This window comes from Fictibacillus sp. Mic-4, assembly GCF_049843615.1.
Lineage (GTDB): Bacteria > Bacillota > Bacilli > Bacillales > Fictibacillaceae > Fictibacillus_A > Fictibacillus_A gelatini.
The window spans coordinates 1-57,671 of record NZ_JBBHZM010000012.1; the positions used below are offsets into that span (position 1 = coordinate 1).

General features: G+C 41.5%; 57 protein-coding genes (1 of these 57 running past the window's edge). 39 read left to right on the forward strand and 18 right to left on the reverse strand.

The features are described from left to right. The first annotated feature begins 395 nt into the window (after positions 1-395). The 7 genes from WD019_RS09775 to WD019_RS09805 all read left to right on the forward strand — a co-directional run bounded on the left by WD019_RS09775 (position 396) and on the right by WD019_RS09805 (position 8,469). Positions 396-1,661 carry an MDR family MFS transporter gene (locus tag WD019_RS09775; protein WP_425711367.1) on the forward strand — a complete coding sequence of 422 codons (1,266 nt, stop codon included), beginning with the start codon at positions 396-398 and terminating at the stop codon, positions 1,659-1,661. A 139-nt stretch (positions 1,662-1,800) separates the two neighbouring features. Next, a complete protein-coding gene (locus tag WD019_RS09780) occupies positions 1,801-3,591 on the forward strand; it encodes an ABC transporter ATP-binding protein (RefSeq protein ID WP_425711368.1) in 1,791 nt (596 codons plus the stop codon). A 17-nt stretch (positions 3,592-3,608) separates the two neighbouring features. After that, positions 3,609-4,286 carry a response regulator transcription factor gene (locus WD019_RS09785; protein ID WP_026678881.1) on the forward strand — a complete coding sequence of 226 codons (678 nt, stop codon included), beginning with the start codon at positions 3,609-3,611 and terminating at the stop codon, positions 4,284-4,286. Then, the gene (locus WD019_RS09790) at positions 4,283-5,344 is read left to right on the forward strand and encodes a sensor histidine kinase (protein WP_026678880.1); all 1,062 of its coding nucleotides are present in this window, start codon (positions 4,283-4,285) and stop codon (positions 5,342-5,344) included. The genes WD019_RS09785 and WD019_RS09790 overlap by 4 nt, the downstream gene beginning before the upstream one ends. A gap of 82 nt (positions 5,345-5,426) precedes the next feature. Continuing rightward, positions 5,427-6,557 carry a DEAD/DEAH box helicase gene (locus WD019_RS09795; protein ID WP_425711369.1) on the forward strand — a complete coding sequence of 377 codons (1,131 nt, stop codon included), beginning with the start codon at positions 5,427-5,429 and terminating at the stop codon, positions 6,555-6,557. Between the two features lie 294 nt (positions 6,558-6,851). Continuing rightward, a complete protein-coding gene (locus WD019_RS09800; protein WP_026678879.1) occupies positions 6,852-8,048 on the forward strand; it encodes a ParM/StbA family protein in 1,197 nt (398 codons plus the stop codon). A 58-nt stretch (positions 8,049-8,106) separates the two neighbouring features. Continuing rightward, positions 8,107-8,469 (forward strand): hypothetical protein, encoded by a 363-nt coding sequence (locus WD019_RS09805; RefSeq protein WP_425711370.1) that lies wholly within the window; start codon positions 8,107-8,109, stop codon positions 8,467-8,469. Positions 8,470-8,525: 56 nt separating this feature from the next. On the opposite strand, the gene WD019_RS09810 is transcribed toward WD019_RS09805, so the two are convergent. Beyond that, the gene (locus WD019_RS09810; RefSeq protein WP_425711371.1) at positions 8,526-8,978 is read right to left on the reverse strand and encodes a DUF523 domain-containing protein; all 453 of its coding nucleotides are present in this window, start codon (positions 8,976-8,978) and stop codon (positions 8,526-8,528) included. 240 nt (positions 8,979-9,218) lie between these two features. Here WD019_RS09810 and WD019_RS09815 point away from each other — a divergent pair, with 240 nt between their 5' ends. Continuing rightward, positions 9,219-10,421, forward strand: coding sequence for an MFS transporter (locus WD019_RS09815; RefSeq protein WP_026678876.1), 1,203 nt, complete (start codon positions 9,219-9,221; stop codon positions 10,419-10,421). A gap of 281 nt (positions 10,422-10,702) precedes the next feature. On the opposite strand, the gene WD019_RS09820 is transcribed toward WD019_RS09815, so the two are convergent. Further along, positions 10,703-11,749: a YeiH family protein gene (locus WD019_RS09820; RefSeq protein ID WP_425711414.1), complete on the reverse strand. Its 1,047-nt coding sequence runs from the start codon at positions 11,747-11,749 to the stop codon at positions 10,703-10,705. A 126-nt stretch (positions 11,750-11,875) separates the two neighbouring features. Between WD019_RS09820 and WD019_RS09825 the strand changes: the two genes are divergently transcribed. From WD019_RS09825 to WD019_RS09845, 5 genes are all read left to right on the forward strand, one after another. Next, on the forward strand, positions 11,876-12,778 hold the full coding sequence (locus tag WD019_RS09825) for a LysR family transcriptional regulator (protein WP_425711372.1): 903 nt from the start codon (positions 11,876-11,878) through the stop codon (positions 12,776-12,778). Between the two features lie 112 nt (positions 12,779-12,890). Further along, a complete protein-coding gene (locus WD019_RS09830; RefSeq protein WP_051291567.1) occupies positions 12,891-13,196 on the forward strand; it encodes a nucleotidyltransferase family protein in 306 nt (101 codons plus the stop codon). A 74-nt stretch (positions 13,197-13,270) separates the two neighbouring features. Further along, a complete protein-coding gene (locus WD019_RS09835; protein WP_211235579.1) occupies positions 13,271-13,585 on the forward strand; it encodes an HI0074 family nucleotidyltransferase substrate-binding subunit in 315 nt (104 codons plus the stop codon). A 298-nt stretch (positions 13,586-13,883) separates the two neighbouring features. Continuing rightward, a complete protein-coding gene (locus tag WD019_RS09840; RefSeq protein WP_425711373.1) occupies positions 13,884-15,074 on the forward strand; it encodes a glycine C-acetyltransferase in 1,191 nt (396 codons plus the stop codon). 20 nt (positions 15,075-15,094) lie between these two features. Then, a complete protein-coding gene (locus WD019_RS09845) occupies positions 15,095-16,057 on the forward strand; it encodes an L-threonine 3-dehydrogenase (protein WP_425711374.1) in 963 nt (320 codons plus the stop codon). Positions 16,058-16,073: 16 nt separating this feature from the next. On the opposite strand, the gene WD019_RS09850 is transcribed toward WD019_RS09845, so the two are convergent. After that, entirely contained in the window at positions 16,074-16,880 is an 807-nt protein-coding gene (locus WD019_RS09850; protein ID WP_425711375.1) for an alpha/beta hydrolase family protein, read from the reverse strand. Between the two features lie 22 nt (positions 16,881-16,902). Further along, complete coding sequence (locus WD019_RS09855; RefSeq protein ID WP_425711376.1) at positions 16,903-17,190, reverse strand: hypothetical protein; 288 nt, start codon at positions 17,188-17,190, stop codon at positions 16,903-16,905. Positions 17,191-17,338: 148 nt separating this feature from the next. Here WD019_RS09855 and WD019_RS09860 point away from each other — a divergent pair, with 148 nt between their 5' ends. Next, on the forward strand, positions 17,339-18,442 hold the full coding sequence (locus WD019_RS09860; RefSeq protein WP_425711377.1) for a PRK06851 family protein: 1,104 nt from the start codon (positions 17,339-17,341) through the stop codon (positions 18,440-18,442). Between the two features lie 67 nt (positions 18,443-18,509). On the opposite strand, the gene pdxK is transcribed toward WD019_RS09860, so the two are convergent. The 3 genes from pdxK to WD019_RS09875 form a co-directional block, all read right to left on the reverse strand. After that, positions 18,510-19,334 carry a pyridoxine/pyridoxal/pyridoxamine kinase gene (gene pdxK, locus WD019_RS09865; RefSeq protein WP_425711378.1) on the reverse strand — a complete coding sequence of 275 codons (825 nt, stop codon included), beginning with the start codon at positions 19,332-19,334 and terminating at the stop codon, positions 18,510-18,512. Between the two features lie 107 nt (positions 19,335-19,441). Further along, positions 19,442-21,088: a M20/M25/M40 family metallo-hydrolase gene (locus WD019_RS09870; protein WP_425711379.1), complete on the reverse strand. Its 1,647-nt coding sequence runs from the start codon at positions 21,086-21,088 to the stop codon at positions 19,442-19,444. Between the two features lie 62 nt (positions 21,089-21,150). Beyond that, positions 21,151-21,891, reverse strand: a complete 741-nt coding sequence (locus tag WD019_RS09875) for an IclR family transcriptional regulator (RefSeq protein WP_425711380.1) — start codon at positions 21,889-21,891, stop codon at positions 21,151-21,153. A 221-nt stretch (positions 21,892-22,112) separates the two neighbouring features. Between WD019_RS09875 and WD019_RS09880 the strand changes: the two genes are divergently transcribed. The 12 genes from WD019_RS09880 to WD019_RS09935 all read left to right on the forward strand — a co-directional run bounded on the left by WD019_RS09880 (position 22,113) and on the right by WD019_RS09935 (position 33,861). Beyond that, positions 22,113-22,874 (forward strand): dimethylarginine dimethylaminohydrolase family protein, encoded by a 762-nt coding sequence (locus WD019_RS09880; protein WP_425711381.1) that lies wholly within the window; start codon positions 22,113-22,115, stop codon positions 22,872-22,874. A gap of 23 nt (positions 22,875-22,897) precedes the next feature. Further along, positions 22,898-23,773, forward strand: a complete 876-nt coding sequence (locus WD019_RS09885) for a dimethylarginine dimethylaminohydrolase family protein (protein WP_425711415.1) — start codon at positions 22,898-22,900, stop codon at positions 23,771-23,773. Between the two features lie 111 nt (positions 23,774-23,884). Then, positions 23,885-25,318, forward strand: a complete 1,434-nt coding sequence (locus tag WD019_RS09890; RefSeq protein ID WP_425711382.1) for an amino acid permease — start codon at positions 23,885-23,887, stop codon at positions 25,316-25,318. 185 nt (positions 25,319-25,503) lie between these two features. Beyond that, on the forward strand, positions 25,504-27,543 hold the full coding sequence (locus WD019_RS09895; protein ID WP_425711383.1) for a hypothetical protein: 2,040 nt from the start codon (positions 25,504-25,506) through the stop codon (positions 27,541-27,543). Beyond that, complete coding sequence (locus tag WD019_RS09900) at positions 27,540-28,409, forward strand: ATP-binding cassette domain-containing protein (RefSeq protein WP_026678861.1); 870 nt, start codon at positions 27,540-27,542, stop codon at positions 28,407-28,409. Before WD019_RS09895 ends, WD019_RS09900 begins: the two co-directional genes overlap by 4 nt. After that, positions 28,402-29,052, forward strand: a complete 651-nt coding sequence (locus tag WD019_RS09905; RefSeq protein WP_425711384.1) for a hypothetical protein — start codon at positions 28,402-28,404, stop codon at positions 29,050-29,052. Before WD019_RS09900 ends, WD019_RS09905 begins: the two co-directional genes overlap by 8 nt. Before the next feature lie 141 nt (positions 29,053-29,193). Further along, positions 29,194-29,763, forward strand: a complete 570-nt coding sequence (locus tag WD019_RS09910; RefSeq protein WP_425711385.1) for a metalloregulator ArsR/SmtB family transcription factor — start codon at positions 29,194-29,196, stop codon at positions 29,761-29,763. Between the two features lie 267 nt (positions 29,764-30,030). Beyond that, a complete protein-coding gene (locus WD019_RS09915) occupies positions 30,031-30,525 on the forward strand; it encodes a Crp/Fnr family transcriptional regulator (RefSeq protein ID WP_026678858.1) in 495 nt (164 codons plus the stop codon). Positions 30,526-30,737: 212 nt separating this feature from the next. Beyond that, positions 30,738-31,466 carry an amino acid ABC transporter ATP-binding protein gene (locus WD019_RS09920; RefSeq protein WP_425711386.1) on the forward strand — a complete coding sequence of 243 codons (729 nt, stop codon included), beginning with the start codon at positions 30,738-30,740 and terminating at the stop codon, positions 31,464-31,466. Between the two features lie 22 nt (positions 31,467-31,488). Beyond that, positions 31,489-32,289 carry an ABC transporter substrate-binding protein gene (locus WD019_RS09925; protein ID WP_026678856.1) on the forward strand — a complete coding sequence of 267 codons (801 nt, stop codon included), beginning with the start codon at positions 31,489-31,491 and terminating at the stop codon, positions 32,287-32,289. Between the two features lie 64 nt (positions 32,290-32,353). After that, positions 32,354-33,004 carry an amino acid ABC transporter permease gene (locus tag WD019_RS09930; protein ID WP_035351561.1) on the forward strand — a complete coding sequence of 217 codons (651 nt, stop codon included), beginning with the start codon at positions 32,354-32,356 and terminating at the stop codon, positions 33,002-33,004. A 125-nt stretch (positions 33,005-33,129) separates the two neighbouring features. Further along, positions 33,130-33,861 (forward strand): amino acid ABC transporter permease, encoded by a 732-nt coding sequence (locus tag WD019_RS09935; protein ID WP_425711387.1) that lies wholly within the window; start codon positions 33,130-33,132, stop codon positions 33,859-33,861. Between the two features lie 30 nt (positions 33,862-33,891). On the opposite strand, the gene WD019_RS09940 is transcribed toward WD019_RS09935, so the two are convergent. After that, positions 33,892-34,584, reverse strand: a complete 693-nt coding sequence (locus WD019_RS09940) for a queuosine precursor transporter (RefSeq protein WP_026678854.1) — start codon at positions 34,582-34,584, stop codon at positions 33,892-33,894. 507 nt (positions 34,585-35,091) lie between these two features. Here WD019_RS09940 and WD019_RS09945 point away from each other — a divergent pair. Continuing rightward, complete coding sequence (locus WD019_RS09945) at positions 35,092-35,502, forward strand: hypothetical protein (RefSeq protein ID WP_425711388.1); 411 nt, start codon at positions 35,092-35,094, stop codon at positions 35,500-35,502. A gap of 665 nt (positions 35,503-36,167) precedes the next feature. Here WD019_RS09945 and ald read toward each other — a convergent pair. Both ald and WD019_RS09955 read right to left on the reverse strand, forming a co-directional pair. Next, positions 36,168-37,292, reverse strand: a complete 1,125-nt coding sequence (gene ald, locus WD019_RS09950) for an alanine dehydrogenase (RefSeq protein WP_026678851.1) — start codon at positions 37,290-37,292, stop codon at positions 36,168-36,170. A gap of 136 nt (positions 37,293-37,428) precedes the next feature. Next, positions 37,429-38,682 carry a PucR family transcriptional regulator gene (locus WD019_RS09955; protein WP_425711389.1) on the reverse strand — a complete coding sequence of 418 codons (1,254 nt, stop codon included), beginning with the start codon at positions 38,680-38,682 and terminating at the stop codon, positions 37,429-37,431. Between the two features lie 237 nt (positions 38,683-38,919). Between WD019_RS09955 and brnQ the strand changes: the two genes are divergently transcribed. Continuing rightward, complete coding sequence (gene brnQ, locus WD019_RS09960; RefSeq protein ID WP_026678849.1) at positions 38,920-40,254, forward strand: branched-chain amino acid transport system II carrier protein; 1,335 nt, start codon at positions 38,920-38,922, stop codon at positions 40,252-40,254. Between the two features lie 66 nt (positions 40,255-40,320). Here brnQ and WD019_RS09965 read toward each other — a convergent pair whose 3' ends face one another. Beyond that, positions 40,321-40,989: an MgtC/SapB family protein gene (locus tag WD019_RS09965; RefSeq protein WP_026678848.1), complete on the reverse strand. Its 669-nt coding sequence runs from the start codon at positions 40,987-40,989 to the stop codon at positions 40,321-40,323. Positions 40,990-41,210: 221 nt separating this feature from the next. On the opposite strand from WD019_RS09965, the gene WD019_RS09970 reads away from it, so the two are divergent. Continuing rightward, positions 41,211-41,759 (forward strand): DUF420 domain-containing protein, encoded by a 549-nt coding sequence (locus WD019_RS09970; RefSeq protein WP_026678847.1) that lies wholly within the window; start codon positions 41,211-41,213, stop codon positions 41,757-41,759. A 107-nt stretch (positions 41,760-41,866) separates the two neighbouring features. Further along, complete coding sequence (locus WD019_RS09975; protein WP_026678846.1) at positions 41,867-42,106, forward strand: hypothetical protein; 240 nt, start codon at positions 41,867-41,869, stop codon at positions 42,104-42,106. A gap of 16 nt (positions 42,107-42,122) precedes the next feature. On the opposite strand, the gene WD019_RS09980 is transcribed toward WD019_RS09975, so the two are convergent. Beyond that, entirely contained in the window at positions 42,123-42,584 is a 462-nt protein-coding gene (locus WD019_RS09980; RefSeq protein WP_425711390.1) for an Lrp/AsnC family transcriptional regulator, read from the reverse strand. 138 nt (positions 42,585-42,722) lie between these two features. Here WD019_RS09980 and WD019_RS09985 point away from each other — a divergent pair, with 138 nt between their 5' ends. Continuing rightward, complete coding sequence (locus WD019_RS09985; protein WP_026678844.1) at positions 42,723-43,130, forward strand: carboxymuconolactone decarboxylase family protein; 408 nt, start codon at positions 42,723-42,725, stop codon at positions 43,128-43,130. Positions 43,131-43,373: 243 nt separating this feature from the next. Here WD019_RS09985 and WD019_RS09990 read toward each other — a convergent pair whose 3' ends face one another. Beyond that, complete coding sequence (locus tag WD019_RS09990; protein WP_425711391.1) at positions 43,374-43,994, reverse strand: NAD(P)-dependent oxidoreductase; 621 nt, start codon at positions 43,992-43,994, stop codon at positions 43,374-43,376. A 168-nt stretch (positions 43,995-44,162) separates the two neighbouring features. Between WD019_RS09990 and WD019_RS09995 the strand changes: the two genes are divergently transcribed. Then, a complete protein-coding gene (locus tag WD019_RS09995) occupies positions 44,163-44,618 on the forward strand; it encodes a GNAT family N-acetyltransferase (protein ID WP_425711392.1) in 456 nt (151 codons plus the stop codon). Positions 44,619-44,692: 74 nt separating this feature from the next. Here the strand turns inward: WD019_RS09995 and WD019_RS10000 are convergent, their stop codons facing one another. Together WD019_RS10000 and WD019_RS10005 are read right to left on the reverse strand one after the other, a co-directional pair. Beyond that, on the reverse strand, positions 44,693-45,361 hold the full coding sequence (locus WD019_RS10000) for a response regulator transcription factor (protein WP_026678842.1): 669 nt from the start codon (positions 45,359-45,361) through the stop codon (positions 44,693-44,695). An 18-nt stretch (positions 45,362-45,379) separates the two neighbouring features. Continuing rightward, complete coding sequence (locus tag WD019_RS10005) at positions 45,380-46,714, reverse strand: sensor histidine kinase (RefSeq protein WP_026678841.1); 1,335 nt, start codon at positions 46,712-46,714, stop codon at positions 45,380-45,382. 303 nt (positions 46,715-47,017) lie between these two features. On the opposite strand from WD019_RS10005, the gene WD019_RS10010 reads away from it, so the two are divergent. From WD019_RS10010 to WD019_RS10030, 5 genes are all read left to right on the forward strand, one after another. Then, a complete protein-coding gene (locus tag WD019_RS10010) occupies positions 47,018-47,248 on the forward strand; it encodes a DUF4306 domain-containing protein (protein ID WP_425711416.1) in 231 nt (76 codons plus the stop codon). A gap of 99 nt (positions 47,249-47,347) precedes the next feature. Continuing rightward, complete coding sequence (locus tag WD019_RS10015; protein ID WP_026678840.1) at positions 47,348-47,782, forward strand: hypothetical protein; 435 nt, start codon at positions 47,348-47,350, stop codon at positions 47,780-47,782. Positions 47,783-47,864: 82 nt separating this feature from the next. Continuing rightward, entirely contained in the window at positions 47,865-48,068 is a 204-nt protein-coding gene (locus WD019_RS10020; protein ID WP_051291572.1) for a YiaA/YiaB family inner membrane protein, read from the forward strand. A 260-nt stretch (positions 48,069-48,328) separates the two neighbouring features. After that, complete coding sequence (locus tag WD019_RS10025) at positions 48,329-48,601, forward strand: hypothetical protein (protein ID WP_026678838.1); 273 nt, start codon at positions 48,329-48,331, stop codon at positions 48,599-48,601. A gap of 193 nt (positions 48,602-48,794) precedes the next feature. Then, positions 48,795-53,132 (forward strand): alpha-amylase family glycosyl hydrolase, encoded by a 4,338-nt coding sequence (locus WD019_RS10030; protein WP_428845943.1) that lies wholly within the window; start codon positions 48,795-48,797, stop codon positions 53,130-53,132. 128 nt (positions 53,133-53,260) lie between these two features. On the opposite strand, the gene WD019_RS10035 is transcribed toward WD019_RS10030, so the two are convergent. Genes WD019_RS10035 through WD019_RS10045 form a run of 3 tightly spaced genes read right to left on the reverse strand, consistent with a single transcriptional unit; the run spans position 53,261 to position 55,712 of the window. Then, positions 53,261-54,649 (reverse strand): hypothetical protein, encoded by a 1,389-nt coding sequence (locus WD019_RS10035; protein ID WP_425711393.1) that lies wholly within the window; start codon positions 54,647-54,649, stop codon positions 53,261-53,263. Positions 54,650-54,668: 19 nt separating this feature from the next. Next, positions 54,669-55,082: a DUF6114 domain-containing protein gene (locus WD019_RS10040; RefSeq protein ID WP_051291563.1), complete on the reverse strand. Its 414-nt coding sequence runs from the start codon at positions 55,080-55,082 to the stop codon at positions 54,669-54,671. A gap of 27 nt (positions 55,083-55,109) precedes the next feature. After that, positions 55,110-55,712, reverse strand: coding sequence for a DUF6230 family protein (locus tag WD019_RS10045; protein WP_425711394.1), 603 nt, complete (start codon positions 55,710-55,712; stop codon positions 55,110-55,112). Between the two features lie 428 nt (positions 55,713-56,140). Between WD019_RS10045 and WD019_RS10050 the strand changes: the two genes are divergently transcribed. Both WD019_RS10050 and WD019_RS10055 read left to right on the forward strand, forming a co-directional pair. Next, positions 56,141-57,013 carry an NAD(P)-dependent oxidoreductase gene (locus WD019_RS10050; RefSeq protein WP_425711395.1) on the forward strand — a complete coding sequence of 291 codons (873 nt, stop codon included), beginning with the start codon at positions 56,141-56,143 and terminating at the stop codon, positions 57,011-57,013. A 127-nt stretch (positions 57,014-57,140) separates the two neighbouring features. After that, on the forward strand, positions 57,141-57,671 hold the 5' portion of the coding sequence (locus WD019_RS10055; RefSeq protein ID WP_425711396.1) for a glycosyltransferase. Its footprint extends 810 nt past the window's final position; 531 of the gene's 1,341 nt are visible here — the first part of the coding sequence; the start codon lies at positions 57,141-57,143; its stop codon lies beyond the right edge, outside the window.

The following is a 57,671-nucleotide window of genomic DNA, read 5'->3' on the forward strand; positions in this document are numbered from 1 at the left end:
GATGGAATTTATTTATTGTCGGAAATCAACTGTTTATTGTCCAAATGCCATGAAAATAGCACTAAACTAGAGAGTTTGATCTTGTTTTTTGCTTCCATCTTCTTATCTTTTTTACAAGTGAAAATTTATACTTGAAAATAAGAACTTTCTTAGCTGAAGGGGCACTAGTAACGTTGATTTCGCTTTATATGTATGCGTGTTCCCTCTTGAATCTTTAAAAAAACGCCATCCATGTTTGTATCCCTTCATAGAGGGTCATAAAATAAGCTAATATTTACAATTTTGGAAAGGAAGGCGATGATAAGAAGAGGGAAAATTCCCTCTCTATTTAATGTTTTGAAAGGTGATGGAAATACGAAAACGGAAGGGCTTTTATAAGAAAAGAGGGTGTACATATGAACATAATGTCTTTTCACCGCACGATTAAGATCCGATTGTTTGAATCGTTTTTAGGTTCTATGATCGGCAGCATGATTTTTCCCTTTATGGCGATCTATTTATCTCATTATTTCGGGGCAAAAAATGCGGGGTTATTACTATTAATTAATGTTGGAGTTGGGATTGCAATCAACTTTTTCGGAGGCTATTTTTCCGACCAGTTTGGAAGAAAAAGAATCATTGTTTTTGCAGAATCTCTTCGATTTCTCGCTTTTTTTACAATGATGATATCCAATTCCCCGTGGTTTCACTCGCCACTTTTGACGTTTTTTATGATGACGGCCAACAGTGTATGTTGGGGACTTTCCGGACCTGCGAGCCAGGCGATGTTAATGGATGTGAGCAAACCAGAAGAAAGGAAAACGATGTACTCCATTATGTATTGGGCGAACAATCTATCTATCGCACTTGGAGGTGTGGCTGGAGGTTTGTTATTTAAACATTATCTGTTTGAGCTTCTTGTCGCCCTGACGTGTGCTTCACTGTTAACGTGGGTGCTTATCACTTTTTTTATAGATGAAAGCTATAAGCCGGCGCCGGCAAGTCGCGTGACACTTGGAGGACAGGCGAAAAAAATGGCTTCCATGTACACTAGCGTTTTTCGCGATCGGGTGTTCATTTTGTTCGTTCTTGCAGGTCTTCTCGTTCTTTCAATGGAGTTCCAGCTTTCGAACTACATCAGCATTCGCCTGGCAAAGGAAATGAATGTGCAGCATGTGTTTGGCTTAAGTTTCGGGGGAGTTGAGATGACGGGATTTCTTCGCACCGAAAACACGGTGCTTGTCGTTACGCTTGCTCTTTTTGCGGCGAAAATGGCTGGCAAGTGGAGGGATCGGACCGTATTGCTTTCCAGCTGTATCGTCTTTGTCGCAGGTTATGCCGTCATTTCATATTCAAACAATATCTTGCTACTCGTTTTGGCGATGTTATTTGCGACAGTTGCTGAAGTGCTCAGGGTTCCCGTTCAGCAAAATTATATGGCGAGCTTGCCTCCGGACCATGCGCGAAGTTCTTATATGGCCATACAAGGGCTGAATTTTAACCTGGCAATGTTGATCTGCTCGATTACGGTTACGATAAGCGCATTTTTCCCGGGTTTTCTCGTCACGTGCATCATCACAGGAATCGGCCTCATCGGCATACTCATTTTCTTTGCCATTGCTCCGGAACTCGATAGCCGGACGAAGAAAGTTTCCCTCGAAATAGTGAAAGAAGCGAAATAAAATAGCACAACTTATGCACCCCTGTTCAAAAAATAGGGGTGTTTTTGTGCAAGTGATTTTCCGTTCATATTCAGTTCATAAAAACATGGTAAAATCACGATATGAAAAAAACACCATTAAAAATTTCGGGAGGACTCCGATGAAGGATGTAATTGATGATAAGAAAGTCAGAAACTGGCGAATGTTCTATCGGCTTATTAACGAAACGAACCCTTCGAAGCTTCTGTTAATCATTGCTCTTAGTATGAGTGTTCTAACGACGGGCGTTGGATTCGTCGTCCCGTTGTTCACAAAAAAATTAGTCGATGGCTTTTCGATGGCATCGCTAGATTATTGGCAAATCGGCATGCTCGTTATTGCGTTTGTTGCCCAGGCCATCGCCGCCGGTCTATCGATCTATTTATTAAACCGTGTCGGGCACCATGTTGTAGCCAAACTTCGTGACCGTCTATGGTGTAAATTGCTTCATCTCCCCATTTCTTATTATGACAATCATGAAACGGGAGAAACATTGAGCCGTGTAACGAATGATACGGCAGTTGTAAAGGAATTAATTACCGAACACCTTGCCAACTGTTTAACAGGCATCATTTCCATTATCGGCTCTATTACGATTCTTCTCCTTCTTGATTGGAAAATGACAGCAGTGATGCTCCTTGCCGTACCCGTGGCAATGGTGATCTTGATGTTGCTAGGAAGACGGATGTTTATCATTTCAAAAGGAATGCAAGATGAAACAGCCCGGTTTACTGCTGTGCTAAATCAAGTTTTGCCGGAAAACCGGTTAGTAAAGGCTTCAAATGCCGAGGATGTTGAATATAGAAGAGGAAAAAAGGGAATTACAACCTTATTCCAATTTGGCCTTAAGGAAGCGAAAATCCATGCGCTCATTACACCGCTCATTTCGCTTGTTTTAATGGCTGTCATCGTCACGGTTATCGGATATGGCGGGGTGCGTGTCTCTTCCGGGGCACTGACAGCCGGAGACATGGTGGCCTTCATTTTATACCTCATTCAGATCATTATGCCAATGACTCAATTGACCATGTTTTTTACGCAGTTGCAAAAAGCAATGGGAGCGACCGAGAGAATCCATTCCATTCTTGTTGAAAAAGAAGAACATTTATACGAAGGGAAGTCGCTCGATACAATCAATGAGCCGATTCATGTAAAGCATGTTGATTTTTCATATGGCGATGAAATTATTTTAAACGATTTGAATTTTACAATTGAGCCCGGGAAAGTGACGGCGATTGTCGGTCCAAGCGGAGGCGGGAAAACGACAACATTTTCGCTTTTAGAACGATACTACAAGCCAACAAAAGGCAGCATTACACTAGGGAGTACGCCAATTGATGAGTTTTCTCTTCATTCCTGGAGAAGCTACATCGGTTATGTTGCCCAGGAAAGTGCGCTGCTATCGGGAACCATTCGTGAAAATATTTGTTATGGAATTGAAAGGGAAGTTTCTGACGAAGAGCTTCATAAAGTGGCAAAAATGGCATACGCTGATCAATTTATTGAGGAATTGCCGGAGAAATTTGATACTGAAGTAGGCGAGCGGGGAATCAAGCTTTCCGGAGGGCAACGACAACGAATCGCCATCGCACGGGCATTGTTGCGCAATCCGCAAATATTAATGCTCGATGAAGCGACGTCAAGTCTCGACAGCAAATCGGAAATCTATGTCCAAAAGGCACTCGACAATTTAATGAAAGGGCGAACGACGCTCGTCATTGCCCATCGCCTTTCAACGGTCGTTGATGCAGACCAGATTTTATTCATGGAGAAAGGCCATATAACAGGAAGCGGAACGCATGAACAATTGTTCCAGACCCACGAAATGTACAGGGAGTTTGCCACCCGGCAATTGCACGTTCAAGAGGAAGCGAATGAAAGTAAAGGGAAGGAAGCTTTTGAATACCATTGAAATGGAGGCTAGTCATCATGGCAAAACTATTAGTGGTCGACGATGATGATCATATACGCGAGCTGGTCAACGTCTTTTTGCGGAATGAAGGCTTTGAAGTCATTGAAGCGGCAGACGGGGCCGAAGCGCTTCTTAAACTCGAGGCACAAAAAATCGATATGGTCATTATGGATATTATGATGCCGAATATGGACGGCTGGCAGTTATGCAAGGAAATCCGGACATATTATGGTGAATTGCCTATCCTCATGTTGACGGCAAAAGGGGAAACAACGCAAAAGGTGAAAGGGTTTCGGCTTGGAACCGATGATTATCTTGTTAAGCCCTTTGAGCCGGAAGAGTTAGTCATGAGGGTAAAATCCATCTTAAAACGTTATCGTATCTCATTGTCGCAAACCGTTCAAGTCGGCCGGGTCTATATGGATCGAAGCGATTATGAACTATCATGCGAAGGAGAGCCGATGACGTTGCCGCTGAAGGAATTTGAATTGCTGTTTAAGCTTGCGAGTTCTCCTGGTAAAACATTTTCACGCGAACAATTAATTGAAGAAATATGGGGGTATGATTATGAAGGGGATGAGCGTACTGTCGATGTCCATATTAAGCGTTTGCGGGAGAGGTTCCACGAAGAAAAATGCGGGTTTAAAATCCGGACAATCCGCGGTCTTGGCTATCGATTGGAGATAAGCCCGTGAAAAAACGGCAAGTGATGAAAAGATTTTTACTTGGCATATTGATCTTTATGTCCGCCAATGCGATCCTTACTTTTATCGCTTATTATGTAACCTCGAAATTTTACGGCCTGATCGGAAAACATCCGCACGGGGTTTGGGAGCAATTAATTACGGTGCTCGTTGTATTTTTGCTTTTTTCATGCGGGCTATTCTTTTTTTCTTTTATTGGAAGAAGAAGACAGTGGGGGGTATGGGACACAATCGTAGATGCTTTGCGGCGGATGGCAAAGGGAGATTTTAGCGTCAAACTGGACATTCAATCAAATGAGCAAGATCCGCTAGGGAAACTTGTTAAAGGAATTAACGAAATGGCAGAAGAGTTAGGAGAAATGGAGAAAATGCGCCAGGAATTTATCTCGAATGTTTCTCATGAAATACAATCGCCATTAACGTCCATTAACGGATTTGCCAGGGCATTAAAAAATGTTAACTTGACGGATGAAGAGCGCCTTCGTTATTTAACGATCATTGAAATGGAAAGCGGCCGATTATCGAAAATTAGCGACAATTTATTGAAGTTGACTTCGCTGGAATCAAACCACCATCCTTTTGAACCAGTCGAGTACCGGCTCGATAAACAGTTAAGGAGTGTTGTTTTGGCAAGTGAACCAGCGTGGCTTGAAAAAGAAATTGAAATGAATGTTGAGTTGGATAAGCTAACCGTTATTGCTGATCAAGACTTAATGAATCAAGTGTGGACGAATGTATTGCACAACAGCATCAAGTTTACACCGGCGGGCGGGGCAATAGGTGTCAAAGCGAAGATTCAAGGAGACCAGGCGGTTATTTCAATTACAGATACAGGAATAGGAATGACCGAAGAAGACCAAAAACATATTTTCGAGCGCTTTTATAAAGCGGATCCATCAAGGACATCTTCTAAAGGGGGAAGCGGGCTCGGGCTTTCCATCGTCAAAAAAATCGTGGAAATGCATCATGGGACCATTTCGGTTCAAAGTTCACCCGGCAAAGGGACTGTGTTTAGCATTACAATTCCGGCAGGCGTTAAAAAGGTTTAGTTTTCCAGATGCTGCTCATGCCCCCTTTTTTAAAATTTTTGCAGTAAGTCTGCATGAGATCCATCCGTAACGAGGTGATGAAATGTCCGGTTTTTTAAAATTAGGGATTCGTCCTGCATTTATCGACGCCCTTAAGGAAAATGGAATCATAGAACCTACACCCATTCAACAACGCGCGATCCCCGTTTTGTTAAACGGCAAAGATGCGATTGCGAAAGCGCAAACCGGAACGGGGAAAACGATTGCCTTTGTATTGCCATTATTAGAGACGATCCATCCAGAAAAAAACGAAATTCAGGCATTGATCATCACGCCTACAAGGGAACTGGCAATTCAACTTACAAGTGAAGTGAAAAAGATGATTGTGCATGCCGCGGACATTAAAGTACTCGCGGTCTATGGCGGGCAGGATGTAATCGCACAAATGAAAAAACTCGAAGGTACGGTACATATTGTTATAGGGACGCCGGGACGGCTGCTGGATCATGTTCGCCGCGGAACGATCCAACTTTCATCCGTCTCAAAGCTCGTTCTCGATGAAGCAGATCAGATGATGATGGCCGGCTTTTTAGGAGAAGTGGAAGAAATCATCAATTGTACTTCCCCTTCAAGACAGATGATGTTATTTTCGGCAACGATGCCTGAACCCATTCAATCGTTGGCGGCCCGGTTCATGCATGAGCCTGAGATGATTGAAGTTCGAAGCCCGCAATTAACTGTTGAAGACATTGAACAAATGTTGATAGAGACGACCGACCGCAAAAAACAAGCAACGCTTTGCAAACTTATTAATAATAGTCATCCTTCTATGGCGATCGTCTTTTGCCGGACGAAGCGAAGAGCCAGCAAGCTAAATGAATCATTGAAAGCGCAGGGGTATATAACGGAAGCGCTGCACGGCGATTTATCGCAGGCAAAACGGGAAGAGGTAATGGAGAATTTCCGAAAGGGCAAGATTCATTTATTGATTGCCACAGATGTAGCGGCAAGAGGATTAGATGTTGAAGGGGTCAGCCATGTGTTCAATTACGATATTCCACATGATGTGGAAAGCTATATTCATCGCATCGGCCGAACAGGCCGGGCCGGTCAAAAAGGGATTGCGGTCACACTTGTCACTCCGAAGGACGATATGTATTTGAAAAAGATCGAAAAGAGCGGTATTTCCATGGAAAAGATACGTTCAGCCAGTTCAAAACACAACAAAAAATAAGTTTATGAGAAAAACAGTCGGTCCCTCCCGACTGTTTTTTAGGAGTTGAGACGAAAAATATAGGTAGATGTTGTCCGGTAATACTATCAAACGTATAGTTTAAAATGTAATGAACACCGATCTTATAGACGGTTATATCCTGAATCAGGCAGGAATTAGCAGCCGTTTCTCGAATAGATAACATAGCACCCTTTCATTTCACATGGACGGGCATTACTAGATAATACTTGGTATTGCTGGGCGATAGTAATTTCGAACAGATCTAATATTAATCATTTCAAGGAGGAATTTCCTATGGCATTACAGTTTTTTGTAGGCAACGATAATGGTAACAGTGAACATGATATTTTTATTGATGGAAAACTCATTCAACAACCAAATGTGAATTGTTTAGTAGATCAACTTCCATGGAGCGAAGAGGTCACACCTGAAAGCATTGTGAAAAATCTTCAAGATAACCTCATTGTCACAATCGATTCTCCTTCCGCGCGTCCAGGTATGTACTATATTGGAAAGTTCGCGCTTGAAAGCGGGGAATTGCTTGAAAATATTCAAGTAGGCGTTGATTTCAAATACGATGTTGATTTGCCAGTCGTTAATACGCTTGGGCAAATTTCAGCCGTCGCTGTTCAAAAAGTTTTTGAGGAAGAAAAATCGATACCACAGAGCATTGAAGTAATGGTCGATATGGCGACAGCGCTGCCGATTACCCAGCATACAGATGAAACAGCGGCAAAGTTTGAAAGACGGTTTATGGCAGGACCGCACAATGTGACGGTGCACTTAGGAAAATTGCGAGTTGCGGTGAAGGTCATCTTCGATTTTGTCAAGGTTGTTCCAGAAGCGACCCCGGTGACGTTTTCGTTGCAAAAAGATGAAGAAGGCAACTGGAGAAAAGGGGACATCTTTGATGAGTTTGTAGAAAATTACAATATGCCAAAGCATTTCAGCGGTAATTATTTCAGAGATAAACGGATTTTACATACAGATATCGGCGATGGCTCAACGGAATACCCAATTACAGAAGGAAACAAGTTTCTCCGCCAATTCGTTCATGGCAGCAACCATGGAGCGGGTTATGCAATTGAAGAAGCTTTAGTTGAATTCAACCGATTAATTCATCTACCAGACAGTCCAAGACAATTCTTCAGCGATGTTATTAAAAACAAAAACCATAAATACCATTCAAGAGCAATGAAAACATTGAAAAGGCCGCTCGAGGGACAAGCTAAGCAAATCATCAATAATATTCGAAAACAATTGACGAAAGCAAGAAACGAAATTGATGTCATTTGCGTTTATGGCGGAGGAAGCATTCTTATGTACCCAACGCTTTACCCGATGCTAAAAGAATTATGTGACGAGCGTGAAATTAAGCTTTTATATATTCCTGCACAATATGCCGTCACGATGAATGCAAAAGGATTGGATGCCTTTGTTCGCGGGAAAATTTATGAAGCGATCAAGTCCAGAGCAAAACAAACCGTTTAATCCATGCCTTTTTTAAAATGGTAGGGATGAATAATAAAGGCAGGGGGTGAATGTTTTTATGAAAAAGCAAAAGAAACCAGGCGATAACATCAGTTTAAAAACGAAAAAAAACGAATCCCCTTTGATTATTGAATGGATTAATGGCCAAACCAATTTAATGGACTCTATTCGTTATCTCATTGAAAATGAGATCGCAGCCAATGGCGTTCGGAATTTGCAAAATTATATTCCGGCAGAACGGTCTTTCCCGATGGACGCTTCTTCTTTTCCTTTAGAGAAAGGCGAAATTGCTGCAACGAGGGAAGCTTATGGACAATCGAAAAAAGAAGCCGACATTGCGGATGATCCATCTGCTAAAGAAGTAGAAGAACCTCCAATGGAAGATGATATTGACGATGACGATATAGAATCATGGACGTAATTAGTTTAATAACACCGGGTAACACTAAGGATTACCCGGTGTTATTTTATTTTCGACTACCAATCTTCTAACTTTATTTCAGAAATGACATTAAATCCATGCTTTTTAAGCAAGGCAGTCGTTACCCCTATTCCGCTTATTTTCGTTCCGCTAAAATTCCCATCATAAATTTGCGAGCTGCCGCAGGAAGGACTATTTTCCTTAAGGATGACAGATTCCGCGTTTATACTTTTAGCGATCTTCAGCGTTTCTTCAGCTCCTTTGACATAAAGTTCAGTGACATCATTTCCGGACTGATCTACGACCCTGGCTGAACCTTTTAGCACATCATTCCCATCGCCGCCTCTTATTTCCGCAGGGTCTCTTGGGGTAGTAAAGCCGCCGAGCAGCTCAGGGCAAACTAACATCGCTTTCCCTTGTTCAACGAGTTTTTGCAAAGGCTCATCAAGGCTGTGGGTTCCATTATAGCGGCATTCTTTTCCGCCTAAACAAGCGCTGATTAAGATCATATCAATAGCCCCTTTCCTTGTTAGTGCCATTATCCCATAGCATAAGAGAAAAAGAAAAACTGGAATGAATGTACCTTTGCAGCGGCTATGCAGCGCTTACCTGAAGAATAAGTTTGGTTTTTTGTGTCTTTACACTTGTAAATAAATGTGTAAGGTTCTAATATGAAAAAGATAAATCCTCATTGATTTTGCATGCAATGGGAAGAATAGAAGTAAGATTAAGGATTAACGGGGGGCATTATGAATAGGGAGACAAGTATTTCAAAGCGAAAGTTAATCGCGATTAGCGGCTTTAGCTGGATGTTTGATGCAATGGATGTAGGAATATTGTCGTTTATCATTGCCGCGCTGCAAAAGGATTGGAACATTTCATTGAAACAAATGAGCTGGATCGGAAGCGTTAACTCCATCGGAATGGCCGTTGGCGCATTGTTATTTGGGATGTTGGCAGACCGGATGGGCCGTAAAGCCGTATTTATGTTCACATTAGTATTGTTTTCTGTGGGGAGCGGGTTGTCGGCGTTTGCTCCGACTTTAACCATATTTTTGATTTTACGTTTCTTGATCGGAATGGGGCTTGGCGGGGAACTTCCGGTTGCTTCTACGCTCGTTTCCGAAAGCGTACCTGTTAACGAACGGGGGAAAACCGTTGTTTTGCTTGAAAGTTTTTGGGCGGGCGGCTGGCTGTTGGCAGCACTCATTTCGTATTTCGTCATTCCGAAATTTGGCTGGCAGACCGCATTAATCATTACCGCATTGCCTGCTTTTTATGTGCTTTATTTGCGACGGAACTTACCGGATTCCCCACGCTTTCATGTCGATCAAGCACAAAAGTTATCCGTGATCGGGCGGCTGGGCAGCGTCTGGTCGAAACCATATGTCCGGCAAACGGTGATGCTCTGGGTGTTATGGTTTTGTGTCGTGTTTTCTTATTACGGCATGTTTTTATGGTTACCGAGCGTCATGGTAATGAAAGGGTTTAGCTTAATTAAAAGCTTCCAATATGTATTAATTATGACGATCGCGCAGCTGCCCGGTTATTTTACGGCGGCATGGCTCATTGAACGGGCGGGAAGGAAGTTTGTATTAATCACTTATTTAATTGGAACGACAGTAAGTGCATATTTCTTCGGAAGCGCTGACTCTCTAGTTGCATTAATGCTATCGGGCATTTTCCTATCTTTTTTCAACCTTGGGGCATGGGGTGCTCTTTATGCCTATACACCCGAGCAATACCCGACAGAAATTCGCGGTACAGGCGTCGGGATGGCAACTGCTTTTGGCCGGATCGGAGGCATTCTTGGACCATTATTAGTCGGATATTTAGTAAGCCAAAAAACATCGATCAACACTATCTTCGTGATTTTTTGCATTACGATTATTGTAGGCGTGTTAGCTGTATTGCTATTCGGAAAAGAGACAAAGCAAAAAGAAGTAGGATAACCGAAAAAGACTGGATTGAATCCAGTCTTTTTGAGATTGAAAGAAAACAGGTTTGAATGTAAGATGGAGTGATAGAGCCGCGGAAATGATTGATATCATTTCTGAATTGATTGATAACGCTCCGAAATTGAACGAAATCGCGCCTGAATTAATCGATAAACGCAAAAATGATTGATTGGCCCGCTGAATTGATTGATAACGCTCCGAAAATGAATGAAACCGTGCCTGAATTAATCGATAAATGTAAGATGGAGGGACTTGAGCCGCTGTTCTTTTACTGATTAAGCGATAAAATAAGCCAAAACAGACAGGCAAATCGAAGTTATCGTCATTGCGCAGAGCGGCTTCAAGGCTTTTGTGCGGAGATCGCGAAGGCTAACATTCAGCCCAAGTCCGACCATCGCCGCAGTTAAACACCATGTTGTCCCATCTGCAATGAAATTAAGGACGCCTAATGAAACCGGAATGGAATGTCCCAGTACATAGCTTCCTAAAATGCTCATGATGATAAACCCGATTAAAAACCATGGAAATTCAATTGTTGCATCCGATTGATGGGATCCTGATTGACGTTTCATCAAGTACATGAAAATAAAGCATAATGGAACGAGCAGAAAAACCCGGCCTAATTTAGCAAGCAATGCGATGGCCAAACCGTCCTGGCCTGCGGGTGCCGCAGCCAATGCGACATGGGCGATTTCGTGCAGGCTAATCCCCGACCAGATCCCGTAATCAACAGCGGACAAAGGCAGAAATGGTCTGACAATTGTATAACCTATGGCGAAAATCGTTCCCATTAATGCGATGATTCCTACCCCGATCGCTGTATCCTCATCTTTTGACTTCACAATTGGAGCAATCGCGGCAATGGCTGCTGCTCCGCAAACACCCGTTCCAACACCAAGAAGCAACGATATATGTTTATCCGCTTTAAAAAGTTTAGCTAAACCTATCGTTACAAGAATAGCAAAAGTAATGACACCCGCATCACGAACGATCAATCCTAATCCGTCATGCAAAACGGTATCAATATTCAGCTTTAATCCATATAAAATGATGGCTAAACGCAACAATTTTTTGGAAGAAAATTGGATTCCGGAACGAATCGCTTCTGGATACCCGAAAATTTGCCGATACACGACGGCAATGATAATGGCGCACGCTAATTGGCCAACATGATCAAATCCGGGTACTTTTGCAAGCAGAAAACCTAGTAATGCAATTAAAAATGTAAAGGCAACACCGCCGATCCATACTCCGTAAGTTGATGGCTTGTTGTCGGGTTTCGCAGGTTCCTTTTGAGAAGGAGATACTCTTGCGTTTGACATTGCCAAATGAATCACCCCAAATCATTTTCTGTAATTCAAGCATAAGCAATCTGTTGCTATAAGAAAAATAAATCATTATGATGATTACAATAAGTAAACTTATATAATAAGAGGGGTGAAAAGCATATGGATCAACAATTGCTCGTTTTTGTGACGGTTTCAGAGAAGGGGAACTTTTCGCGCGCGGCTGAGGAATTGCATATGACACAACCGGCTGTCAGCCAATATATCCAAACTCTTGAACGGACAATTGGAACGAAGCTTTTAGAACGGACGAATAAATACGTTCGTTTGAACAAAGCGGGTGAAATTGTTTATCACCATGCAAAAGAAATATTGGGACTTTATACGCGGATGCAATCTTTAGTCGACGATTTAACCAATCACGCAAGCGGAAATCTTTCTATAGGGGCAAGCTATACGTTTGGAGAATATGTTTTGCCTCATATCATCGCATATTTACGCGAGCATTATCCGTTAATCAACCCGGCGATATCCATCGGAAATACAAAGGAAATTGAAACATTAGTCGCTAACCATCAATTAGATGTAGGCATAGTTGAAGGGACGTTCAAACATGAAAAATTGGACATGGAACCTTTTTCAGAAGATTTAATGTTTGTTGTCGTTTCGCCTAACCATCACTTAGCCCGCAAAAGGGAAATTAACATGAGTGAATTAGAAAGTGAGACATGGATTGTTCGGGAAGAAGGATCGGGAACGAGGGAATCTACAGATGAAATGTTTCAGAAGTTTGGATTGTCGCCAAAAAAACGAATGGAATTCGGCAGTACGCAAATCATTAAGGAATCGGTAGAGGCCGGACTGGGGATTACATTGCTTTCACAATGGGCGATACGGAAAGAACTAACCATGCATTCGCTGACAACATTGAAAATAAAAGAACTGCCTTTAAAAAGGAAATTTTCAATTGTAACAAAAGGGGATCAATTTCAAACAAAGGCAACAGAAGTGTTTATCCGTTTGCTGAAAGAGAAGTTTTCTAACTTACGAAAGCTGGATAAATAAAAAAGTTCATTTCCTCGGAAATTGTCGAAATACGCATTAAAATCAATAAAGGAAAAAAGGACCTTGTAGCGAAAGATTTTGATATAACTTTAGATGCAAAGGAGATAAGACTGTGTCTGTAGCTAACCGGGATAAAATTTTGGAAGAAGTCAAAAGGATTGTTTTTTCCTGTTTACAAAATACTGAAGCGGTCGTTTATTTATTTGGTTCGTGGGCACGAAAACAAGAGAGGCCAACTTCAGACATAGATATTGCTGTTAGTTATACTTCCTGCCTTCCAGATGGGACGCTCACAAGGTTGCGGTTAGAACTTGAGGAATCTACGATACCTTATCGAGTTGAAATTGTTGACTTAACATATTCGGATGAACAATTTCGTAATAAAGTAAAGGAAGAGGGGATTAAATGGAACGTCTAAAGCAACGATTAAATTTGGCTGAAAAAGCACTTGGTGCCTTTGAAGAAGTGATGGAAATCTAATCACCTTCACCAATTGAAAGGGATGCCGCAATCCAGCGGTTTGAATTCACTTTTGAAGCGATATGGAGAGCTTCGAAACAATGGTTACTCGATGTGGAAGGGATTGACGTTGCCTCTCCAAAAGCAGTGATTCGTTCATGCCGGGAAGTGCAATTAATAAATGATGATGAGGCCATTGTTCTTCTTCAAATGGCAGATGACCTTAATTTGACAGTACATACGTACAACGAGGCTCTGGCAAAAGAAATATATAGTCGCTTAAAAAGTTATGAAGTTCTATTTAGAACGTGGTTGACAAGGGTTAATGAACGTCTATCGACATTATGAAGGAAACCGCTAACCGATGATTTCGGCTGGCGGTTTTCTTTATGTCTGGGGGTGATTAGAGGAAAGAATACATGGGGAACATAAAAAATAGATTAAAATCCATAAAAATTTTTAAAAAATGTCCTCTTCATGTAAACATTTTCGTCGGAATGTGATACATTAATATATATAGATCATTGATATAAAAATGTTTATCGTTATTATTGTGTATTTCTGAAATGTACATTTGTTTTCTTCAATCTGACGCCAAGAATTTGCGTATATAAGCAAAAAAAATCCTGATAGGAGGCGATTTTTTGTGTCAAGCCACACATTAGACAAGTTTTTGCATGAGAATTTAGAGGATTTAAAGAGCAAGGGCCTTTATAACGAAATTGATCCTTTAGAAAGCGCTAACGGGCCAATGATTAAAATCGGCGGCAAAGAGTTGATCAATTTATCCTCAAATAACTACCTTGGATTAGCAACGGATGAAAGATTAAAAGAGGCCGCAAAACAAGCCATTGAAACATATGGCGTAGGTGCGGGTGCTGTTAGGACAATCAATGGAACATTAAAGATCCATTTGGAGCTAGAAGAAAAGTTAGCGAAATTTAAGCATACAGAAGCGGCGATCGCCTATCAATCAGGATTTAACTGTAATATGGCGGCCATTTCAGCTGTGATGGATAAAAATGACGCGATTCTTTCGGATGAGCTTAACCATGCGTCTATTATTGACGGATGCCGGCTCTCAAAGGCGAAAATCATCCGCTTCAACCATTCCGATATGGACGATCTGCGCCAAAAAGCGAAAGAGGCTGTTGAATCCGGGTTATACAATAAAATCATGGTCATTACCGACGGCGTATTCTCCATGGACGGCGATATTGCGAAGTTGCCGGAAATCGTCAAAATCGCTGAAGAATTTGATTTAATTACGTATGTGGACGATGCACATGGATCGGGTGTTTTAGGAAACGGTGCCGGTACGGTTAAACATTTTGGGCTATCGGATAAAATCGATTTCCAGATCGGAACACTATCTAAAGCAATCGGTGTTGTTGGAGGATATGTTGCCGGGAAACAACAATTAATTGATTGGTTAAAAGTAAGAAGTCGCCCGTTCTTGTTTTCGACGTCTTTAACACCGGGCGATGTCGCGGCGTGCATCAAATCGCTTGAAATATTAATGGAGAGCACCGAGTTGCAAGAAAGACTATGGGAAAACGGAAGATATTTAAAGAAAGGCTTGAAAGAACTCGGGTTTAATATCGGAGAAAGTGAAACACCAATTACACCGTGCATTATCGGGGATGAAGTTCAAACCCAACAGTTCAGTAAACGGTTGAATGAAGAAGGCGTATATGCAAAAGCAATCGTATTCCCTACGGTTCCAAAAGGTACGGGAAGGGTTCGCAATATGCCGACTGCGGCGCATACGAAAGAAATGTTAGATCAGGCATTATCGATTTATGAAAAGATCGGAAAAGAAATGGGAATTATTTAGAGACGTTTGGAGGAGCCATTATGAAAAAAATCTTTGTCACCGGAGCGTTAGGCCAAATTGGCTCGGAACTTGTGATGAAATTGCGCGACATTTACGGGTATGACAATGTGATTGCATCAGATATTCGAAAGACAGACAGCGATGTGGTTCATTCAGGTCCATTTGAAATGGTAGACGTCACAGATTCGAAAGCCATTTTTGATATAGCGAAAAAATATGAAGTGGACACGATCATGCATTTAGCGGCATTGCTCTCGGCCACCGCTGAGAAAAAACCGCTTCTTGCCTGGAATTTAAATATGGGCGGCCTCATTAATGCGTTAGAAGTGGCACGGGAATTGAAATGCCAATTCTTTACGCCGAGCTCCATCGGGGCATTCGGTCCAACAACGCCTAAAAACAATACACCGCAAGACACCATTCAACGACCGACAACGATGTATGGTGTTAACAAAGTAGCAGGGGAATTACTGTGTGATTACTATTATGAAAAATTCGGCGTGGACACACGCGGGGTGCGCTTTCCTGGCTTGATCTCCTATGTGGCGCCTCCAGGCGGCGGAACGACGGATTATGCGGTTGAAATTTACTATGAAGCGATTAAAAATGGCAAATACACCTCTTATATTGCACCGGACACGTATATGGACATGATGTATATGCCGGATGCGTTAAAGGCCATTATTACGTTAATGGAGGCAGATTCTTCAAGATTGAAGCATCGAAATGCCTTTAACATCACAGCCATGAGCTTTGAACCTGAGGAACTTGCCGCGGCCATCCGCAAGCATATTCCAGACTTCACAATTGATTATGACGTTGATCCTGTAAGGCAGGCAATTGCCGAAAGCTGGCCGAATTTTATCGACGCCACAGCGGCAAAAGAAGAGTGGGGCTTTGAAGCTGATTATGATTTAGTGAAAATGACGAAAGATATGCTTGAAAAGTTAAGCCAAAAACTACTTTCTAAAGAAATTCAATAATGTAAAAGAAGACAACTCACGCACTTTGAGTTGTCTTCTTTTTTTCATCCAACAACCACTCTTTTGTTATGTGAAAAAGTTGATCTCTGCTTTCCCGGGATAGAAAAGTATGGTTGGCGCCGTAAATCGTTTTATGTTCGGATTGGCCCATTTTCCGCTTTTCGAATTGCTCTTTATAAAGAAAGCTATAATCGACAGGAATGACATCATCTTCATCTCCGTGAGCGATGAGTACATCCCCTTTAAATTGTTGCGCTTCTTGTAAAGGGTGAAAAGCTGATAAAGAATGGAAATAACCATAAGAAAATGGATAGCCTAAATAATCGACAGGTTGAAAGCGGGATTGCCCATATGCCCCCTTGCCTACAATTCGGACAATATCCGTAAAAGGAAAGGCGACCGCTGACCATAAAATCAGCCGTTGAATCCGAGAATCCCGGGCAGCTGTGAGCAACGCGACAGCTCCGCCCAGGCTATGGCCCAGCAGCGTGATTCGATCGCAGTCAACCGAATGAATGGTTTCTGCATAATTAAGCACATCCCCCGTTTGCCGGATCAGGCTATCCAGTCCGCCTTCTCCATAATCACCGCTGCTTTCTCCGCAGCCTCCATAATCGAAGCGAAGAACAAAAAAACCTTGTGAAGATAGCTCACGTGCAGCATGGACAAATAATCGGTGCTCTCCGATTCGATTTCCGACAAAGCCATGACAAATAATAACAAGCGGGCCACGGCCATTTATAAAATGTTGCTGATTCGAGGGATCATGCAACGTTGCAGCAAGTGTAAGCCCATTACTTTGAATCGCCAAATTCTTTTCCAAATCGGTCTCCCCTTCCTTATTGTTAAGTGAGATGGACGCCATCCCGGAATTTTTCTGTAAGTCTTTCAATCGCCTTGATTTCATAATCGTTTCTTGAGTCATACGCATCATCCAGACGGTCGGACAATTTTTGAATTAAATAGTCAGTCTCTTCTCGGCTCAAATGATAAGGCAAATAAGGGTACGGATTGCTTAACTTTTTGAAAAGAGAAAGAATCACTTTTTTGTCATGCTCCAACGTTGTTACGTTTTGTAAGGATGAAAGGTAATTGCAAAGAAAAGAACGCTCCCTTAATGTAATAAAACCCATTAAAATCACCCCTCATTTTTAATTTATACTAATCCTACCACTTTAATCGGAATTAGAAAAGAGAATTTTGAAATTTTATTAGCCCATTCACGTGAACGCCCATTTGGGCATATGCTGGTTTGTGAAGAATCTAGAAGGAAGTGAGACGATGGCGGGCAAAATCAAAAATTATTTTGCGGGCGGAAATACGGCCAGAGGATTTTATAATTTGTTTGATTCGAATTTGCAAGGGCTTGAGCGCCTGTTTATTTTAAAAGGCGGTCCAGGGACGGGGAAATCGACGTTAATGAAACATATCGGGGGCGAGTGGAGCGGAAAAGGCTTTGCGATTGAATATGTCCATTGCTCATCGGATAACGAGTCGATTGATGGCGTGATCATCCCGGCATTAAAGGTTGGAATTGTAGACGGCACTGCCCCTCATGTCATTGAACCGAAAGCACCGGGAGCCGTTGAGGAATATGTAAATTTAGGCGAAGCGTGGGATTCAGAAAAGTTAATGAAGCATAAAGATAAGATCCATAAGTGCTGTGGCGAAATAAGCAAGTCTTATGAAAATGCTTATGCCAGGTTTGCAGAAGCATTAAGCATTCATGATGAATGGGAAGAAATATATATTAACAACATCGATTTTTCAAAGCTGAATCAATTGACGGAAAAGCTGACCGACGCTTTATTTGGCAAACATAAGAAAAGTAAAGTGGCGGATAGACGCCATCGGTTTTTAGGAGCGGCAACGCCAAAAGGTGCGGTCGATTTCATCCCGAATTTAACAGAAGATGTTAAGAAAAGGTACTTTTTAAAAGGACGCCCGGGCTCGGGGAAATCAACGATGTTGAAAAAGCTGGCAGAGGAAGCCGAATCGAGAGGATTGGATGTGGAGATTTACCATTGCGGCTTTGACCCTCATAGTCTTGATATGGTAATCGTAAGGGAGCTCGGTTTTGCCATCTTTGACAGCACGGCTCCACATGAATATTTTCCGGATCGATCAACCGATGAGGTGATTGATTTGTATGAAGCAGCTATCGCTCCAGGAACAGATGAGAAATTTGCCGATCAGTTAAAAGAAATTTCAGGAAGGTATTCAGCCAAAATGAAAGAGGCCACCAGCTGGCTGCAAAACGCAAAAGCTCTGCACGATGAATTAGAGTCATTCTATATCAAAGCAATTAATTTTTCTAAAATTGATCAAATCAGAGATGAAATCAATGCCGAGATTGACAGAATGGCAGGAATCGCGTCAACATAAGAAACATTACAAAGGCAGGAGTTTTTTGCCTATAAATAAATGAAGTAGAGCATTCAGCTCTACTTCATTATATTTTTTGCGCCTCTTTTTCGTATTGACGGAAAGCCGCATGATTGGTTGGGCCGACGTATTCATTTAAGCGGAAAGAGTGGCGGATCGCTGCCGTAATGAATTGTTTAGCTGTTTGTATAGCTTCTTTTACCGGTTTTCCTTTTGCCAGCTCGGCCGTAATGGCTGCCGAATACGTACATCCTGCCCCGTGCGTATAGGTGGTATCGATTCGTTCAGATTCTAAAATATCGAATGTCTTTCCATCGTATAGCAAATCGATAGCACCTGCATGTTCTAACTTCGCGCCGCCTTTAATCAAGACGTATTTCGCCCCGAGCTCATGAATTTTGGCTGCTGCATCTTTCATATCGTCTACGGTTTTAATTGGCGCTTTTTTGCTGAGCTGGGCGGCTTCAAATAGATTTGGAGTGACAACGAGCGCCTTTGGCACAAGGACATCACGAAGGCAATCATTCGTTTCCGGATGAAGTGCTTCGTCTTGCCCTTTACATACCATTACTGGGTCGATAACGACGTTTTTCACTTCATGTTCTTCGATTTGTTTAGCGGCAACTTCAATGATATCGATTGCACCGAGCATTCCTGTTTTTAAGGCGTCAACGCCAACGGAAAAAATGGTTTCGAGCTGCGCTTCCAGCGTGCTTGCCGCAATCGGGAAGACATGATGGAACCAATTGTTTTTTGGGTCCATCGCAACAAGCGTTGTAATCGCTGTCATTCCATACACACCGCGTTCTTGGAACGTTTTTAAATCGGCTTGCAGACCGGCGCCTCCGCTTGAATCCGAACCTGCAATCGTTAATGCTTTTGGCATTGTCATAAAGCTTTTTTCCCCCTTTTAATTTAGTATTTCTCGTTTTGCGAGCATTTGCTATAAAAATTATATCATATTGTCACAGGAATAATCGTTGGCAAGAACTGTGACAGTCACCCTGCTAAAGAAGATCTTTGATTCGCCGAGAAAAGCTTTTCGATGCAGGCAGGCAGCAAATCGAGCAATGTTTCAAAGGCGTAGTCTACATTTAACCGTTCATGACGCTGATGGGCATCTCTGCCAACAGGGCCGAGATTGAGGACTGGAACGTTGAACTGTTCGAGATCATCAAGCGGCAATGAATAGCCGTTATTCCAGAGCGGCATGTTAGCGACTAGCGGATGCAATGTTTCTGCCGGATGCGCCAGGCCAACATAACTGAGATCGGAAATGCCGCCAAAGTAGTTTTGTTGTTTGAGTGTAACGCCGTGCTTCGCTATCGCATCATCCATCATTTCAGAGGATACCTGTTGAATGAGCGGATGGTTCCTTGAACAAACGGCAGGATAATACGGTGGAGCAAAGAAGAGAACGATCATCGGCGAAAGTTCCTTGCACAATATCGCAAGCTGATCAACCCGCTTAATCGTCGCATCCCGGTCATCTTTGCCGCTTTCATAACCTGAGATCGCATGAATCCGCTCCACTTCCTCTTTTCCATAGTTTTTAACAGCGTAATTTAACAATTCTTCATAGGTTAGCACATTAACGTTTAACTCCGGTGGTGTAAATGCATCCAGCTTAGCGAAACTCTCAGCATGAGCCGCATAAGATGACTTGATTTTTTCCGCAACAGAAAGAGCCGTTTGCCTGAGAGGTTCGACAATTTCCTCCATCGTTTTCTCGAATAAAAACAAGTTGAACAATGTCACCGCACGATGGGGAATTTGGACCGAGTAATCTTCCTTTAAATCGCGCTGGATGAGATTCGTTGGCGGAGGGGTAACATCGCCTTCTACTTTTTCGCAAAAATCGGTATTGAGTTCCAATTCGGCCGTTAGTAAAGACGCCATGAGATTGCCGTTTAATCCGGAAAACGGTTCGCCGACATGCGTTTCTTTTCCATAGCAAAGGAAGCCGGGAAGCACTTTCCCGATGGTCCCGGTATAAATATAATGGTTTTGATCACCGGGATACCGGGTGAACATCGGCTCGGAGTTTAATACCGTTATATACGTAAGATCGTTCTTTTTCGCAAAATCGTTTAGAAAAGGCACGGCGGCTCTCATGCCGATGGAATTGACTTCTTCATCCGGTACGGTTAAAAGCAGAAGGTTTCCATCAAATTTGCCGCTACACGCCTGTTCGATCATTGCCATATGCATGGCGAGCCCGCATTTCATATCCATCGTGCCACGGCCGAATAACCAGTTGCCTTCTTTTATTTCCCGCTGGACATCTGGAGGCAACTCTTCTTTGTTTTTATAAAACAGGTCGGTTAATTCCTTTGGCTTAAAAGCGAGTTCTTTCCACGCACCGTAATCTTCAACATCAACTACGTCAAAATGGCTGATAAGAATAATCGTATCTTTGACATCGGGCCGTTTTTTGACTAATGCCGCAACGAAATAACGGCCGTCACCGGTTGGCACTTTCTGGAGATGCTCTTCATGCTTTTGAAAATAAGGAAGCGCATGAAGCTCATTCACGACAAACCCGGGCAGGTCGATTTCCGCTTGAGAGCCGGTTATGCTAGGAATGCTAACAAGGTCACACAATAAGTCAATTAATTGTTCTTTTTTCGCCCACTTTTTTTCCATTGTGTTCACTCTCCTGTTTTTCTGTATTATGGAATCAGTTTCCGAATAATAGATAAAAAATTTTACGGCGTTTTGCCGACTTGTAGTGATATTTCTTCCGCTGCTTCGATGACTTTATCGATCAAGAACGATAAGCGCTCATCCGTAATGCTGTAGCTAAGAACGCCGATGCTTATAGCTCCCATCACTTTTTGGTCGAAACCGATAATAGGCGCGGCGATTGATGCGGTTCCTTCTGTTTTTTCACCATAGCTAACCGCATAACCTTTCTTTTGAACCTCCGATAGCTGCTCCGCTAATTCTTTCTTTTTTGTCTCGGAAATGAGGAGCTTGTCCATGATTCGTTTAGCGTCTATCGGGTTCATAAAGGCAAGCATCGTTTTATTTGCCGCCCCGATATTCATTGGGATCCGTTCTCCAAGGTTATCGGTCATCCGCACCTTTAGCGGACTGTCAACCCTTTCAATGATAATGGAATTTATCCCGCTCAACATGTTTAAATAGATGCTTTCTTGCACTTCCTGTGCCAGCTTCTCCATAACGGGCCTGGCTACGGACCTGAAGTCCATATTTTCAAGCAGCTTCAAACCGATCTCCATCCATGTTAGCCCAATTTTATATTGCTTCGTTTCGGGGACCTGGGCAACGAGGCCATAGTTTGTTAATGAACGAAGCAAGCGATGGACGGTGCTTAATGGAAGCTCGGCTTGTTCTGCGATTTCCGATATTGACCAATTGGGTTTATGATCGTCGGAAGTAAGAATGTGGATAATTTGCATTGCACGATCAATAGATTGAACCATTTGAAACCCCTTACAGTTTTCTGTCGTTTTGTCTAGTATTACTCATTTTATACCATGAATATGAGAATGATGGCAATAAGGCTAATGATTTTTCCGACAAAAATAAATTTTCGAACAAATTCTTGACAATCCGGTTTGGGATGTTTTAAATTAAAAATAAATTTTTCATTATTCCGAAAGCGTTTTCACTATATGGAAAGTTACAGGGGAGGAATTTTTATATGTTTAAACATGTTATCGTGCGACAACCGGGAAAAAGTTATGTGAATGGACTAACGACGTCGAATTTAGGAAAACCGGATTATGAAAAACTTCTTACACAGCATAAAGCTTATGTTGAGGCGCTAAAAAAATGCGGGGTTGAGGTCACCGAACTTGAAGCAGATGAGAACTATCCTGATTCTACATTTGTAGAGGATACGGCCGTTTTGACCGAGAAGTTTGCTGTCATTACGAATCCAGGAGCCGAAAGCCGCAACGGTGAAATCATTCACATGAAGGAAGTGATTAAAGACTTTTATCAAGCGATCGAATCCATCCATTCCCCGGGTACCTTAGATGGAGGAGATGTCCTTCAAGTGGAAAACCATTTTTACATCGGCCTGTCGGATCGAACAAATGAGGAAGGGGCCAACCAGCTAAAACAGATTTTAGAAAAATACGGATATGGTGCAACGATCGTGCCGCTAAAGGAATTTTTCCATTTGAAAACAGGTATCGCTTATTTAGGCAACAATGACCTTGTACTGGCCGGTGAGTTTGTGGATAGCGGACTTTTCCAATCGTTTAACCGCATTGTCGTAGAAAAAGAAGAGGAATACGCAGCAAACTGCATTCGTGTCAACGATTATGTCATTATTCCTAAAGGCTATGAAAATACGAAGAAAAAAATAGTGGATGCCGGTTATGATGTCATCGAATTAGAAATGTCCGAATTTCAAAAACAGGACGGAGGATTGAGCTGTCTTTCCTTACGATTTTAATACGCTGGAATAGGGGTGACATGATGAAGTACGGATGCCAATCGATGGTCGGGAAATTAGAAAGTGTTTTAATAAAACATCCGAAAGATGCCTTCATCAATCAGGACCATCTTCGTAAACATTGGGAAGAGTATCGCTATGTAAGTTGTCCCGATTATGATAAAGCATTAGAAGAATATGAGAAGTTTGAACGCCTTTTAAAAGAACATGTTCCAAATGTCCATTACCTTCCGCGATCAGATGAGGCCGGGCTCGATTCCATTTACGCCCATGATTCCGTTAAACTCACGAAACAGGGAGCGATTCTCTTAAAGCCCGGGAAATGGTTGCGCCAGGGAGAACCAGGGGCGACGGAGGCCTATTTTTCGAAAATCGGGGTCCCTATTCTTGGAGCGATAACCGGTGAAGGAAGAGTGGAAGGCGGAGATGTCGTCTGGCTTGATGAACGAACACTCGCTGTCGGGCGCGGGTATCGTACAAATGATGAAGGAATCCGTCAATTACGGGAGATAACAAAAGAATTAGTTGATGAGTTTATTGTCGTTCAGCTTCCGCACGGAAACGGACCTGACGAATGTTTGCATTTAATGTCGATCATTAGCCTGGTTGATCGTGATTTAGCTGTCGTCTATTCTGAATTGATGCCCGTTTCATTCAGAGAGCTATTAATGGAAAGAGGAATCAAGCTGATTGAAGTGCCGAAGAACGAATACGATACGTTAGGGTCCAATGTGCTTGCCCTTGCGCCAAGAAAGTGCTTAATGTTAACGGGCAATCGTGAAACGAAAAGCATGCTTGAAGCCGAGGGAGCAGAAGTATTCGAATATGAAGGAGAAGAAATTTCTTTGAAAGGGACAGGCGGCCCCACTTGTTTGACAAGCCCGCTATACCGCTTATAACAGACGGTTCACCTTTAGGCCGAATCTATTTTCCTGAAGGTGGATCCGTATAAATTATTTTATCTGAAGATTCCATCTATTTTTCTATCCTTTTAAAGAGAGGGTTTTGTAATGGAACAGGAGAAGAATACCCAACTAAAACGGTCAATGAAAAGCAGGCATTTATTCATGTTGTCCCTCGGTGGGGTCATCGGAACAGGCTTATTTCTGAATGCCGGGCTTACCATTAATCAAGCTGGACCGGGCGGAGCGATTGTCGCGTTTTTAGCCGGCGGACTTCTTTTATACTTAGTCATGGTTTGTCTTGGTGAGTTATCGGTCTTCATGCCAGTCACCGGCTCTTTTCAGGAATATGCGACGAGATTCATCGGACCTGGCACTGGATTCATGCTCGGCTGGATGTATTGGATGTGTTCCGCCGTCACAGCCGGTGCAGAGTTTACGGCGGCTGGTGTGCTGATGAAACGGTGGTTTCCCCATACGCCTGTATGGATATGGTGCCTATTTTTTATCGTGTTGCTATTTTCGATCAATGCCTTGACGACGAAAGCGTTTGCCGAAGCGGAATATTGGTTTTCAGGGCTTAAAGTTCTTGCTGTTATTTTATTCATCATTATTGGTGGGGCCGCCGTTTTTGGCTTGATTCACATGGATGGGAAACCTGCTCCGTTTTTCTCTAATTTTACGAGCGGCGGAGGATTGTTTCCTAAAGGGTTTTCGATCGTATTTGTAACGATGATGAGCGTCGTATTTTCCTATCAAGGATCGGAGATTATCGGCATTGCCGCAGGCGAAAGCGATGATCCGGTGAAAAATATTCCGAAAGCGATTCGCAATGTCGTCTTTCGCATCCTCATTTTTTATGTCGCATCGGTTGTGATTCTTTCGGCCTTATTTCCGGCAATAGACCTTGGCTTACTGAAAAGCCCGTTTGTGACGGTTTTTGACTCGGTAGGCATTCCATATGCGGCAGATATAATGAATGTTGTTATTTTAACAGCTGTACTTTCTGTAGGGAACTCCTGTCTTTATGCATCGACCCGGCTGCTCTGGGCACTGTCGAATAATCAAATGGCACACCCCGCTTTTGGTAAACTGACGAAACGCGGGATTCCACTGAATGCATTGTTCGTTTCTCTTGGGTTTTCGCTTCTTTCGCTACTGACAAGTGTCATTGCGGCAGATACGGTCTTTGTCTTTTTAATGTCCGTCTCAGGGATTGCGATTACAATCACCTGGATGGGAATCGCCCTGTCGCAGTTCAATTTCCGCAGGCAGTATATAAAAGAAGGCGGGAAACTGGAAAACCTGCAATATCGGACGCCATTGTATCCATTTGTCCCGATCCTTTGCTTGATCATGTGCGCCGTCGTTTTGATCTACCCGCTTTTTGACCCGACGCAGCGCTCAGCCGTACTTTACGGGCTTGGCTTTATGCTTTTGTGTTATCTTTATTACTATATCCGGTATGGTAGGGTAAATAAAAAAACCTCGACCCTTCCGGATGTAAATAGCAGCCTTGATGTAAAGGCAGGAGAACAATAGACTTCTAAGCAAAACAACCTTTTCAGTGAGTGAAAAGGTTGTTTTTGCTGTTGGAGTACTAAATATTTTTACTAGAATTGTAAGGGGATTTTTATCATGTTAAAATAATCTGGGTACATTTGGGATTTCAAAGCATATTTTCCCTAATTCATTTTATTTTTGAATTTCCATAGGAGGAAATCTCTTTGAAAAGCTTATTTAATACGGTCTACATCACATGGTTACAATTTAAACGGCAGCCTTTGTTCTGGATACTTCTTATTGGTTTTTTATCTTATGAATATCTTGCACTTACAGATATTCCATCACCTGGCGAAGTATTAACAGCTACCAGTTTTTTAGTGCAAGGAGGAATTCTTGCGTTTTTATTATTTGGCATTTTTGTTGTCCAGATTGAAGATACACATCAACTAGAAGATTTATTTCTTACTATTAAAGATGCGTCTCTAGTAAAATTGCTGGCAAAACTTCTATATGGGATTTTATTAGCTCTTTTTATTAGTTTTCTATTTTATCTTTTTTATGTGATTTACTATCTTTGTCGCGGGTACCCTTTCACTCATTTATTTTTCAGTGCGTTTTTATATTGTTTATTATACTTTGGGTTAACTTTTTTAATCAGCTACTTTATTGGGATGCTATTAGCAATGTTCATTAAAGGGAAAATGGTTTTTCCTGTATCGCTTGTTGTATGGGCATTGATTGGACCTGTCAATTATATTTTTTTAGGAGATCATTTGCAGCGGGTTTCTAAGTGGTTAAATTTAGGGGAACCAAACCCTACGGGATTATATGATCGATTATATGGATTCTCGATTGATTGGTTTTATTGGCTTAAACATTTTGAATGGCTTGTTGTGATCAGTATTATTTTTGTTTTTTACTTGAATTACAGGCATCATCTTCTAAACAAAAAAACAACCTTGAGCTGTATTTTTGTATTAATGCTTTCATTTGGTTTGATTTCCTATGGGTTAAGTTTGAAATGGCAATTATATGCCTCCGGGATCAATGCAGATCGTCCACGGGAAGAGGCTGAAGCTCTCTATTATAGCAAGAAGCAGCCAGTTCTTGATCAAAAAAAGATACAAGTTACTACTTATAAAATTGACCTTAAGATCAAGAGATCATTAAGTGCCAGAGTGGAAATGGATGTTCAAAATAAAACTGGCAAAACAATTAAAATCCTCCCATTATCTTTATATCACGGTCTAAAAATAAAACGGGTTGAAGCCAATGGGAAAGCCGTAAAGTTTAGGCAACAAAATGATGCGGTTACCGTTTCTTTGAAAAAAGATTGGAAAAAAGGACAACCCCTTCAATTAATCTTTCAATACGAGGGAAACAGCTCTCCTTTGTTTTATGCTAATCAACGAGCTGTTTATTTGCCTTATTATTTTAACTGGCTGCCTTCTGTAAATGTAAAACCTGCTTTTCAAATGGATCGATATGGACGACTAGTTAGAAATAACCATCAAACCGATAATTTAACCCGTTATGTTTTGTCATATGAAGGGAGAAAACCACTTTATACAAATCTCACTAAAAGAAACAATGGGAAATGGGAAGGAAAATCATTTACCGGTTTAACGCTCCTCTCAGGGGAACTACAATCGAAACGCGTTGGAAGTACAGAATTGATTTTTCCAGGTGATACAAAAGGACTAAATTATAATGAATTCAAATCCGCAACCGAAAATGTTATGAAAGCAACCGCAAATGATTTGAACATTAAAAATGTGGACTATCCAGACAAAATCATGATGATACCGATTCTTTCTATTGCGGACAGCTCAATGGAAGAAGTCATGTGGTATTCTCCTGATACGCTTATTCTTGGGAATCCATCAAATTCCTGGTTAATTGATATTCCAGCCTACTATACGTACTGGATCGTTCCTGCTTTAACATGGAAATATGAAAATATTAAAGTTGAGGATAGAGATTATTTACATGCCTTTGATTTAATGTATTCCTATATTTACAATAAGAAAAATCATATTAAAGATGATGGAGACTTCATACAGTGGTTCAATAAAGTTCCTGGTAATGGATCAAAACAAGTGGTGCTTCATCAATTGTCTGAGTGGCTAAAAAGCAATAAAGGTATAAAAGAAAAAACTCAATTTTGCAAGCAGTGGTACTACTTATTACACTCAGGAAACGACTCATGGGATCAGTTAGAAAAGCTATTAAATACATACAGGAAAGGTGGAAAACAGTGACGGCTTTAGTAATAGATGATGTTGTAAAGAAGTTTGGAGGAAAATTAGTATTAGACCGTATTTCCCTTCAAATTAAAGGGACGTTTGGACTTCTTGGGCCTAATGGTGCGGGGAAAACTACTCTTATGCGGATGATTTCGACACTCGAGAGTCCTGATCAAGGGAAGATTCAATATGGTGATCTAACCTGGGAAAGGGTTCACGACGTTAAGAAACAATTAGGTTATCTCCCCCAGCATTTTTCTATCTATAAATCACTTAATGTAGAAGAAGTCATGAATCATTTTGCTGTTTTAAAAGGGGTTACAGAAAAGGAGAAGAGAAAGGAAGTAATTAATCGAATATTAGAATCTGTAAATTTAACAGATCAGAAATATAAAAAAGTAAAAAACCTTTCTGGAGGTATGCTTCGTAGATTGGGGATCGCTCAGGCTTTAATCGGGGATCCCAAAATCATCATTGTTGACGAGCCGACAGCGGGCCTGGATATAGAGGAACGTGTTCGCTTTTGCAGACTGTTAAGGAGTTTAGCTGAAGGCCGAATTATAATAATATCGACACACATTGTTGAAGATTTGGAATCTACTTGTGACAATATTGCGATTATTAAAAAAGGGAAAGTCTTACAAACGGGAACAAGAAAAGAACTGGCGGAAATCACAGAAGGGAAAGTTTGGGAAATAGAAATACCTTTTGATACTCCTGTGCCAATCGTAGAAGAGAATATTATTTCAACAAAACAACTAAGCAATCGCTACTTAATTCGATTTTTCTCGGAAAGCCGCTTACCTGATGCACGGGAAGTCCAAACGACCCTTGAAGACACATATCTTTATGTGACGAGGAAAAACCTTTCATATGTTTAAAAAGATTGATTTTTCTTTTGAAATTAAAGCGATCGGTTATGCATTTTACTTTTCGTTTTTGCCCTTCCTTTTCTTTGTTTTCCAGTTTTTATTTGGGGAAAAGGAACTTTCTTTTATTCTTTTAAAGCAAATGGAGTTTCTTATTGTTCCTTTTTCCGCGTGGTGGATCATTTTCCTTTACCATGATTATTTTGAAGAAGGGGGATCTGACCTCCTTTATAGTTATCCTCTTAAAGCGGAAGAACATGGGCTCTTGAGAATAGGTGTTTTTTCCGCATTATATGAAATATTGATCGCAATTTGCTGTATGTTCCTTATCGTTCGCTTCCCGGATGCTAATTTTTTTGTTTTATTTATCCAATATGCGGCAGAGTCCTTGCTGTATACATCAATTGGATTTGTCATTATCCTTTTGACGAAAAAAGTAATGGTTCCCATTTTGATGATTGTAGCCTATGTATCGACAGAATTTTTGACTGAAGGGAGTATAACCCCCGTTTTCCATATTATGTCATTCAATACAGAACCGTTGTCCTTGGATCAAATTATCTTTTCCGTCCTTTTAAATGGTTGCATATCCGTTATTTTATTTGTATTTGGACATCTTTATTTGCGGAAGAAAACGGATCTACGTTTGTTTTAGAACCGCAAATATGATATAAAGCAATTTATCGGAAAGAGAGCGAAACGAGATTCGCTCTCTTTTTTGTCTTTACAAAATGAGAAAATTATGGAATTATATAAATAACTAATTAAATGAATATCTAATTAGAAGGAGGCAGTTATGCAGCTTGATCGGTTAGTTCAGTTTCATAAAGCGTTGGGGGACGTGACGCGGATTCGGATATTGGCATTGTTGAAAAACGGTCCCTTGCACGGCCAGGCGCTTGCCGGAAAACTAGGGGTAAAGCCGCCGACCATCACGCATCACATTTCTAAGCTAAGGGATGCCGGTTTAATTTATGAACGAAGAGATAAAAACACGATTTACTTTTACTTGGATGAAAAAAAGCTGAAGCAAAATGCAGAGGCCATTTTAAAGATCGGGGTGGAGGCCGTTATGCCAGTGAACAAAAAAGAAAACGGGAAATATAGTGTGCTTAACAACTTCTTTGCCGCGGACGGTACATTGAAGCAAATCCCTTCCCAGCGAAAAAAACGGCTCATTGTGCTTGAGCATATCGTGAAAGGATTGATTCCGGGAAAACAATATGCGGAAAAAGAAATCAATGAATACATTAAACGTTTCCATGAAGACTACGCTGCCATTAGAAGAGAATTTATCGCCAACCATTACATGTTCAGGGAAAATGGAATTTACGAGCTTAACCCGCCGGAGTTGTGGGGGAAATAAAGGCAGTGATAGATGAGTACTGCGATTTTTTCTCAAATCTAATTAGATAATTGTCACCAAATAAATGAAGAATAGTTTTTGTAATGAATTCCGATTATTTATAATTATCCTATAAATTGTTTCGCCTCGCAATAATTGTTGTTGTACTCTTTTCCTTTTACCTTTCTTTGGTAATCCACCAGCAAAAGTCTGGTTTCGAACATGATATAATAGAACTAAGGTACGGTGTTTTCCGTTGCCACATAAGTAAAAGAGGGTGGCATAGTTTTGTTTTTGCATAAACGAGAGGTTTTGTTCAGGCAAGGGGAACAAGGACCGCTTTATTTGTTGAAAAGCGGGTTATTAAAAGTTGAGAAAGTACATGAAGATGGCTCGAAGTCATTGCTGAATTTAATCGTCCCGGGGGAAATCATTCCCCATCATTCACTTATTAGCCCGAAAGAATACAACGGTACGGCCGTAGCGCTAATGACATCAGAAGTTGAAATGATTCAGGATGCAGAATGGTATAGCGAATTGGCGGCCAATCCTGAAAAATACAGGGATGTTGCGCTAATTTTGCAAACGAAATTGCGAATGATGCAACAGCGGATTGATCAGCTCACAACCGTTGCACCGATAGACAAAGTTCAGCAATTGCAAAAATGGTTTGAACATTATTTCCCGGGCGTAAAAATTAACGAAGTATTAACCCAGGAAGAGATCGGTCAATTTATCGGGTTAAGAAGAGAGACGGTTAACCGGGTATTACGCCAACTATAGAAGACACTTAGTAAAAAGGATCTACAAAAAGTAGGTCTTTTTTACTATTTTGTTAAATTTCCAGAAGATTTAGAAGGGATTTTGTGAAGATGTATCTAATTATAAGTAATGTGAAAATTCCTAAGAGTTAATTAAATCTGTTATTTTGCTCGGGTGGAAACTGAATAATGGCGTTCAAGATTTTTGTATAGATCGCATTAGGGGGGGTTGGATTGATTTCATTTCAACAAGTCAATAAACATTACGGTGACTTCCACGTCTTAAAAAATATTAATCTAGAGGTGCAACAGGGGGAAGTCGTTGTTATTGTCGGTCCTTCGGGTTCCGGGAAAAGCACTTTGCTTCGCTGCATTAACCGCCTGGAGACGATATCCGATGGCAAGCTTGTTGTTAACGGAATAACCGTTAATGAGAAAAAAACAAACATTAACGAGCTTCGTAAAAACATCGGCATGGTCTTCCAGCATTTTAATCTTTACCCGCATAAAACGGTTTTGCAAAACATTACGCTTGCTCCGATTAAAGTGTTAGGCGTGGAAAAAAGCGATGCGGAGAAAACAGCGATGTATTATTTGGAAAAAGTAGGAATACCGGATAAGGCATATTCCTTTCCTTCCCAGCTTTCGGGCGGCCAGCAGCAGCGGGTGGCAATTGCCCGTGGACTAGCGATGAAACCGAAGCTAATGCTGTTTGATGAACCAACGTCGGCACTCGATCCGGAAATGATCGGCGAGGTGCTCGATGTCATGAAGTCGCTTGCTGAAGAAGGCATGACGATGGTCGTTGTCACACATGAAATGGGGTTTGCCCGCGAAGTAGCCAATCGCATCGTTTTTATGGACGAGGGGCAAATTGTCGAAGAAGGAAGCCCAAAGGAATTTTTCGCAAATCCAAAAGCGGAGAGGGCTAAATTGTTTTTAAGCAGAGTATTAAACCATTAGATTAAAAGGGGGAAAATATCGGATGAAACAATTTAAAAAGTGGTTTGTATTTGCAATGGTTCTAACATTGGTTATGGCCTTATTGGCAGGATGTGGAGGAGATAAGAAAGAAAAGTCCGGCGGAAGCGCAATAGATAAAATTAAAAAACGTGGCAAATTAGTTGTCGGTGTAAAATACGATACAAATTTATTCGGTTATAAAGACCCTAAAACAGGTGACATAACAGGTCTGGATATTGATATTGCAAAAGCGCTGGCAAAGAAATTACTTGGTGACGAAAAGAAAATTGAGCTAAAAGAAGTAACTTCAAAAACACGGATCCCAATGTTAAATAATGGGGATATTGATATGATTATTGCAACAATGACTATCTCGGAAGAGCGTAAAAAAGAAGTGGATTTCTCGGATGTCTACTTTAAAGCCGGTCAATCGCTTCTTGTGAAAAAAGGAAGCCCGATAAAAGGGGTTAACGATTTAAAAGGCAAAAAAGTATTGGCAGTTAAAGGATCGACATCTGTTGTTAACATTAAAGAAAAAGCCCCGGATGCTGAAGTACTGGAATTTGAAAACTATGCTGAAGCGTTTACTGCTTTAAAAGCTGGCAAGGGTGATGCCTTAACCACTGACAACTCCATTCTTTATGGAATGGCAGCGCAGGATCCAAATTATGAGCTTGTTGGTGGAACGTTCACTGATGAACCATACGGAATCGCAATTAAAAAAGGAGATAAAAAGACGGTCAAATACGTCAATGATTTCCTTAAGGAATTAAAAGATAGCGGGGAACTGCAAAAGATTAAAGACAAATGGATTAAAGAGTAATGAAGAGAAGGAGGATGGGTTAATACTTGCCATCCTCTTATTTTGAAATTAAGGAGGTAGTTAAATGGACTTCTCCATACTAACAGACAATTTTGATACGTATATGACGGGGTTTTTTAATACAATAAAAATCAGTCTCATTGGTTTAGTTTGCAGTTTTATATTAGGTGCAATCGTTGCGGTATTCCGCATCGCACCTCTGCGTATTTTAAATTTTATCGGGGCATGCTTTGTTGAATTTATAAGAAATATTCCCTTAATCTTGATCGCCTTCTTCTTTTACAACGGCCTTGTTGCTTTTCATATTAATTTGAGCGGGTTTGTAGCTGGTACTATGGCCCTGACGATTTATACTGCCTCTTTTATTGCTGAAGCCATTAGGGCTGGAATCCAATCAGTGGATAAAGGCCAAATGGAAGCAGCGCGTTCATCGGGGCTTACATATATACAAACAATGGGTTATATAATTTTGCCGCAAGCGATTAAAATTGTCATTCCTCCATTGGGGAATCAATTTCTGAACCTCGTAAAAAACTCATCAATTCTAGGAGTCTTTGCTGGTCTTGACTTGATGTACTATGCTGATTCCATTCATGAAAAAACGTTTGATACATTCAATACGTATATTTTCGTCGGAGTATTTTATTTAGTTTTAACCATACCCCTCAGTCTATTGGTCGGTTATCTTGAACGCAGATTGGCAAAAACAGAGTAGGAAAAAGCGGCTCATCAATAGGCGGAATGCTATTGTTCACTAAATAGAAATAACTTTTCATCGTTGGTTTGTCCGAAATGCTCCCGGTAATAGGCCGCTGGAGCCAGACAGGAGAGTGATCAAATATGGATTTTATCGGCGCTTACACACCAGGTAATCTCTCTTATTTGTTAAAAGGATTGTTGGTGACACTGGAAGTAGCTGTAATATCGATTGTTTTAAGCTTTATTATCGGAAGTTTTTTAGGGGTTTTACGATACGCAAAAATTCCACTACTTTCAAAAGTCATTGCTGTACTCGTAGAAACAATTCGCAACCTCCCATTGTTATTGATTCTCTTTTTTACGTTTTTTGCTTTGCCCGAAGTTGGAATCAAGCTTGAAATCGTTACGGCGGCAATCGCTGGACTTACATTGTTTGAGTCTGCCATGATTGCTGAAATCGTGCGGGGAGGCTTAGTTTCAATAGGAAAAGGACAAATAGAAGCAGGCCGGTCTTCTGGTTTAAGCTATACTCAAACAATGTGGCATATTATCCTGCCTCAAGCGTTAAAACGTATGATTCCGCCACTTGTCAGTCAATTTATTTCATTATTGAAAGATACATCGCTGGCGGTCGTCATTACCTTGCCAGAACTGCTCCATAATGCAAGAGGTATTTATAATGGTGGCAATTATAAAATTGTTTTCCCGATCCTTTTATTAACGGCGATTATTTATTTTTTGATTAACTACTCATTATCCCTATTAGCAAGGGCACTTGAAAAACGTCTTGATACTGATCGAAAGCAAGGAACTGGACTGCGCAAGATCCGTCAAAATCAGAAGCAATCAAGGCCAATTCCCGAAAGTTTTTAACTAAGATTGAAATACAAAAAGTGAAGCCCATTACGCTTCACTTTTTTCTTCTTTAAATTTAAAGCTTCTTGCCCAATAAATAAATGGGGTCGATGCGGCGGAAATGATGAATTTTAATAAATAGGTTGTGATTAATATATCGAACCAGACGTTCCATGGATGGACGCCAGCAAAAGCGATCGTGCAAAAAACGAGTGTATCCACCATCTGGCTGATCAATGTGCTCCCATTGTTGCGGATCCAGAGCTGATTGTACCCCGGGAACATTTTTTTAAGCATCGAGTATAGCCGGACATCTAAAAATTGGCTGACAAAATAGGCAGTAAGGCTTCCTAATGCAATTCTCGGGACAAGGCCAAAAATGGTTTGAAGCGACTCCTGGGCAATATCTGTTGCTTCAGGTTTAAAGACTAGCGCCATTTGCATGATGATCGTCATCATAATGAGGGTGAAAAAGCCAAACCAGACGGCCTTTTTCGCTTCTTTTTGCCCGTACTTTTCGTTCAGAAGATCCGAACATAAGTAGATCGTCGCATAGGCCGTATTGCCAAGTGTCATTACGAAACCGAACATTTCAATCGTTTTTGCGACCTGAATGTTAGCCAATATCGTCATAGCGCCGATCCAGGCATAGAGCCCTGTCTTGCCAAATAAACGGTAACATAGGATAAACAACAAAAAATTAACGAGGACAAAGACGACCCCGAATGAAAAATTAAACATAAGGACCTCCTAGTTTGGATAACGCGGGAGTTTTCGAACCGCTATGTGCGTATGCAATTATAGCAATTTTTCATGATAAGGAAAATAAGGGATTAACGCAACAGGATTTCCCGTTTTTCGCAAAAAGAGGACGCCCTGTTAAAGAAAAAGGTTCAAAGACGCCGGATTCGAACCGTGATTCAAAATTACAAGAGCCTGGCTGCTAAATTCGTAATTCATGCCAGACAGAGGCGATTAAAAATAGGAGCGGGAAATCGGTGGACTTCATCTTTTCAAAGAATTTATCAAGCTTTTTCAATTTGAATAAAGCAAATCGATAAGTAATAAATAATTTTATAACAAATTAGCCTTGATTTGACTAAACATTAGCCATGGATTCAGGATATTTTTTATACGCCCTATTTATTTCCAAAATAGAAAGTTTATAATATCGGGTTTAGGTATTTATGGCCAATATTATCGAATGCAAAAATTAAAGAAATGTATTAATCATATGGAGGAATCATTTTGAGATTCTTGTTAGCTTTTATTAGCTCGTTTTTTAGCTTGATCGTAAGTGTGATTATTGTGATGTTATTTTTCAATCTTATTGGGAGAGCAGATCATACACTGGATGACTTTTACACATATGTTTTTTCTTATACAATGTTTGGAGTTCCTCTCTCTTTACTGGGTTGTATTATAGGTGAGATGTTTTATCGCAGAATTAGGAAAAAAAGTTATCTTGCTTTTGCTTTATTGGGCTGGGTGTATGGATTTATAATCTACTTACTTCTTACGAATGGAACAATTACAGATACAGTAGAAATAACATCCGCAATTGGGATCGGGATTTTTGGCGCAATTGGATCATTGGTGTTTTATAAAGTACGTAAATCAAATATTACACTAAGGTTTCATGAACGAGAAGAAAAATAATTATTGATCTACGTTAATTTAAAAATAATTATCCAATTTTCAAACCCTGAAGTCGGTTAATTCGAGCTGATTTTCGGGGGTTATTTTTTTTTGACAAAATCAAAAGGCGATCGGGGAGATTGCCTTATAATCAATTGAGAGATATTGAGAGAATGGTATACTTGCGTTTAACTTTAGCATCTCTTTATTTTGACCAGAACATTGCGTCATTAGTTCTAACAAACTCATAAAACTATTTGATATGGCTTTGGCAGCGATGATCCTTTACCTTTTGAAGAGGGTCAATAAAGTCTTTGAAAAAGTGCTTTTTTATTTTTAAAAATTCGATAAATAATCGATTCCTTTTTCTTTTTTTGTCTCGTTAGCATAAATAAAAACCCCCAAAAATGACTAATTTTATAGAAAATAACGGTTGAATTATCCTAAATTTAGTATGTTTTGGCAATGATGAAAAAAACCCCTCTTTGAAGGGGATCGACTCCTAACTTTATTAATTCAGCCAATTTTAACGATAATTCAGCCAAAACGGGGCATAATTCAGCCGATTTTAGCATTAATTCAGCCGATTTAAGAAATAATTCAGCGAATGATTAAATCAAGTGCACCTATGTGTTTTTGCCCATTTAAAAAGCTGTCGATTTCTTTCTCGACAGCTTGCTTTTCAACTATAGTGCTTTTTCAATGGCTTCATCAACAGTAACATAGTCGTAGCCAAGGTCTCTTGCGACGGCTTCGTAAGTGACGTAACCGCCTGCCGTGTTGACGCCTAACTTCAATGCTGCGTTTTCGGCGATCGCTTTCTTTACGCCTTTGTTTGCAATTTGCAATGCATATGGAACGGTTACGTTGGTCAATGCCATCGTTGATGTACGTGGAACCGCACCAGGCATATTTGCAACCGCATAATGGACAACGCCGTGTTTTACATAAGTAGGGTTGTCATGTGTCGTCACATGGTCAGACGTTTCAATAATTCCACCCTGGTCAATGGCAACGTCAACAACAACAGAGCCCGGTTTCATTGATTTAATCATTTCTTCCGTTACAAGTTTAGGCGCTTTTGCCCCTGGAATTAATACGGCACCGATGACAAGGTCGGATTCCGCAACGGCTTCCGCAATGTTCAGATGACTGGACATTAACGTTTGTACACTGTTTCCGAAAATATCGTCCAATTGACGGAGACGGTCCGCGCTTAAGTCGATAATCGTCACATCTGCGCCTAAACCTGCAGCGACTTTTGCTGCGTTCGTACCAACGACACCGCCGCCAATAATCGTTACTTTTCCACGTTTTACACCCGGCACTCCACCAAGAAGAATTCCTTTTCCGCCATGCGGCTGTTCAAGGAATTGCGCTCCAATTTGCGCAGCCATACGGCCAGCCACTTCACTCATCGGTGTAAGTAATGGAAGAGTTCGATTATGTTCCACCGTTTCATAGGCGATGCCGATTACCCCTTTTTCAGTTAAAGCACGGGTAAGTTCCGGCTCTGCTGCAAGGTGTAAATAAGTGAAAAGAATGAGACCCGGACGGAAATAGTCATATTCCGCTGGAAGTGGTTCCTTCACCTTCATGATCATATCCGCTTTGGCCCATACATCGCTTGCCGCATCGATCATTTGGGCACCGGCTGCTTGATAGTCTTCATTCGTAAATCCGCTTCCAACACCGGCATTTGTTTCGATTAATACGTCATGCCCTGCATTTTTTAGTGCAACGACACCAGCAGGCGTAATTGCTACACGATTTTCGTTATTTTTAATTTCCTTAGGGATACCAACGATCATTTGTAAAAACCTCCTAAATCCATCAAAATTTGTTTGATGGCGCTTTCAATTATTCCTTGTTCTATTAGTATAGTCTTTTTTCTTGACTTTATCTTTGTTAGGAAAAGAGAAATTAAAAAAGAGCATTTGTGAATTTTCACAAATGCTCTTTAAAAAAAAGACGCTGGATTTTTAAGTCGATAAACAGCATAATTTTTTGATTCGGGTCTTTTAAGTCAATCGCCCCGATTTCAGAAATCCGTTTTAAGCGGTACGTCAACGTATTTAAGTGAACATGGAGGGCTTTCGCCGCTTCGTGAGCATTCATATCATGATTTAAAAAGATTTCCAAGGTTTCATATAAATTCGTTTTATGCAGGCGGTCATAGTCGTAAAGCTTTTTCAAGGAATGATTGAAATAGCCGCTTGCCTGCTGTTTTTTATAGATGGAATCAAGAAATTGGTAAATACCGAGTTCATTGTAGCCAAAAATGGCGGATGTCTCATTGGCGAACTTGCTTTTTATCGAAAGAACGGTTAAGGCTTCCTTATAGCTTTTTTCTGTTTGCATGTATGAAGAATAAATACTTCCGTAGCCCGCTGTAATGCCAGTTGCCTGAAAACGCTCTTTCATTTGCGAGATAAATGATTCGATAAACGATTGGATGTAGGCTGCGGGTTTGGCATCTTCTTTCGGACTAGTAAGCAGAATGACTTGATTCCCATCAACAGCTGATAACTGTGCTTTTACACTTTGATTGACGGTTGTAATGTAAGAAATCTTTTTTTCGAATTCCGAATTAATTTCTTCGGGAAATTGAAAAATTAAAACCGTTAATGGAGTTGATGGAAGAATAGATAAACGATGGAGTTTATCAATGATCCATTCTTCTGATTCAACATGGCCAGTTAAAAGCTTCCAGAAAAATTCCTGGCTTCCCTCTTGCTTCCTCTTTGTACCAGTTTGTAACTGCAGCAAGTGGCTTTTGGCGGCCTTTGCCGCCTTCTTCAGCAACTCAAAGTCGCTTTCGGTTAAATGTTTGTTCATTTCAAGTACCCAGATGTAACCGAGTACTTCCGAGTCCTTTCGAATGGAAACTGCGACCCGGTTTCCGAGTCCGACCTTTTCAATCGATGAGGCACGAACGGGTTCATCACTTTCCTGCAATTTAGGGATAACGCCATCTTTCCACAAGCTGTTGATCACCTTTTCGGGCACGCGTCTTCCAATAATGGTGGCAATTCGGGCTGGATCGGTATCTCCTTCATGCGTACTATAGGAAAGAAGGCGGTGATTGCTGTCTTCAATCGTGACAGGGCAATTTAAGACATCGCTGATTTTATCCGCAAGTGTCTCCAGATTTTCAAATGTTCCACGAAAGGGATCATAGCCTTGAGGCGCATCATTCATTTATGACTCTCCTGTTCTTTTATCTTTAATACTATGATAACGCGAATCGAAGGATTTATATAGTCACTCACACAGTAAATTTTAAGAAAGATCATGTGAACACTTTATTATCTTTCAATTCTGAATTCATTAAGTAGTCTAGATTTATATGAGAAAACCTGTTAAAATGCGAATATTATTTTTGAATTTTCCTATTGTCATGACAGCGAAGAGAAATATCATCTAAGGAGAATAGATATGAGCACCTTTTCAAAAAAAGACTTGATTTTTGTCAGTTTAATGCTTTTTTCCATGTTTTTTGGAGCCGGGAACCTTATTTTTCCCGCCTTTTTAGGGCAATCGGCTGGAGAACATCTCTTTCTATCGATAACCGGCTTTATCATATCCGCGGTCGGCCTTCCGATCCTCGGCGTTATCGCGATAGCGAAAGCCGGCAGTTTTCAAACGCTCTGTGCCCGGGTTCATCCGCTTTTTGCTTTTATTTTTCCACTCATTATTTATATTTCTATTGGACCGGCTTTAGCGATCCCCCGCGCGGGAAGTCTTGCTTTTGAAATGGGCATGAGCCCGTTTTTGCCCGAAAAATGGGCACACCATCCATTGCTATTGTTTGTCTATTCCGTTCTGTTTTTCGGAATTGTGTTTTGGTTAAGTTTATCGCCGTCGAAACTTGTCGACCGCTTTGGCAAATTATTGACACCCATTGTTCTGCTCTTAATTCTTACGATTTTCGTTAAAAGCCTCGTTTCTCCAATGGGCACATTTGGAGCGCCGAAAGGAAATTATGCAACAAACCCGGCTTTTCAAGGATTTTTAGACGGGTATTTGACGATGGACGCACTTGCAGCACTGGCTTTCGGGATCATTGTCGCTAACACATTGCGGGCAAAAGGCGTTCAACATAGCCAGAAATTATCGGGTTATATGATGGTTTCCGGATTAGGGGCAGGTCTGTTGCTTACGATTATTTATGTCATTTTAGGTTTTTTAGGTGCATCCAGCGCTTCTTTAGGAAAAGCAGAAAACGGTGCGCAAATTTTAACGAACGTTGCCCATTATTTATTTGGCGGGTTCGGAACGCTTCTCTTAGGCATCGTATTTACTCTTGCTTGCCTCTGCGTGTCGATCGGGCTGGTCACTTCCTGTAGTCAATATTTCGAAAAAATACTGCCGCGGGTTTCGTATAAATGGTGGGTCACGATGATTTGTATGATCAGCTTATTCCTTACGAATTTAGGTTTGACGGAAATTTTGAAAGTATCGGTACCCGTTCTTGGAGCGATTTATCCGGTGGCGATTGTGCTCATTATCCTTGCTCTTATTCATCCATATATAAAAAGAAGCCACGCGGTTTATGGGACGACCGTTATCTTCGTTGCCGCGTTTAGTGTGATCGACACGGTCAACAAAACGTTTTTTGGAAATGCGTTGGGAAAGGTTTTCGAAAAACTGCCGCTCTATTCAGAAGGTGTCGGTTGGATCATTCCGGGAGCAGTTGGGTTCATTATAGGATTTGTTATGTTTATATTGAAAAAAGAGAATGGTGAATCTGAAAAAGTGAATGTAGCTTAAAGGTTTAGGGGCTGTCTAGAAAGTGAGTTGGAAAACGACTTTCTAAAGGCAGCACCTTTTTTTATATTACTCCACCCGTGCGGAAGTAACTCCGGGAAGCGCCCGGACGACCTCAAGGATATCCATTGATTTTTTTGAAGAAGCGGGAACTTTTAGGATGAGTTCTAAAACAATGTCCGACCTCTCTGAATCGCCGTGTGGCAATTCAATTTGATAGGAGGCTATTTTGATTTTCTCGTCTGCTAAATGGTTAAGGACATTCCGTATCGTTTTTGGCCGATCTTCTAGAAAAAGGCGCAATCTTAGCGGCTCTGGCAAAAAGAACGTTAAGCCTTTGTCAAGAAGTTCAAGCCCGAAAAATACTAAAATCGTAGCACTAATCCCGACCCAATACATGCCAGCCCCGATCGTCAACCCGATTCCTGACGTAGCCCACAATCCTGCCGCCGTTGTCAGTCCCCTTACATTTTGCCGCTGAACAATGATCGTCCCCGCGCCTAAAAAACCGATCCCGCTCACAACTTGTGCAGCAACCCGGCTCGGGTCGAGAGAAATATGGTCATTGATTAAATCGAAAAAGCCATATTTAGATACAACCATGATTAAGGCGCTTCCGACCGCAACGAGAAAATGGGTTCGAAGCCCGGCTTCTTTCAAGCGGCTTTTGCGCTCAAATCCGATAATCGCTCCTAATACTCCTGCAATAACGAGACGAAGAATCAATTCATAAGCCAATGGAGATCACCCCTTTTTTATGTATGTATGAAGATTTTTCAGACTTATGTTTTAAAAGTGATTGTAACATAAACAACGATTCCGGGTTTAAATATTTTATATATATTTAGTTTTGCACATTCAACGTTTATTCAGCCAACTTGTTTCATCGTTTCGTCACTTTTGATTTCATTGCTTGAATGTTACAATGGGAGAAGAAATGAATGTAAGGGAGAGTAGTTATGAGTGACAACCGTTCGGTAAATGGAAAAAATTACACGGCTCTCGTCATTGGGCTATCCATTGTAATAAATGTTTTTATTCTTATTTTGTTTTTCTCGCCGTTAGGGTACAAAGGAAAAGTCGATTTTGATTTGACTTTGCTTCCAAGGTTAAATGCCATTTTTAATAGTTTTACATTTGTGTTTTTACTTGCCGCTTTATATTCGATCAAGAAAAAAAATATTAAAGTGCACCGAAACTTTATTTTTGCGGCATTTATAACAACTGCGCTGTTTTTTATTTCGTACGTCACTTACCACTTCTTATCCGCGGAAACAACGCATTACGGCGGCGAAGGGTTTTTGAAGTACCTTTACTTTTTTATACTGACGACGCACAGTGTTTTAGCTGCACTTATTGTTCCGCTGGCGCTTTTTTCCCTCATCTGGGGATTAACGATGCAAGTAGAAAAACACCGGAAAATCGTGCGCTGGACGATGCCAATCTGGTTATATGTTGCCTTAACAGGTCCCATTGTTTATTTGATGATTTCGCCTTATTACAAATAATAGGTTAGAGGATATTCATATCGATTGAATATCCTTTTTTTGAAGCTGAATATCGTTTGGAACTTTTGGGAAAGTTGAATATCAATGAATGGATTAGGGGGCAAATCATGAAGGATACAAATGAAAATGGAGTGGTAGCCTATATTCAAAGCCACACATCCTACGATGAAGCGACGATCCGAAACGTGCTTAAGGAAGAGAGCAAGTATCTTGAAAATCAACATACAGATGTTGATATGGATGTATTAATCGATCACTTGATGCGGAAAACGAATCAGACGGAGCTTGCGGTAGATGACATTCTCGAGTGGGAGCTGCGATATTATGAACAACAAAAGAGCCAGTGATCTGCTAAGTTGCAGGTCATTGGCTCTTTTCGGTCTGAAAGAACTCATCCATCGATAATTGGACGTCGACTTCGGAGAGAACGATATGAGAAACCGTCGTCGCATAAGCGGAAATGGAATTGATAAAATCTTCTAATTCAGCCAATGAAGGGACCGATATTTTGACAATATAACAAAGGCTTCCCGTCACCCGGTAGCAAAAGCAACTTCTGGGGTAGCGCCGGATAAAGTCTTGAAATCGTTGATATTCCCCGTTTTTCATCGTCACTTCCAAAATGCAATCCAACGCCAAACCAGCTTTTTGATTGTTGATTTTTATCGTATAACCTTCAATAATCCCTTCGCTTTCCAGTTTGCGCACGCGTTCGGCGACAGAAGGAGGAGAAAGGTTGACCCGTTTAGCAAGCTCCCTGATCGACAATCTGCCGTCCATATAGAGTTCGCCCAGAATATTTCGGTCAATATCATCTATTTTCATATGGAAATAACCGTCCTTAAATTAAGTTTCATTTATAAAGGATAAATGGAAAACACATTTCATATGGAATTCAATTTTTGTATTTACTATTTTATAATTAAAGCTGTCAATAATCAATACCTTTAAAAGGAGGCTAACATGCCAAGAGTTTCTTTTTCTTTAAACGGCGGGAGCCCATTTCAAAAATTAATGGGCCATGTCCCGCCGATACTTCAAAAGTGGAATGATTTAAGCGACCATTTAAGCGGGAACGGGCAATTAAGTGCTGAACTAAAAGAACAAGTCCGACGAACGCTCGCCTTTGGCAATGGGTGCGAATATTGCATGGCCAAAGGAAAGCCAGCCCGTGTACAGGAAGATGAGAGAACCAGTTTGGCGGTCGCATTTGCGAATATTTTTCTCGATCATCGCGATTCTATCGATGACAAGATATTTGCAACATTAAGGCAATCGTTTTCCGAAAGCGAAATTGTGGAGCTTTGTGCTTTTATTTGTTTCACCACTGCATCGCAGCAATTTGGCGCCATGATGAATTTACAGCCTTGACTGGATACAATCCGTTTTTTAAAAAAAGTGAGGTTAAGTAATGTATAGTATTACCCGATAACACTGCTTTTTTTGATCGACCGAAAAGGATTTCATCGAGAGGTATACAAGGATGAAGCGGTGTACACCATTTCCATTGTCAGCCTGCAGGAGTTTCCAAAAGTAACAAAGACGGAATGGATTCTAAAAGCAAGTATAGCCTAACACGAAGAAAGCTCTGGCAATTGGATAAGCCAGAGCTTTTTAATAAGCAATGCCCACGCGGGATTTGTTGTATGCCGTGTCCATTAATTGAGCATATGCAAAATTGGCGACATCATCGACATTGATTTTTTTGCCGCCTTCCGGAAGAAAGTCTTTTTCTACACGGTAGTGCCCCATCGCTTCCCCATCAGGCAAATAGGTGGGGCATACAATCGTCCAGTCAAGGCCGGATGATTGGAGCGCCTCATAAACGTTAAAATGTTCTTTAGCGGCACGAGTTAAAGAGCGTCTTGATTCACTTGTTTCATAGCGCAGTTTATCAGGTTCGCCGCGGCTTTGCAGGATCCCTGCAGTCCCGATAGCCACGATTCGTTTTATTCCTTTTGCTTTCATGGTAGTAATGATATGGTGTATACTGTCAGAAAGAGCCGTGCCGCCGTCCGTACTTAACGCACTGATCACCATGTCACACCCGTCGATGGCGCGGCGAATGTCTTTTTCATTTACAACATTGCCTTGAAAAATGCTCAGGTGTTCGTTTTTGATCTCCAATTGAGCAGGAGAGCGGACCAGGGCATGAACGTGGTGTCCATCGCTCAACGCGTTTTCTACGATTTTTTGGCCAACCCGGCCGGTTGCACCAAGTATAAGAATATTCAAGTAGCTTACCTCCGAATCAATGATTTATGATTTTACTATACGTTTTGTTCAATATCATTTCCAGTAAGGAGGAACTGCAATGGATGTACGTTACCCGATTGGACGGGAAGCAGCTGCCATCATGTCGCTCAAATTACGTCGCTTCGCAAGCGGATGGGGTGGTAACAGATGATACAGCCAATTGACATTAAAGACCCGGCCATTGCGCAACAGGTGCTTGAGGTACAAATCCCGTCTTATCAAGTGGAGGCGGAATTAATCGGCTTTTTCGGCATTCCCCAGCTGCGTGACACAACCCGGTCCCTTATGAATTGCCCGGAAGATTTTTACGGGTATTTTATGGATGGAAACTTAGCCGGGGCTATTTCATTTGTGAAAAAAGATGGTGTAGTAGATATTCACCGCCTGATTGTCCATCCTGATTATTTCCGCAGGGGCATCGGGAGAAGTTTAGTCCAATATGTCCTGGATTTCGATAAGAACATCAAAAAGTATATTGTAAGCACAGGGGCAAAGAATATTCCAGCGAAAAATTTATACAAGAAGCTCGGATTTGTGGAAATAGGAGAACAAGAAGTAGCTCCCGGGGTGTTGATTACGCAGTTTGAGAAAATGGCAGTATGAGCCGGAACCGGCCGTACGCCGGTTCTGGCTGCTCCCGCTTTGAAACAAAATGGCTTTAGCCATTTTGTTCGGGGCTACATGCTCTCTTCTTTAAACACTCCCATATCCCTTAACTTTTTAGCGGCATTTTTGCTGCTTTTTTCCCCTAATTTCTTTAATGCATTTCCGACGTGAACTTTAATGGTCCGGAGGGAAACGACCATCTGTTTGGCAATGGATCTCTGGGTCACTCCTTCGCTGATCATCTCCATTATCTTTAATTCAGTCGAAGTTAGCATATCCCGGATTTCTTTTACTTGATTTTGCTGTTCCAGTTGTTTTAAGCGCCTGAACTCCTCCCGTATTTGTTCGGCAACAGAAGCGCTGATCGGGGATTCCTTTTTAAAGGCCGAACGAATGGTATCGGGTATTTTCTCGAAGTCCGATTTGGCCAGGTAGTCTGTTGCTCCTGCCCGAAATGCGTCAAATATTATGTCTTTCTCCTTATGGGAAGTGAGCATAATGACTCTGGCTGAACACATTTTGCACACTTCGGACGTAAGCCAGATCCCTTCCGTCTCACCGGCAAGGGAGATGTCCATTAAAATGACGTCAAATTCCTCATTTTTAAGAAGCTCGAGCGCTTCATCACATGTTTGAGCCTGGGAAATGACTTTGATGTCAGGCTCCCTTGATAAAAAGTCAACCAGCCCTCTTAACCAATCTTTATCATCTTCAACAATTAACAATTTGATTTGACTCATACCCTTTCAACCTGCCTACTATAAGGGAAACTGCAAACTAATCGTTGTGCCCTTCCCTTGTTCACTTTGAATATTGATTGATCCTTTATGTTTTTTCATCACTTGATAAGCGTACGCAAGCCCTAAGCCAAAATTGCTCTCGCTCTTCGTCTTCGTCGTGAAAAACGGCTTCATGACCTGCTTCATATATTTTTTTTCGATCCCGACACCCGAATCCTTTATTTCCGCTACAGCGTGCTTATTCGTTTTGTATAAGCTGACGGTTAACTCTCCGCCGTCTGGCATCGCTTCAATCGCGTTTAATAATAGATTGTTAAATACTTCTGTTACCTGGGTGCGGTCACAATAAAGATCGAAGTTGCCGTCATATAATGTATGTACTTTAATTCGATCCAGACTGGGGCGAAATTGGGCGAGTAAATTTTCCAGTATGACAGCCAGATCATGCCTCTCTTTTTTTAATGCGAGGTCCCGCGTTTGATTTCGTACGTGCTGGATCACGTCCTGGACGTGTTCGGATGTGGATAAAATTACCCGAATGTCCTCTAGCAGCTCTTCTTGCCCCGTTTCCATTGCAAATCTTTCAATTTTTTTTCCGAATAACCGCATTTTACCGACATCATTTTTAATCGCGTGATTTAAGATGGCCGTTCCTGATGTAATGGCATGAATGGAGTAATCGAGCTCTCTTTTTTCAATGAAAAACTGAATGCCGAGAAACCCGTATTTAAACATGCCGATTAAACATATTAAAACAGCAAATGACACAAACCACGTATTGTGCCGCCACATGCCTTCTAACCCGAAATTAGGCAGTACGTAATTCATGATTGAGCAAAGTATAACCGCCGGGACAACTGCTAAACTTGTAATCTGATGATTGCGGCGCAGAAAAAAGTTGTCTTCCTTTTTGCTCAAAATAAGGTAAGATCCGAAAGCAATGTAGGGGGCAACCCAGAATAGTGCGAGTTTAAAGTTAATTGGATAAAACGGCCGCTCGAAAAGTAAGGTTGCAAGTATTGGACAAAGAAGCACAAATGGAAGGACATTCCTTATTTTCCTCGTGATAAACGCCGGGTTATAAAAAATGGCAAATAAAATGAATGTATATGGAAGGCCGTAATATTGCATTAAAGAAGCGGCGGTTCCTATATTATCAACGACGGTTAGAGTGCCGGGAGCAATCCCCTTTTTTGCCGCTAATGGAAGTATATATTTGGTAATGACGACGGATAAGGCACCGGACCCACCGCAGAAAGCGACAAAGGCGAGGAAAACCCTTGTAGGGCTCCGATTTGCTGTTAAAAGCAAAATCCCTCCAATTGTCCAGAGCATAATTAGCACAAATAACATAAATTAACTTTCACTCCAAGCAAATAAAATACTTCTAAGCAATTACTAGTATGTAAAAAACGTCATGATTTTCCTTATGATAGATTTTACCACATAATTTGAAACACAAATCTCCATTACGGGCAAAACATAAATTTTTTATCAACAAAATTCGACAAAATCGGGAAAAACCGCCAATATTAAGGCATTTCGGCAGGGGGTACTAGAAAAAGATAGTACTTTTTTTTTTCGCTCATTTCCTTACAATCATAGGTAAGATACGAAATACCAGATGAGCGGCGGAGGTGCCCGAACTTGAAACGGATGTTTGCTTGCATCATTCTGTTCCCTTTATTCGTATACAGCGCGATCACACTTTCATGGATGGACAGCTATTTGATGTACGTCGGGAATTGGAAAGACCAACTTATCTTTACTCCCAAGACCATTACAGATACGAATCAAATTTATGAAATTGATAAATTGCTTTACGCTTTAGAGTTGAACCGTTACCCACGGCCATTTGTATTTTATCATTTCTTGCCCTTCTCGTGATGGGAATTAGCGAAATCGTTCGCTTGAGTAAAAAACACCGAAAAAAGGGCTATGACAAACATTATTTTAAAGTCTATTAAACGTGGGAGGAGTGGTGCATTGAAGAAAAAATTCATTTTTCCGCTATTGATGTTATGTATTGTTTTAGCCGGAGGATTAGCCGTTTTAGGCTGCACAATTAATTATAAAAATTATTGGGTAATACAGAAAGAAAAGTACGATGAGGCAGCTGATATGATCGATCGATTTCCGGAAAAAGCCGCGCAACAGCCGAATGTCAAAGGGTATTCTGTTTATACCATTTCAGAAGGCAGGAAGATGCTAGCGATAGCAGTAGGGGGTGAGTACAAAGGTCATAAAGTTGAATTGGAAAGGTTTTCCGCAAGAGGGGATACCACTCATATTACGATCAAAATAAAAAAAGGGAAGACGACAGAAGCAAACCCCGTCATTTTAATTGGTGTCAATAAATTGCACAAAAAGATTGTTGTAGAAGACACTAGCGGAACAAGATATAAAAAGATCTACTGGTAATCCAACAAAAAATAGAGCTATTTTGATAAGGAGTTGTGTGCAGGTGACAAAGAATAGAAGAAGAAATACTGCCGCATTTACAATGTTGGCCTGGTCAGGATTAATTGCTTTTACATCGCTCATGCTTATTGGGCTTTATACGTTAGATGAACCATTAATGGTGAAAGGATACTACTTAATGGGACTAGTCGGTGTGATCGTTTCTTCATTTACTGTGGCAAAAGTAGTTCGTGACAATCAAGAAGACGACGAGGGGCTTCAAAAGTTTTATAAAGAAGTTGAGTAAGCCATGGGGGCAGATGGATGCTCCCTTCAATTCTTTTCAGCCTGTTGAATTAGCACTATAGGAGGGAAGAGGTTATTAATAACAAGCATTTTATTTTCATCAGTATGATAAGTTTTACAGTATCCTTCACCTATTCTATACTCGGTTTAGATTTTGGACTGGCTTTCAACCATTTCAACACCTATCGGGATAGTTTAATAGGGCTAACCATTATAACGCTAGCCATATTAACGATATGCTCTTTTAAAACAAAGGGCAATTTGAAGTGGGTACCGATTTCGATACTTTCATTTTCTTCCCTGCTTACAGCAACAGTAGCCGCATCTTCGGTCGTCAAAAAGTACGTTCTATTGGCTTTCTTAAGCTATTATATTTTATTTGCATTCTCTATTGTCATATTTGTTGCCAGCTTTAAGCGGATCGAAGGCCGCTTGAAATTAGTCCCTATTCTGTTTTCTTTATTATCGATCATGTTGACGCTTTATGTCGTCTTTATGAACGCATTATGGAGCTATTCTAAGACGTTCATTTAAAATAAGAGAACAGCCCGCTCGATGATGGTCATCCTGCGGGTTGAAATTTTTTCTATCCTTTTTCAGAAATGTAGATTAAATAGGAAGACGGCCCTATTTTTCTAGAGTAAAGGATATGCAATAATGAAAAAAACAGTATGGTATCTCTTAATGCAAACGATTTCATAAAGATTTTTTGAAAGGGGAGTAACGAGTGAAAAGAAGGGCGATACGGCAAGTCTCTATTATTCTATTTTTAACACTTATTTTGCAAACGTTTGCACAAACGATCGATCAAAAAAATGCAAAGGCAGCGGATCGGAAAGTGACACTGGTTGGGGACTTGCAAAATGAACTTGGAGGATCCGGGGAGTGGAATCCATCCGACCCGAAAACCACCATGGCACTTTCCGAAGATGGATTATATAAATTATCCGGAACATTGCCAGCAGGGACGTATGAATATAAAATTGTAATAAACGGTTCATGGGATGAAAACTATGGAGAGAGAGGAGAACGAAATGGGGCCAACTATAAATTGACATTAAAAAAGAAAACATCCGTCACCTTTGTTTATAATGATTCCACTCATATTGCCACGGTTTCTATACCTCTGTCTGATCATGAGCTGCCGCGCATCGCCGGTGATATTCAGCCTGCGATTGGAGCCGGAAGCAACTGGTCACCGGCCGAATCAACCGCCATTTTAAAGGACGATGATAAAGACAATCTGTACACGTATACGACAGAGGTGCCAAAAGGATCGTACGAATTTAAAATTGTCCTTGGTTCAAGCTGGGACAACCCTTCTTACCCTTCAAACAACATGAAGCTCAATGTCCTCGAAAAGAAGAAGATCACTTTTTTTTACAACCACGATACTCACGACGTATATACCGATTATGATGCCGGGAAGCCGGATGGCGTTATCCAAAAAAACAAACTTTATCACAATACATGGGATAACTTGTATCGTTCGCCATTTGGCGCAGTAAAAGCCGGGGGTTCTGTAAAACTTCGGCTTCAGGCACAAAAGGGGGACCTAACCGGGGCAAGTGTTGTTTTAAAAAATTATACGACCGGAAACACAACAACTTCATCAATGAAAAATATCGGTTGGACGGAGCTGAAAGGGGAAAAGGCGGAATTTTGGGAAGCGACGGTTAAACTGAAAGAAAAAGGCGTTTACGGCTACAAGTTCATTGCCCGTGACGGTACCCAATTGGAAGAGTACGGCGAGGATGCGAAAGAAGGAAAATCCGGGCTTCCTGCTGACAGCAATGCGCCCTTTTTTCAGCTGACCGTATATGATCCTTCTTATCAAACACCAGACTGGATGAAGAGTGCGGTCGTTTATCAAATCTTCCCGGATCGTTTTTTTAATGGTGATAAAAAGAATGATACAGCCAAGCAGACGGCCAGGGGCAATGATCCGGTTGAACATCGGAAATGGGGTTCCCTTCCCGATAATCCGCGTTTAAAAGATGCTGAAGGCTATGACGGTGACGGCATCTGGAGCAATGACTTTTTCGGCGGCGATATCGAAGGAATACGGGAGAAGCTCGATTACATTCAATCGCTCGGCGTCAATACGCTCTATCTAAACCCAATCGCTGAAGCGTCATCCAATCATAAATATGACGCAACAGATTACAAAACGATTGACCCGATGTTCGCTTCACCGAAGGAATTTCAGGCGTTTGTCAACGAACTGAAAAAGCGGAAGATGCAACTTATTTTAGATGGAGTATTTAACCATGTCGGAGACGATTCGATTTATTTTGACCGCTATGGTAAATACAAAACAGTCGGGGCGTATGAATATTGGTCCCGTATTTACGACCTTGTTAATAAAGGAGTCAGTGAAAAAGAGGCGAAACAACGGGTTGAACAGCAGCTGAAAAAAGAAGGGCAGGTATTTAGCCCTTATGGATTCCAAAATTGGTTCAATATTGAAAATAAAAAGGAAAACGGTATCTATAACTATCAAGGCTGGTGGGGTTATGACTCATTGCCGGAAATCAAGTCAATTCCGGGCAAAAAAGTCGATCATGATTCGGAACTGAACAATGAAGCATTTGCCAACTATATCATGTACGACAAAAATTCCGTTGCGAAAAGCTGGCTCAAACGGGGAGCGTCTGGATGGCGCCTTGATGTCGCGAATGAAGTCGACCCTGATTTCTGGCGCGAGTTCCGTAAAGAGCTGAAGAAAGACAAGAAAAAGGATCCGCTCATCCTGGGGGAAATATGGGATGATGCGTCCCAATATTTCCTGGGAGATCTCTATGATTCTGTCATGAATTACCGTTTCCGCGGAGCTGTTATCGACTACTTGAAAAATGGGAATGCCGAAGGGGCGGTGGAGCAACTCAACGCCATTTATGAAGATTACCCGCCAGAAGCTTTCCATGCATTGATGAATTTGGTCGGATCACATGACACACCGAGGGCTTCCTTTGTTTTAGGGAATGGAACAGACTCTGTTGAGCGGGCAGAGCAGGACAAAAACTTTGACTATGAGCTCGGGATTAAACGCCTGAAGCTTGCGGCGATCATCCAAATGGGCTACCCCGGTGCGCCGGCCATTTATTATGGCGATGAAGCGGGGGTAACGGGGTCCAAAGACCCGGATAACCGCAGGACGTACCCGTGGGGGAAAGAAAATAAAGAGCTGATCCGGCATTATCAAACGATCGGAAGTGTGAGAAACGAGTACAGGGGACTTTTTTCCTCTGGCGAACTTCATCACCTTTATGCGGACGGGGATGTTTTTGCCTATGCCCGGAGAGATCAAAAGAATGTCGCGATCATCGTCACGAATCGGGGGGCGGAAGCGAAAACGATTGAACTGGATGTGAAGGATCTTTTAGTGAATCAAGTGCAGCTTATCGATCAGCTTGATCAAAAATATAACGTTACCGTAAAAGAAGGAAAGCTAAATATCACGATCCCGGCTATGGAAGGACGCATGCTCGTCACGGCTCCGGGGCAATCGCTTGAGCGGCCGAAAGCCGTCTCCCGCATCATGGTAAAAGAAGGAAGCCATTCCATTACGCTCGCATGGGATCAAAAAAACAGAGTCCGCTATAACATTTACGAAACGACGATCAGCGGCGGTTTATATAAAAAGATCGCAACGACGAAACGGCCTTATATTAAGATTGACAGCCTTGATAATGGACGGAGATATTATTTTGCCGTTACTGCCGTTGATCATTACGGCAACGAATCCGCAAAAACGGAGTCAAAAGAGGCGATACCGCATAGTAAGCTTATGAAAGGAAGCTATGCGATTAAAAACGTGACAAAATTGGCGGATGGCACGATTGATTTATCAAAAAGCCAGACGGTAGACGGGGAAATTTTTATTGAAAATGTAACGAATGAAGGCAAAGCCCAGGGATTACTAACAAAGCTTGAAGTAAAAGAACCGGGTAAGAGCGGGTGGTCGATATACGATGCGGAGTATGTGGGGCAAAAGCAAAACGCAAACGTGTTTCAAAGCGAGTTTTTGCCAGTTCAATCAGGGAAATATGAATACCGCTATGCCATTTCGACGGATCTCGGACGAAGCTGGGCAAGAAGCCCTTCCCAATACGTGGCTTATACGAAAGGAATAGATCGGGAACCTCCAGCAAAAAGCATGACATTAAAACAGCCGCAAGTAGAATCCGGTCAGGTGAATCTATCATGGACGGTTGAAGAAGCTAACCACCCGTATATGGCAGAGATTATCCGGAACGGCCATGTCGTTGAACGGCTGTTTGACCGGGCAAAAACGACATATAAGGATGATACGGTCACAAATGGCATCACGTACAGCTATGAAATCCGCTTGTATGAGCAATACGGCAATTTCGTTACATCGAACAAAGTGAGCATAACACCGGACTTACGGTTGGTCAAAGTGACGTTTCAAGTAAACGCGCCTGATTATACGCCGCAAAGCGCCAAACTGACGATACCAGGCAGCAAAAACGGCTGGAATACCGGTGCATGGGAAATGACGCGAAACGGCGCGGTAACGAATGATTTTGAATATACGGTCGAAGCACAGGAAGGAGAAGTGCTCACTTACAAATATGTAAAAGACGGTTCGTGGGATCATGAAGGACTTGCGGATCATACGCCATCCAACCCGGCTGATGATGATGTAAGCTATTACGGCTATGGCGCCCCGGGAACGGATTTGCAAATCGTGGTTAAAAATGAAGGAAATCATCAAATGGCCATACACGATAAAATTCTTCACTGGATTGACGAGCCGGCTGTCATTACATCTCATTCGGATGGGCAAACCGTCTCTTCTGACTCAATAACGTTAAAAGGTACTGCCATTAAAGGCGGTGTCCTGACGATAAATGGCGAACGGGTCGCCATCAATAATGACATGACATTCTCCCACACCCTTTCCTTAAAAGATGGGGAAAACAACATTCAAATTCATATTGAACCGTCAGAAGAAAGCAAAACAGCCATTTTTAAAAATGACGCTGGCGCGATCGCGAAAAGCACCAAAACATTGAACTGGACGATTATAAAAAAATAGAAATCCTCCCCCGGAGCGGGGAGGATTTTCTCAGAGTGTGGAGAACCTACATTAATTCAACCAATTGTAAAGATAATTCAACGAAAATTGATCGTAATTCAACAGATTTGAGATATAATTCAACGAATTTAAATTAAATGGAGTAAATCTCGTACGGGCTCTAACAGTGGATGAAGCAATCCGCTATCCAGCTTTTTTAAAAGATTGGCAGTGTCGTCTTTATTTTTCTTTTCCTGCTGCGCAAGTGCCTCGCGTTTTTTCTCATTTTCACGGATGGTTTTCTTCACATTATCCAGTTTGTCATAGAGGGTCTTTAGCTTCTCAACGTTTTTCCGGTTAGATTGAAGTACTTTATCCATTTGTTTCACTTGTTTTTTTAGTAGCCCAAGCTGTTTTACCTCTTGTTCTAATGATTGCTTCACCTTTTTTTGATCTTCGGCTAATTGTTCCAGTTTCTTTCTCAGATCGTTAACCGTTGATGGTAATAAAAATAGGGAATCTACTCTTCTCGTTGTCTCGTCTAACGTCTTGTTTATACCAGTCATTTTATCCAACGTCGCCGTCATGTCCTTTCTGAGGGATTCAGTTTTCTTGCTGAGATCGGCTATTTCTTTCAGCCAATTGTTTATCGTCTCTTGATCTAAGCCTCCTTTTGTTGGATCCGGCAATGCATCGCCAGGATTGCTTCCTCCTCCTGAATCAGGCTTAGATTCTGAATCGCCGGCATCTCCTGTGTCAGGCACAGTTCCTGAATGGCTGGAATGGCCAACATCTCCTGTTTCTGACCCTTTTCCAGATTCACCATCTATACCACCTTTATCCGGTTTTGAACTTCCATCCTTTTGTTGATCATTATCGTTAGAAGAACTCTTTTTTGAACGATGGCCTTCTTTAGATGGTTCCTTTTCATCAGATGGACAAAATAAAGGAAGCGATTCTTTTTTCTTTTTATCTGAAGAGTTGAATGAATCACCATTCATTAAACCGCGTAATACAGAATTGGTCGGCGGCTTCTCAATTGAAGCACTTTTGTTCGTAGTCACCAGCGAAAGTTGGCTCATATCTAACGTTTCAGCATGCATCGAGTGGCCGACGAGCGTTACATTTTCCAGCCCGACACCCGGGATGCTTTTACCAAGTTGGATACATGCCCCGCCAAATTGAAAACCGGTTGCATCAACGGACATTTGATGTACATGGACGGGTTGACTTGAATGAATCGTAATGGTCATCGGTCCGTTTGGCGTGTTGATTTGTTTCACCATCGTCATATCGTAAATCGTAGCATTCTTATAGTTAAAACGAATCATCAACTGATTTTTATGATGGGAAGTTTCGCCGGAAACGATCTTCGGAGCGAGCAGGTCACCTTCGATTCGGCCCGCTTTAATGATAAATCCTTCGGTAGGATCAGACGCTGCAAAGCCCGTTTTTACAGGAAAACTTACAAATGCTACGAGCCAACAAATGCATAAAACTAGTGATCCTAATTTTTGATAAGCTTTTTTTACCTTCATGCCATCACTCACTTTTTTCTTATGACGTTTTTCTCCTTTCTTTCTGTATCGCCGTTTTCTTTAAATCTTCACTTACACTTTGAGGAGTCCAGGCAAAGCAAAGTGCGCCACCAATTATTCCAAACACCGTACCAAGTAGTAAGCCTCCTAATGCTCCGATGAGTGACAAAACGGACAGGAAGATCGCGGCAATTCCGATAAATGTCTTGAGTGGCCTTGAGAAAAAAGCGAGAATGCCTAAGATGAGCAATAAACCGCCAAAAATGAAGCCGATAAAGGCAAATGTGCCGGGTAAAAAGGCAATAGGTGCCATGCTTACCGGAATCCACGTTACAAGACAGCCCGCCAGACAAATGAATAACGCTCCCCAAAATGGGCGAGACTGGCGCCACGATTTAAATGAACCCATGTTCCCTGCATGTTCCCCTTTCATTTTGTCCCTCCTCATTCCTTACATCTTTTACTTTTTAATTCGCTCAACAGAAAGCTTCATGCCATTTAAGGTTACTGTATTTTGAAACAAGTAATCGGTCTTTAATGTGGCGTTTTTTAAGACGATGCCATCGGCCCCTTGAGTGAACTGTTTTTGCCAGTCATCGCTAAAATGTTCAGCTATCGCCATTTTATTAAAGGTAGCATCTCCGTTAAGCGAACGTGCATCCTGGATTAATCCTGTGATCTTTACAGGCTTGGAAGCGGTAACGGTGATCCGGACCCACTGCCCGTCTGTGACCTGTAACTCTTTCGTAATTTTAAGACCATAAACCGTCAATTCTTTAATCTCGTTACGTCCCATTGGTATGGATTTGTTCTGGCTATTCTCTCCAAGTTTTGGATAGAAGGTGTAACCGTTTCCTTCAAGCTTGTCAAAGCTGACCGTGAAATCGCCGACTCCCGTAATAGGGACGGCGTAGGCTACCCCTGAAACGCCAAGGAAACTGACGAGCAAGCCAAGGAAAAGAAACCCTGAGGCGAGCGCCATCCAAAATTTCTTTTTGTTCGTTCTCCCTGTTGCACGTTCTTGTTGAGAGAAAATCGTTACAGACGCTTTTTCAAGTTCCATACGGTTGATTCGCTCCTCTCGTTTTAAAAAAAATTTTTTTCAACCAACACAACGGGCTGTTTTTGCCGTGTTGTCCCTCCTTAGCAATATGATAGCGTTTCCAATTGAGCCGGCTAGAAATGATGCTCCATTTTCGCTCATACCGCTAGCGGTATAAGCGTATCTGTGATTATTGTCAGAATAGTATTGCTATTTTAGCAAACTTTATAAAATCCAACAATAACCCGTTATAGTCCATAAAATAAGTGGGAATTTTAATAGTCCTCGAAAACCCTGGCCCTTAAAAAGAATAGTAAAATAGTATGGAATGAAAAATAAGTCGAAAGTTGGATGAATTTCAACACAGAAAACCTCATCATTCACTGAAAAATAATAAAATTTGGAGTAAGATAAGAATACGTAAGGATGTTGTGAGAGGAAGTGGATGAATGAGAGAGAATACAATCATCGGTTTTATTGGAACGGGTGTAATGGGAAAAAGCATGGCGCTCAATTTGCTAAAAGCGGGCTATCCGGTGCATATTTTTACCCGGACGCATGCTAAAGCAGAAGATTTGCTCATAAACGGGGCAACATGGGAAGAGTCCCCGAAGTCGCTTGCGGAAAAGGCGAACGTGATCATCACCATGGTTGGCTATCCGTCTGACGTTGAAGAAGTGTATTTCGGTGAAGAGGGCATTTTTGCCGGGGCAAAACCGGGGACGTATGTCATTGATGCGACGACTTCGAGCCCGAAACTCGCTAAAAAGATTGCGGAGCGGGCAAAGGAATTGAAGATGCATGCGCTTGATGCCCCGGTTTCTGGCGGCGATGTCGGTGCCAGAGAAGCAAGGCTCTCCATTATGGTTGGCGGCGAAGAGGAAGCATTCAATGAAATGCTGCCGATTTTTAAAACATTAGGGACGAACATTGTGCTTCAAGGAGAAGCCGGGGCAGGGCAGCATACGAAAATGTGCAATCAAATCGCAATCGCCTCAGGGATGATCGGGGTATGTGAGGCGCTCCTTTATGCGGAGAAAGCAGGGCTTGATCCAAATACGGTACTAAAAAGCATTGAGACGGGAGCGGCCGGAAGCTGGTCATTGTCAAACTATGTACCGAGGATCATCAACGGTGATTTCAGCCCTGGCTTTTATGTGAAGCATTTTATAAAAGACATGAAGATCGCGCTTGAATCCGCGGAAGAAATGGGGCTGCAGGTCCCGGGCTTAAGCCTTGCGAAGCAGCTATACGAAGAGCTTGCCCAAATGGGCGAAGAAAATAGCGGGACCCAGGCACTGTACAAACGATTAAAGCAATGATAAGAAAAGACGCCTATCCATTCATTGGATAGGTGCCTTTTTCTATTTAAAGCGAAATCCGGCTAAGATGTTCTCTTTACAATGAATTTACATTCGCTTTATTTCCACTTAATACTGAAGGCGTATCATGAAACCCTGCAAAACGAATACTGGTTTTGGACTTTTGCAGAAAAAGGAGCAATATGTCAAAAAGGCGGGTGGAAAAATGGTCTCCTCTAATAGGAACAAAATCATACTCCTTACCAATCGATATCCCTTTTTTCCCGGTGAGCAATTTTTAGAGACGGAAATGAAATATATTGCCAATTTATTTGAAGAAATTCATATTATTCCAGCTAACGGAAGCGGTAAGAGAAGAGATGTGCCAAAACAAACCCGGATTCATTCAATCTCCGGGGAATCATCAAAGGCAAAAAAGCATATTGGCCGTCTATTCACTGTTATGTTTGACGGACAGGCAAGAAGATGGTTCATGAAGGATGCAAAAAGGGCTATAAAAATGGGTCCGAAAGCTTTATTGATTTTAATCAACTGGCTTGGACATGCCGTGCGTATTCGAAAATACATTGAAAAACAGTGGCTAAAGAATAACGGGGATGCTGAGGAATGCTTGTTTTATTCGTATTGGCTAACGCCTTCAGCGGTAGCGCTGGCGATG

Bases quoted from the DNA above. Each gene is read 5' to 3' on its own strand.
- WD019_RS09775 (WP_425711367.1), top strand. From the start codon at position 396: ATGAACATAATGTCTTTTCACCGCACGATTAAGATCCGATTGTTTGAA.
- WD019_RS09780 (WP_425711368.1), top strand. From the start codon at position 1,801: ATGAAGGATGTAATTGATGATAAGAAAGTCAGAAACTGGCGAATGTTC.
- WD019_RS09785 (WP_026678881.1), top strand. From the start codon at position 3,609: ATGGCAAAACTATTAGTGGTCGACGATGATGATCATATACGCGAGCTG.
- WD019_RS09795 (WP_425711369.1), top strand. From the start codon at position 5,427: ATGTCCGGTTTTTTAAAATTAGGGATTCGTCCTGCATTTATCGACGCC.
- WD019_RS09800 (WP_026678879.1), top strand. From the start codon at position 6,852: ATGGCATTACAGTTTTTTGTAGGCAACGATAATGGTAACAGTGAACAT.
- WD019_RS09805 (WP_425711370.1), top strand. From the start codon at position 8,107: ATGAAAAAGCAAAAGAAACCAGGCGATAACATCAGTTTAAAAACGAAA.
- WD019_RS09810 (WP_425711371.1), bottom strand. From the start codon at position 8,978: ATGATCTTAATCAGCGCTTGTTTAGGCGGAAAAGAATGCCGCTATAAT.
- WD019_RS09815 (WP_026678876.1), top strand. From the start codon at position 9,219: ATGAATAGGGAGACAAGTATTTCAAAGCGAAAGTTAATCGCGATTAGC.
- WD019_RS09820 (WP_425711414.1), bottom strand. From the start codon at position 11,749: ATGTCAAACGCAAGAGTATCTCCTTCTCAAAAGGAACCTGCGAAACCC.
- WD019_RS09825 (WP_425711372.1), top strand. From the start codon at position 11,876: ATGGATCAACAATTGCTCGTTTTTGTGACGGTTTCAGAGAAGGGGAAC.
- WD019_RS09845 (WP_425711374.1), top strand. From the start codon at position 15,095: ATGAAAAAAATCTTTGTCACCGGAGCGTTAGGCCAAATTGGCTCGGAA.
- WD019_RS09855 (WP_425711376.1), bottom strand. From the start codon at position 17,190: ATGGGTTTTATTACATTAAGGGAGCGTTCTTTTCTTTGCAATTACCTT.
- WD019_RS09860 (WP_425711377.1), top strand. From the start codon at position 17,339: ATGGCGGGCAAAATCAAAAATTATTTTGCGGGCGGAAATACGGCCAGA.
- pdxK (WP_425711378.1), bottom strand. From the start codon at position 19,334: ATGACAATGCCAAAAGCATTAACGATTGCAGGTTCGGATTCAAGCGGA.
- WD019_RS09870 (WP_425711379.1), bottom strand. From the start codon at position 21,088: ATGGAAAAAAAGTGGGCGAAAAAAGAACAATTAATTGACTTATTGTGT.
- WD019_RS09875 (WP_425711380.1), bottom strand. From the start codon at position 21,891: ATGGTTCAATCTATTGATCGTGCAATGCAAATTATCCACATTCTTACT.
- WD019_RS09880 (WP_425711381.1), top strand. From the start codon at position 22,113: ATGTTTAAACATGTTATCGTGCGACAACCGGGAAAAAGTTATGTGAAT.
- WD019_RS09885 (WP_425711415.1), top strand. From the start codon at position 22,898: ATGAAGTACGGATGCCAATCGATGGTCGGGAAATTAGAAAGTGTTTTA.
- WD019_RS09890 (WP_425711382.1), top strand. From the start codon at position 23,885: ATGGAACAGGAGAAGAATACCCAACTAAAACGGTCAATGAAAAGCAGG.
- WD019_RS09905 (WP_425711384.1), top strand. From the start codon at position 28,402: ATGTTTAAAAAGATTGATTTTTCTTTTGAAATTAAAGCGATCGGTTAT.
- WD019_RS09910 (WP_425711385.1), top strand. From the start codon at position 29,194: ATGCAGCTTGATCGGTTAGTTCAGTTTCATAAAGCGTTGGGGGACGTG.
- WD019_RS09925 (WP_026678856.1), top strand. From the start codon at position 31,489: ATGAAACAATTTAAAAAGTGGTTTGTATTTGCAATGGTTCTAACATTG.
- WD019_RS09930 (WP_035351561.1), top strand. From the start codon at position 32,354: ATGGACTTCTCCATACTAACAGACAATTTTGATACGTATATGACGGGG.
- WD019_RS09935 (WP_425711387.1), top strand. From the start codon at position 33,130: ATGGATTTTATCGGCGCTTACACACCAGGTAATCTCTCTTATTTGTTA.
- WD019_RS09940 (WP_026678854.1), bottom strand. From the start codon at position 34,584: ATGTTTAATTTTTCATTCGGGGTCGTCTTTGTCCTCGTTAATTTTTTG.
- ald (WP_026678851.1), bottom strand. From the start codon at position 37,292: ATGATCGTTGGTATCCCTAAGGAAATTAAAAATAACGAAAATCGTGTA.
- WD019_RS09955 (WP_425711389.1), bottom strand. From the start codon at position 38,682: ATGAATGATGCGCCTCAAGGCTATGATCCCTTTCGTGGAACATTTGAA.
- brnQ (WP_026678849.1), top strand. From the start codon at position 38,920: ATGAGCACCTTTTCAAAAAAAGACTTGATTTTTGTCAGTTTAATGCTT.
- WD019_RS09970 (WP_026678847.1), top strand. From the start codon at position 41,211: ATGAGTGACAACCGTTCGGTAAATGGAAAAAATTACACGGCTCTCGTC.
- WD019_RS09975 (WP_026678846.1), top strand. From the start codon at position 41,867: ATGAAGGATACAAATGAAAATGGAGTGGTAGCCTATATTCAAAGCCAC.
- WD019_RS09980 (WP_425711390.1), bottom strand. From the start codon at position 42,584: ATGAAAATAGATGATATTGACCGAAATATTCTGGGCGAACTCTATATG.
- WD019_RS09985 (WP_026678844.1), top strand. From the start codon at position 42,723: ATGCCAAGAGTTTCTTTTTCTTTAAACGGCGGGAGCCCATTTCAAAAA.
- WD019_RS09995 (WP_425711392.1), top strand. From the start codon at position 44,163: ATGATACAGCCAATTGACATTAAAGACCCGGCCATTGCGCAACAGGTG.
- WD019_RS10000 (WP_026678842.1), bottom strand. From the start codon at position 45,361: ATGAGTCAAATCAAATTGTTAATTGTTGAAGATGATAAAGATTGGTTA.
- WD019_RS10005 (WP_026678841.1), bottom strand. From the start codon at position 46,714: ATGTTATTTGTGCTAATTATGCTCTGGACAATTGGAGGGATTTTGCTT.
- WD019_RS10010 (WP_425711416.1), top strand. From the start codon at position 47,018: ATGTTTGCTTGCATCATTCTGTTCCCTTTATTCGTATACAGCGCGATC.
- WD019_RS10020 (WP_051291572.1), top strand. From the start codon at position 47,865: ATGTTGGCCTGGTCAGGATTAATTGCTTTTACATCGCTCATGCTTATT.
- WD019_RS10035 (WP_425711393.1), bottom strand. From the start codon at position 54,649: ATGAAGGTAAAAAAAGCTTATCAAAAATTAGGATCACTAGTTTTATGC.
- WD019_RS10040 (WP_051291563.1), bottom strand. From the start codon at position 55,082: ATGAAAGGGGAACATGCAGGGAACATGGGTTCATTTAAATCGTGGCGC.
- WD019_RS10045 (WP_425711394.1), bottom strand. From the start codon at position 55,712: ATGGAACTTGAAAAAGCGTCTGTAACGATTTTCTCTCAACAAGAACGT.
- WD019_RS10050 (WP_425711395.1), top strand. From the start codon at position 56,141: ATGAGAGAGAATACAATCATCGGTTTTATTGGAACGGGTGTAATGGGA.